Raw genomic sequence first — 42,462 nt, forward strand, 5'->3', positions numbered from 1 at the left:
GAGTCGGCCGCTCTGCCTCTCACGGGCTGTGTGGGTGCGCGGGGGGGGCGGGCGCGGGCGGGGGCCGCCCCCCCCCCCCGCTCGCCGGTGCGCAGCCAGCCGTCCTCGGTGATGGCCTCGGCGGTGGCGGCGGGGTCCTCGAAGTAGCCCCGCATGACGTTGAAGCCGCGGACGAGGACCTCTCCGGGTTCGCCGGGCACGGGTGCGTCCACCCGGACCTCGGTGCCGGGTATCGCCCGCCCGGACGTCGCGGCGATGAGCTCGGCGGGGTCCCCGCGCCGGCACATGGAGACGATGCCGCTGGCCTCCGAGAGGCCGTACGCCGTGAGGACGGTGCCGACGCCGAGTTCGCCGCGCAGCCGCTCGACGAGCTGGAGCGGGACGACGGCGGCGCCGGTCACGACCAGGCGCAGGGCGGACAGGTCGTGGGTGTCGCGGGCCGGGTGGTCGAGGAGGGACTGGTGGAGGGTGGGGGGTCCGGGCAGGACGGAGATGCGTTCGGCGGCGATGTTGGCGAGGGCCGTGTCCACGTTGAAGACGGGCTGGGGGACCATCGTGGCGCCGCGCATGAGGCAGGCGATGATGCCGGCCTTGTAGCCGAAGGTGTGGAAGAACGGGTTGACGATGAGGTAGCGGTCGCCTTCGCGCAGGCCGGCGAGGTCGGACCAGATCGCGTAGCCGCGCAGGGTCTGGGCGTGGGTGATGACGGCGCCCTTGGGGCGGCCGGTGGTGCCCGAGGTGAAGATGATGTCGGAGGGGGCGGAGGCGGGGATCGCGGCGGCGCGTTCGCGCACCCGCTCCGCGGTCACGGCGTCTCCCCCGGCCAGGAACTCCTTCCAGGTGCCGAAGCCGGGCGCGTCCGGCGCGGTGTCGCCGAGGACGACGACCCGCTCCAGGTCGGGCAGCGCGGCCCCGTTCCCCTGGGCGCGGCGCAGCGAGGCGACGTAGGAGGTGCCGAGGAAGGTGCCGGTGACGAAGAGGAGGCGGGCGCGGCAGCGGGCCAGGACGTCGGCGGCCTCGGCGCCCTTGAAGCGGGTGTTGAGGGGGACGAGGACGGCGCCGGAGGTGACGGCGCCGAGGGCGGAGACGATCCAGTCGAGGGTGTTCGGCGCCCAGATCGCGACGCGGTCGCCGGGTTCCACGCCCGCGGCGAGGCAGGCGGCGGCGGCCCGTTCGACCCGTTCGCCGAGCTCGGCGAAAGTGATCCGGGTGCGCCCCTCGACGACGGCCTCGTGCGCGGCGTACCGTGCGGCCGCGTCCCACACGAGTCCGGGGATCGCGCCCCACTCGCCCTCCGTACGGTCCGTACGCATCGAACGACCTCCCATCACGCCATCCCGCCGTAGCTGACTATCCGTCAGATTAGCTGTAGCCTGACGCGCTGTCAGCAGACGGAGCCACCGGATCACGGTGGACCGGGCCGTTCCAGGTGGGGGTGCCCATGGCGGGACTGAAGGACGCGACAGCCATCGTCGGCATAGGCCAGACGGCCTTCGCGAAACAACTCCCGGAGTCCGAGAGGACGTTGGCGTGCCGGGCGATCCTGGCCGCGCTCGACGACGCGGGCATCGCGCCGTCGGAGGTCGACGGGTTCGCCTCTTACACGATGGAGGAGACGGACGAGGTGGAGGTGGCCAAGGCCATCGGCGCCGGCGACGTCACCTTCTTCTCCAAGGTCGGCTACGGCGGCGGCGGTTCGTGCGCGACCGTCGCGCACCTGGCCGCCGCGGTCGCGACGGGACAGGCGAGCGTCGGTGTCGCCTGGCGCTCGCGCAAACGCGGCTCGGGGCCGCGCCCGTGGAAGAACACCACGGTGCAGCTGCCGACCCCGGCCCAGTGGACCCGCCCCTTCGGGCTGCTGCGCCCGGCCGACGAGATCGGCATGCTCGCGCGCCGCTACATGCACGAGTACGGGGCCACCCGCGACCACCTGTTCAACGTGGCCCTCGCCTGCCGCAACCGGGCCAACCAGAACCCGGACGCGATCATGTACGAGCGCCCGATGACCAGGGAGATGTACATGGACTCCCGCTGGATCAGCGAGCCGCTCTGCCTCTTCGACAACTGCCTGGAGACCGACGGCGCGCTCGCCTGCGTCATCGTCTCCGCCGAACGGGCCCGCGACTGCCGGCAGAAGCCCGTGTACGTCCACTCCGCCGCGCAGGGCCTGCCCGCCCAGCACCACGGCATGGTCAACTACTGGAACGACGACCCGCTCACGGGCCCCGCCTGGACCGCGGCCCGCCACCTCTGGAAGAACGCCGACCTCACCCCGGAGGACGTGGACGTCGCCCAGATCTACGACGCGTTCACCCCGCTGATCCCGCTGTCCCTTGAGGGGTACGGGTTCTGCGGGCGCGGCGAGGGCGCCGCGTTCACCGAGGGCGGCGCCCTGGAGATCGGCGGCCGGCTCCCCATCAACACGGGCGGCGGCGGCCTCTCGGAGGCCTACGTCCACGGCTTCAACCTCATCAACGAGGGCGTCAAACAGCTCCGCGGCACGAGCACCGCCCAGGTCCCGAACGCCGCCTCCTGCCTGGTCACCGCGGGCGAGGGCGTCCCGACCTCGGCCCTGCTGCTCCGCGCCCCGTGACGGGGAGCCCCCGCGACCGGCCACGACGCACGCCGCACCCGACAAAGGACGGACCCATGGCAGACGCTCTCCTCACCCCCGTCACCGACGACGACGGCGCCCCCTTCTGGGAGTACGCCGCCCAGGGCGAACTCCGCATCCAGGCCTGCGCGAACCCGGACTGCGGCGAACTCCGCTTCCCGCCCCGCCCCTGCTGCCCCCACTGCCAGTCCTTCGACTCCGAGTGGCGCAGGATGAGCGGCCGGGGCCGCATCTGGTCGTACGTCGTCCCGCACCCCCCGCTGCTCCCCGCCTACGCGGCCCAGGCTCCCTACAACGCGATCGTCGTCGAGCTCGCGGACGCTCCCCGCATCCGCCTGGTCGGCAACCTGGTCACCCGCGCCGACGCCCCCCTCGACTCGGTCGACCCGGCGAAGATCCGCATCGGCGCCAAGGTGCAGGCCGTGTTCGCCGAGGTGGAAGGCGTGGTCGTGCCCCGCTGGACCCTGGAGCGCCCGTGACCGCGCCCCCGCCCACGCCCTCCGTGCCGCTGCGCGTCGAGACCGACAAGGAGACCGGCGTCGCGGTCGTCACCCTCGACCGCCCGCACCGCCACAACGCCATCGACACCGCGCTCGCCGGCGCACTCCGGGCGGCCTGGCGCGGCCTCCGCTTCGACGACGGCGTCCGCGCCGTCGTCCTGACCGGCGCCGGCGACAAGGCCTTCTGCACCGGCATCGACCGCGACGTCGACGTGCCGCAGCCCTCCTCCCCGTACGCGATGGACGACCCGCTGCTCACGATCGGGCCGAAGGCGAACGACCTGTGGAAACCGGTGATCGCGGCGGTCGGCGGGATGGCCTGCGGCGGCGCGTTCTACCTGCTCGGCGAGGCGGACTTCGTGATCGCCGACGAGCACGCGACGTTCTTCGACCCGCACACCACGTACGGCATGGTCAGCGCGTACGAGGCGATGCACCTGGCGCAGCGGATGCCACCCGGGGAGGCGGCCCGGCTCGCCCTCATGGGCTCGGCGGAGCGGCTCTCGGCCCGCAGGGCGTACGAGAACGGACTGGTCAGCGAGGTGACCGAGGCGGGCGGCGCGGTGGCGGCCGCGATCCGCTGCGCGGAGGTGATCGCCCGGCAGCCGACGGAGGCGGTGCAGGGGACGGTGCGGGCGGTGTGGGCGGCGACCGAGGCGGCGCGCGCCCACGCCTTCGCGCAGGCCCCGCACCTGATCGCCCTCGGCAACCTGCCGCCCGGCCGGCAGGCCGAGCTGTTCGCGTCCCGGCCGGCGGGCGGCGGATTCCGGGTGCGCTGAGACGGGCCCAAGCAGGAGCGTGTCTTCAAACTGACACGACCTAGCTCAGGACGTCGGCCTCGGGGTCGAGCTCGCAGTGGGCGACCTCGGCGGCGAGCCCTTCGCCGCCGAGCTTCACCTTCACGGTCGCGGTCCCCCGCGCGGGGACCTCGACGTCCCCGAATTGCGAGGTGATCTGGATCCCGCTCGCGTCCTCGAACGCGACGCGCGCGCGGAAGTCGGCGGTCCTGCCGTTCGGATTGCTGACGCGGACGAGCGCGTACGGCGTCTTCGCGTCGGCGCACCGGATCAGCGTCGCCGTGCCGTCGCGCAGCCGGGACGTGCCGCCCGTGGAGGTGGCGGTCGGCGTGGAGTCGTAGTCGGGGCGGCGCGTGTAGCCGCCGGACGACGAACCGGACGAGCCCGACGAGCCTCCGCCGTAGTAGTCGTCGTCATCGTCGTCGTACCGGGACGACGACGAGCTGTCGTGGTTCTGGCTGGAGCTGCTGCAGCCGCCGCCGCTCCCGCCGCTGGACTTGTGGCTGCCGCCCCGTCCCCGGCCCGACGTGAACCCTGTCAGGACCATGACCACCAGGACGGCGAGCGCCGTGAGTTTGACTCCCCGTTTCATCACGCCGGGCACCCTACTACCGGGCCCGGCGGTCACACGGGTCAGCGGCTGGTGCCCGTGCCCTTCTCCGCGTCCAGCGCGTACACGCAGCGGTCCTTGCTGCACGCGTAGACGACGCCGTCGGTGACGACGGGCGTGCCGGTGATCTCGCCGCCGGTGGCGAGCTTCCAGCGCAGCCGGCCGTCGTCGGCCTTGAGCGTGTACAGCAGGTGGTCGGTGGAGCCGAAGTGGATGCGGCCGTCGGCGACGACCGGGGAGCCGACGATCTCGCCGCCCGCCTGGAAGCGCCACTTCGGGGTGCCGGTGACCGCGTCCAGCGTGTAGAGGCCCTGGCCGGAGCCGACGTGGACGTGACCGTGCGAGACGAGCACCGGGTCGACGGAGCCGGGGCGCGGCTCGGTGGCGATGCGCCAGCGGTCGCGGCCGTCGGTCGCGTCGAGGGCGTAGACGGTGCCGAGGTGGTCGACGAGGTAGACGCCGCCGCCGGTGACGGCGGGTCCGGCCACGTAGGCGGGCGGGCACAGGAAGACGGCGGGCGCCTCGAAGTGCCAGCGGACGTGACCGGAGCCGACCTCGACGGCGATGACGCGGGTGCCGGCCGACACGTACACGTAGCCGTCGTCGGCGGGGGTGACGCGGACGGGGACGCCGCCGCAGGAGGCCGCGTCGCCGATCGGGTACGACCAGCGCTCCTCGCCGGTGCGGGCCTCCAGGGCGCGCAGCCGTGCGTCCTGCCACACATAGACGGTGCCGTCGTGGACGACCGGCCCGGCCTCGGGGGCCTCGAAGTCGGTCTGGCAGCCGGAGGTCTCCCACAGCAGGTCGCCGTTGGCGGCCTCGCGGGCCTGGACGCCGCCGCCGCGGGTGGCGGTGACGACGGTGCCGCGGTCGGCTGCGAGGGCGTAGACCCAGGCGTCGGTCTGGCGGCGCCACAGTTCGGCGCCCTCGCGGGCGTCGAGCGCCCACAGGGTGGGGCCGTCGGAGGCGTGGATGCGGCCGTCGGCGACGGCCATGGCCCAGGCGACGTCGCGGGTCTTGAAGCGGCGCCGTCCGGTGGCCACGTCCAGGGCGTGGACCTCGAAGGAGGTGACGTAGACGAGGTCGCCGGAGACCTTGGGGGTGCCCCACACGTCGTTCGACATGCGGAAGCGCCAGGGGCGCCAGCCGGGCGGTGCCTCGGGGGCGGCCGGGGCGGGCACGGCGGAGTCGGTGCCGTTGACGGCCGGGCCGGCGGGGCGGGAGCCGCGCGACCAGGACGCGGCGAGGCCGTGCTCGGCGGGCGGCGCCTTCACGGCGGCGGCGCGGGCGTCCGCGACCCGGGGGCCGGGCCCGATCGGCACCTGCGCGCCGGCCAGGTGCACGGGCCCGTCGGCGGTGCGGCCCGCGGATCCGGCGGCGACCGGCGACGCGGACGGGTTGGGCCGCCAGCCGTCGGTGGACGGCGGGGCCGGCGGCTGCGGGGGCATCGCGGGCATGCCGGAGCCGTGGCCGGGGGTGCGGCCGGTGGGGCGCTTGATGACGGGGCGGCCGCCGCGGCGGGTCTCGATGAGCGCGACGGAGCGCTCCGGCAGCCAGGCGGAGGCGGTGCCGGAGTCGTCGCTGCCGGAGCCGAAGAGGTGCGGGGCGAGCTGGGCCTGGAGGTCGGCGGGCGAGGGACGCCGCGTGGCGTCCATCTGCATACAGGACTCGATGAGCGGGCGGAGCTCGTCGGGCAGCCCCTCCAGGTCGGGGCCCTCGCGCAGCAGCATGAACACGGTCTCGACCGGGTTGGCGCCGTGGAAGGGGGCGTGGCCGGTCGCCGCGAAGACGAGGGTGGAGCCGAGGGAGAAGACGTCGGAGGCGCCGGTGACGCTGCGCGAGTCCTTCGCCTGCTCGGGCGACATGTAGGCGGGGGTGCCGACGGCCACGTTGGTCATCGTGAGCCGGGTGTTGGAGACGCCGGAGGCGATACCGAAGTCGATCACGCGCGGGCCGTCCTCGACGACCAGCACGTTCGACGGCTTGAGGTCGCGGTGGACGAGGCCCGCGCCGTGGATGGACTGCAGCGCCTCGGCGACGCCGGCGGCGAGCCAGCGCACCGCCTGGGCCGGGAGCGGCCCGCACTCGTTCACTATTTCCTCGAGGGAGGGCGCCGGGACGTAGGCGGTGGCGAGCCACGGGACGGCGGCGCGCGGGTCGGCGTCGACGACGGCGGCCGTGTAGAAGCCGGACACCGCCCGGGCCGCCTCGACCTCGCGCGTGAAGCGCACCCGGAACAGCTGGTCCTCGGCGAGCTCCGTGCGCACCGTCTTGATCGCCACGCGCCGGCCCGAGGCCGAGCGGGCCAGATAGACCAGGCCCATGCCGCCCGCGCCGAGCCGTCCCAGGACCTCGAACGGACCGATCCGCCTCGGATCGTGCTGCGTCAGCTGATCCACCACTTGCCTGCCCACCTCCCCGTACGGGGCCTGCGCACTCACCGGCCCCCGCCAGCGTCTCACCACCGAAGCGCTACGGCGGCACGCACCCCGATTCTTCCTGTCCGGGGCGCCGGTTGCGAACCCGGGGGCACATCGGGGTGTCACGGGAGGATGCGGGACGTTTCAGGCGCGTTCCGGGTCCTGCTGTGGCGACTCCCACACCGGCTCGGGCCCGGGCCCGTCCCCTGTTCCGGGCACCGGTTCGCAGACGGCGAAGACCGCGCCCTGGTCGTCGCGGAGCACGGCGAGCGGCCCGTACGGGGAGTCGTGCGGGCCGGTGCGGACGCGGCCGCCGAGCCGGACGGCCTCGGCGCAGGTGGCGGACGTGTCGGCGCAGGCGAAGTGGGGCAGCAGCCGGGCCGGGGCCGCCCGCCGCACGGGTGCGGGGCTGAGGGCCCGGCCGAAGACCCGCTCGTGGAAGAGGGCGCTGCGGGCGGGGTCGGGGGTGTGCAGTTCGGCGTGGTGGAAGGTGCCGGGGCCGGCGGTGTGCTCGAAGCCGCGGTGGGTGCCGGCCTGCCAGAGCCCGAAGGCGGCGCCCTCGGGTCCGTGGGCGAGGGCGACGGTGGCCTGGGTGCCGCCGGGCAGGGGGCCCGCGGCGATGCGTCCGCCGGCCGCCGTCACCCGGTCGGCGGCGGCGTAGGCGTCCCGTACGGCGAGGTGCACCCGCCAGCCGGTGGGGGTGCCGGGTCCGGCGGGGCACAGGGCGGCGGCGCTGCGGTCCTGGCTGTAGGCGGCGGTGTAGTAGTCGTGGTCGGCGCCCGCGCCCTCGTCGAAGGTCCACCCGAAGAGGTCGCCGTAGAACCGCTTGCCCGCCTCGATGTCGGGCAGGGCCACGTCGGCCCAGCAGGGGGTGCCTTCGGGGAAGTCGGGGTGCATGGCGTCACGCTAACCACGGGCGTTCCGGGACCGGCCCCCATATTCGAACGTATGGCCAATTCCGCTCGCTTCCGGCGCGTCATTTGACCGGGGGCGATGCTCCCCAACCCCATTTGCAGTCGGCCAGATCGCGCTCCGATCACCCCTCGGTAAGCTGACGGCATGACAGGACAAGTACGGACCGTCGACGGCCGTGTGGCCGGACGGCGTGGTCAGGCGACACGTCAGAAGCTCCTCGAGTGCCTCGGCGAGATGCTCAGCTCCTCGCCCTACCGGGACGTCAAAGTCATTGATGTCGCGCGCAAGGCGGGCACCTCGCCCGCGACCTTCTACCAGTACTTCCCGGACGTCGAGGGCGCCGTCCTGGAGATCGCCGAGCAAATGGCCACCGAGGGCGCGGGGTTGACCGAGCTGGTCGCCGACCGCTCCTGGGTCGGCAAGGCCGGCTGGGCGACCGCCCAGGAACTCGTGGACGGTTTCCTGGAGTTCTGGCGCCGCAACGACGCGATCCTGCGCGTCGTCGACCTCGGCGCGGCCGAGGGCGACAAGCGCTTCTACAAGATCCGCATGAAGATCCTGAACTCGGTGAACAACTCCCTCGCGGACGCGGTCAAGGAGCTCCAGGACAAGGGCAAGGTCGACAAGGACGTCAGCCCGGCGGCGGTGGCCGGTTCGCTGGTCGCGATGCTCGCGGCGGTCGCCTCGCACCAGAAGGGCTTCCAGACCTGGGGCGTCAAGCAGGCCGAACTGAAGCCGAACCTCGCCCTGTTGGTCTATCTCGGCGTGACCGGCAAGAAGCCGACGAGGTAACCTTCCGCGCCTTTTCCTGTCGTACGGCGGCGGTTCACGTGCTCGGCGCGTGGGCCGCCGCCGTTGCCTTGGCGCAGGGGCGCCCGGTTCATCTGCGTTCGAGGCGGAAGAGCCTGATCTCCCGGTCGATCCGCGCCTGGTACGCGGCGTACGGCGGCCAGAAGCGCAGGGCGGCCTGCCAGGCCTCGGCGCGTTCCTCCCCGGCGAGCAGCCGCGCGGTGACGGGGACGTCCTTGCCGCGCCAGTTGATCTCCACGTCCGGGTGGGCGAGCAGGTTCGCGGTCCAGTTGGGGTGGCCGGGGCGCCCGAAGTTCGACCCGATGAGCAGCCAGCCGTCCCGTTCCTCCTCCGGCATGCAGGCGAGCGGGGTGCGCCGGAGCAGCCCGCTCCTCGCGCCGCGGGCGGTGAGGATGACGCCGGGCAGCATCCGCGCGCTGAGCAGCACCTTGCCGCGGGTCAGGCGGTGCACGGCGCGGTCCATGACGGGGATGACGTGCGGGGCGATCCGGGCGAAGGTGCGGGTCGAGGACACCTTCTGGACGATCCGGGTCGCGGTGGCGGAGGAAGCCATCAGACGGCCACCTCCGCGCCCGCCTCGAACAGGGCGGCGGCCTGGGCGGCGCGGGCCCGCAGCAGGTGGACGGGCCCGAAGAGCAGCTCGTCGCCGGTGGCGCGCTTCACGTAGAGGTGCGCCTCGTGCTCCCAGGTGAAGCCGATGCCGCCGTGCAGCTGGACGGCCTCGGCGGCGGAGGTGCGCAGCGCTTCGAGGGCCTGCGCGAGGGCGAGGCCGCCGGCCCGTTCGGTGCCGGTGCCGGCCGCCCAGGCGGCGTAGTAGGCGGCCGAGCGGGCCGCCTGGACCTGGACGTAGACGTCGGCGAGGCGGTGCTTGACGGCCTGGAAGGAGCCGACGGGTCGGCCGAACTGCTCGCGCTCCTTGACGTAGGCGACGGTCCGTTCCAGGGCGCGGTCGGCGGCGCCGACGGCCTCGGCGGCGAGGAGGGTGGCGGCCGTGTCGCCGGTGGCGGTGAGCGCGGCGGTCACGTCGGCGTCCTCCGCGCCCAGCAACTCGGCCTCCACGTCGCGCAGTTCGACGCGGGCCTGGGGGCGGGACTCGTCGAGGGCGGTCTGCCGGGTGCGGACGAGTCCGTCGGCGCCCGCGCGGACGAGGAAGAGGAGGGTGCGGGAGCGGGCGAAGCCGCCGGTGTGCGCGGCGACGAGCAGCAGGTCGGCGCTGTGCCCGTCGAGGACCTGCTCGGCCTGCCCGTACAGGCGCCAGCCGGTGTCGGCGCGGGTGACCTGGACGCCGCCGGCCCGGCCGCCGCCGGACCAGTCGCCCGCGTTGTCGGCGACGAGGCCGAGGGCGGTGGCGAGGCCCGTGCCGGGGACGGCGAGCGCGGCGGTGAGGGCGCCGTCGGCGATGCGGGGCAGGATGTCGGCGCGCTGGTCCTCGGTGCCGAGTGCGGTGACGAGGGGGGCGACGAGGCCGCTGGTCGCGAGCAGCGGGGTCGGTGCGAGGGCGCGGCCCAGCTCCTCCTCCGCGAGGGCGAGCTCGGTGACGCTCGCGCCGACCCCGCGGCGGGACTCGGGCAGGGCGAGGCCGGGCAGGCCCAGTTCCTTGCCGAGCGCGCTCCACAGGGCGAGGTCGTGCCCGGACGGGGTGCGGCCGGCGGTCTTGACGTCGTCCGGGGTGCAGCGTTCGGTGATGAGTTCGCGCAGCGTGCGGCGGATCTGCTGCTGTTCCTCGGTGAACCTGGCGTCCATGCGGGGCTCCCTTTCTGACGGGCCGTCATATTAGGGCGGCGGAGCGCTCATGCCCAGACCCGGGGAGGGGGCGGATCACAGAATCTGATGTACCGTCAGATTCATGCTGACTGGGACGATCGACAGGAACGGTGGCAGCGGCGCGGCCGGGCGCAAGGTGGCCGTCGCCGGAGTCGCCCTGTCCGACTGCGGACGCGTGGACGACGCCACCCCGTACGCCCTGCACGCGCAGGCCGCCCGCCGGGCGCTGGCCGACGCGGGGCTCACCCCCGACGTCGTCGACGGCTTCGCGAGCGCCGGACTCGGCACGCTCGCACCCGTCGAGGTCGCCGAGTACCTCGGACTCAGACCCCGCTGGGTCGACTCCACCTCCGTGGGCGGCTCCACCTGGGAGGTCATGGCCGCGCACGCCGCCGACGCGATAGCCGCCGGGCACGCCCGCGCGGTCCTCCTCGTCTACGGCTCCACGGCCCGGGCCGACATCAAGGCGAAGCGCCGCACCTCGAACCTCTCCTTCGGCGCCCGCGGCCCCCTCCAGTTCGAGGTCCCGTACGGACACTCGCTCATCGCCAAGTACGCGATGGCCGCCCGCCGCCACATGCACGAGTACGGCACGACGCTCGACCAGCTCGCCCAGGTGGCCGTCCAGGCCCGGCAGAACGCGTCCCGCAACCCCGACGCCATGTTCCGCGACCCGATCACGGTCGACGACGTCCTCTCCGGCCCGATGATCGCGGACCCCTTCACCAAGCTGCACTGCTGCATCCGCTCCGACGGCGGCGCGGCGATCCTCCTGGTCGCCGACGACCTCCTCCCCGACTGCGCGAAGCGGCCCGCCTGGATCCTCGGCACCGGCGAACACGTCTCGCACACCACGATGTCCGAGTGGGACGACTTCACGGTCTCCCCCGCCGCCGTCAGCGGCCGCCTCGCCTTCGAACGCGCCGGCGTCACCCCCGACGACATCGACATCGCCGAGATCTACGACGCCTTCACGTACATGACCCTGGTGACCCTGGAGGACCTCGGCTTCTGCGCCAAGGGCGAGGGCGGCGCCTTCGTCGAGAAGGGCCGCCTCCGCCACGACGGCGAACTCCCCACGAACACCGACGGAGGCGGCCTCTCCGCCCAGCACCCCGGCATGCGGGGCCTGTTCCTGATGGTGGAGGCGGTCCGCCAGCTACGAGGCGAGGCGGGCCCCCACCAGATCCACCGCCCGGACGGCTCCCTCCCGGAACTGGCGGTGGCGTCGGGCACGGGGGGCTGGTTCTGCTCCTCGGGGACGGTGATTCTGGGGCGGGGCTGAGGGGCTGGTACCGCTCGGCGCGGATGGTGATGCTGGGTGCTGGGCTGAGGCCGGGCTGATTCTCACCCGCGTCGATCACCCACCGTGATCGCCCGTACCTGCCTAGACTGATGCCGGGAGGTGTGTGGTGACCGTGACTGAAGACCGGCCGCAGATGCTGGCCGAGGAGTTCGAGCGCATCGCTGCCGCCGCCGAGCGCGAAGGCGTCCGGATGGAGTTCATCCACGGCAGGCTGGGAGTCAAAGCGGTGCCGGACGGCGACCACGACGAGATCATCCGCTGGCTGATGAAGATCTGCCTGCAGCAGCGCCCGGACCTGTGGCTCTACCCCGAGCGCGGCCTGCACGTCGAGCGGTACCGCAAGGGCAACGCCAAACCCGACGGCGCCCTCGCCCCCGAAGGCAGCTTCGCCGGGCAGGGTGTGTGGGCGGACCCCGACCAGGTCGTCATGCTCGTCGAGGTCACGTCGTACGACAGCGACACCGACAAGCGAGACCGTGAGGAGAAGCCGCGCGCCTACGCCCAGACGGGCATCCCGGTCTACCTGCTCATCGACCGGGACTCCGGCGAGACCCTCGTCCACACCGAGCCCGACGGCGACTCCTACGCCCAGCTCACCCGCCGCCCCTTCGGCCGCACGATCACGCTGCCCGACCCGGTCGGCATCACCTTCGACACCAGCGCCCTCAAGGACTGGGTCCGTTGAACCAGCCGCGCACGGTGTGCTGACGGCGCACGCCGGGTGAGCGCGAGCGGTGGCCTACGGCGCCGGCACCAGGACCTTGACGGAGTCGGCGTGCAGCTCGGGCGCCGTGGTCTCGCCGCCCGCCTGGGTCTCGTAGGTCAGGGAACCCTTGACCTCCACCTTCGCCTTGAAGGTGTCGCCCTCCACGACCTTCGCGAAGTCGGGCGCGCGCCCTTCGATCACGGTGTTGGTCGGGTACTCGTAGGTGTCGGTGTGCCGCACGCCGTCGACGTCGGCGAGGATCATCTCGGCTCCGGTCGCGGCGTCGGACTGGGTCACGACGCCGTAGACGATGTAGTGCTCCCAGGTGTGCGCGTCGGGGTCCTTGGCGATCAGCGCCCATGCGCGGGCGGTGAGGTGTCTGTACTTGACGGTGGGGGCCACCGGCGCGGGCTGAGCCAGGGCGACGCCCGGCTCCAACGCCAGCCAGGCAGCCGCAGGCACCACAATTGCCCCATGGATAACGAAGCCCCTTCCGTCGACGCCCTCCTGCGCTCCCTCCGGGTCTGGGACACCGAGTTGTCCGGGTTCGACACCGGTGCCGCGCCCGGGGAACCCGTCGCTCTCTTCGCCGAGTGGTTCGGTGCGGCCGTCGCGGCCGGGCAGGTCGAGCCGCACACGCCCTCGCTCGCGACCACCGACGCCGACGGGCACGCCGACGTGCGGGTCGTCATGCTGCACGGGGTCGATGAGCGCGGGTGGCACTTCGCCTCGCACGCGGGGAGTGCGAAGGGGCGGCAGCTGGCCGGGACGCCGTATGCCGCGCTCGGGTTCTACTGGCCGGTGCAGGGGCGGCAGGTGCGGGTGCGCGGGAGCGTGCGGACCGGGTCCGCCGAGGCCGCGCAGGCCGATCTGCACGCCCGGTCCACCGGCGCCCTCGCCTCCGCCCTCGTCGGGCACCAGAGTGAAGTGCTGGCCGATCAGGGGGAGTTGGAGGTCGCCTCCGACGCCGCCTGGGAGCGGGCTCGGCGGGAGCCCGGTGCCGTCGCCGAGTCGTGGACCGTCTACGAACTCCTGCCGGACGAGGTGGAGTTCTTCCAGGGGGACGCCCGGCGGCGGCACGTACGGCTGCGATACCGGCGGGAAGGCGGCCGCTGGGTCAAGGAGCTGCTGTGGCCGTGACCTCCCCCGTCCTGAACTCCCAGACCGCGAAGTCCCGTACGGGGCGGTAGCCGAGGCGTTGGTAGAGCGCGTTGCTGGTGGGGTTGGCCAGGTCGGTGAAGAGGAGGATCTCGGGGGTGCCCGCGTCCCGTGCCGCCCGGCTGATCTCCGCCGTCACCGCCCCCGCGTACCCGCGTCCGCGCAGCTCGCGCGGCGTGTAGACCGGGGCGACGCGCACGCTGCCGGCGGCGGGGCGGGTGACGCCGGCCATCGACAGCGGGGTGCCGTCCTCGGCCTCCCACAGGAGCACACCCTGGTAGGAGAGCCGGTTGTCGACCCATTCCGCGGCCTGTTCCCGGGTCGTCCGGGCGCCGAGATGCGCGTCGTCGGCGAACTCCAGGAACCAGCGCACGACCAGTTCCCGGTCCTCCTTCCCGGCCGGCCGGGCCCGGCCCGGGGGCGGCGGGTCGGGCGGGGTCAGGTCCGCGAGCCGGAACAGCCGCTGCGCCATGATGCGTTCGGCCCGCCCCTCGGGGTGCCGCGCGCGCCACGCCTCGGCGACTACGGCGGCCGTCTCCTCCGTCCCGTTCACCCCCGTCATCGGCTGGTCCGGGAGCGCGTCCCCGAGCAGGGTGACGAGGGCGTGCGCCGCCTCGGGACCGGGCAGCACGGCGTACGGCAGCTGCGGCGGCGTCCAGAAGAAGTAGCCGGCGCAGTCCCCTTCGGCGTCCGGCCAGACACCGAAGGACGCTCCGGGACTCGGCGCGTCCTGCGCCAGTTGCGCCGCGATCACGCTGAGGGCGACGGTGTGCAGGGCGGGGTCGGCGCGCAGGAAGTCCCCCCCGCGCTCCGCGAATTCCGCAGGGTCCCGGGTCAGCCACCAGCCGGACCAGGGGTGGGGGAAGGACGACTCGGACGATGCTGAGGCCATGCGTCATCATGGCGGGCATCCGCGAACCCCGGCCACGGGTTTACGCTCCGGCGCCGGTCCCGCACCCCCTCACGCCCCGGGCACCCTCACGTCCCGAGCGGAACACCCTCACACCCCCGGGCACCCTCACGACCCGAGCCGAGCGCCCTCACGCCCCGGGCCGGAACACCGGCACCGTGAACCCCGCCCCCGTGTCCCGGAACGCGGCCTCCAGCTCCATCCCCGCCCGCAGGTCCGCCTCCGCGCACTCGACGACCTCGGTCATCATCCGGGGCCCCTCCGCGAGGTCGACGACGGCGGCGACGTACGGCGTGCGCGAGGCGAACGGCGGCAGGTCGTTGCGGTGCACGACGGACCACGTGTAGAGCGTGGCGCGGCCGCTCGCCTCCCGCCAGCTCCCGTCCTCGCTCCAGCAGTACGGGCAGAACTCGCGCGGGTAGTGGTGGGCCCGGTCGCAGGCGGCGCAGTGCCGTACGAGGAGGCGCCCCTCGGCGGCCGCGTCCCAGAAGGGCCGCGTGAAGGCGTCGGGTTCGGGCAGGTCGAAGCGGGGTGCGGCAGGAGCCGTCATGAGAAGAGTCCGATCGCGTGGTCGAGGGACCAGGTCTGCCAGGACATGGCGAACAGCGCGACGAGCGAGATCAGGCCCATCATCGCGTTCTGCCCCTGCTCGGCCCAGTCGTGGATCATGAGGACGAGGTACAGGAGGTTGAGCAGCAGACCGCCCACCAGCGCGACCGGCGTCAGGAATCCGACGACCAGGCCGAGCCCGAGGGCGAGTTCGGCGTACACGACGATGTACGCCATCACCTTGGGCCGGGGCTTGACGACGACGTCGAAGCCGCTGCGCACGGCGTTCCACTTGTGCTTGCCGGCGACGTCGGCGGCCCAGGCGATCCCGGTCCCCCGCTCGAACCAGCCCTTCTTGTCCTTGTGCCGCCAGCTCTCCAGCCACCACAGGCCGAGGCCGATGCGCAGCACCGCGAGCCATTCGGCCCCGCTGAGCCCTATCGCGTCCATGTCGCTCCCCGCGTCGACCGCTCCGCCACTCCACATTTCCTGACGGACCGTCAGTTCAGCGCATGGCGAGGCTGGCCCGCAAGAGTCCGTACGCGCCGAAGCCCGCGTTCCGCCCCCTTCCCCGCACCTTCCCCGCGCCTCACCACCCGTTCCCGCGCCCCCTCCCCCACTCCTCCACGCCCTTCACCCACGGACCGTGATCGATTCGCAACCGATTCCCCTCTTGACCGAGACCCATCAAGTGAAGGCGCGATTACGCTCCGATCGCATGACCGCCCCCACTCCCCCTCCGGCCCGCAGCCACGAGCGGCCGCCCGTGTACGTCATCGGCGGCGGCCCCGGCGGACTCGCCGCGGCCGCGAGCCTGACGGCGCTCGGCGTCCGGGCCGTGGTGCTGGAGAAGTCCGACCGGGTCGGCGCCTCCTGGCGCACCCACTACGACCGCCTCCGCCTGCACACCACGCGCCGCCTGTCCGGCCTGCCCGGACTGCCGATCCCGCGCCGCTTCGGCCGCTGGGTCGCCCGCGACGACGTGCTGCGCTACCTGGAGAAGTACGCCGAGCACCACGACCTGGAGGTCGTCACCGGCGTCGAGGTCACCCGCGTCGACCGCGGCGAGGACGGCTCCGGCTGGGTGCTGCGCGCCACCGGCGGCCGCGAACTGCGCTCCGCAGCCGTGATCGTGGCCACCGGCCACAACCACACCCCGCGCCTGCCCGACTGGCCCGGCACCGCCACGTACGGCGGCAAGCTCCTGCACGCCGCCGAGTACCGCGCCCCGGGCCCGTACGCCGGCCAGGACGTGCTCGTCGTCGGTGTCGGGAACACCGGCGCCGAGATCGCCGTCGACCTCGTGGAGGGCGGCGCCGCCCGCGTCCGGCTCGCCGTGCGCACCGCCCCGCACCTCGTGCGCCGCTCGACGCTCGGCTGGCCCGCCCAGCGCACCGGCATCCTGTGCCGCCGCCTCCCGGTCGGCCTCGTCGACCGGCTCGCCGCCCCACTGGCGAAACTCAGCGTCCCGGACCTGAGCGACAAGGGCCTGCCGCGCCCGGACACCGGCCTGTACTCCCGGGTGCGCGAGGGCGCGATCCCGGTACAGGACGTGGGCCTGATCGACGCCGTGCGCGCGGGGAAGGTCGAGCCGGTCGCCGCCGTCGCGTCCTTCGACGGCGACGCGGTGGTCCTCGCGGACGGGTCCCACCTCACCCCCGACGCGGTGATCGCGGCGACGGGCTACCGGCAGGGGCTCGAACCGCTGCTCGGCCACCTCGGCGTCCTCGACCCGGCGACGGGCCGCCCCCGCACGCAGGGCCCCCGCACCCTCCCGGACGCCCCGGGCCTGTACTTCCAGGGCTACACGAACCCCATCAGCGGGATGCTGCGCGAGATCGCGCGGGACGCCGAGCGCATCGCCCGCCGGGTGGCCGCCGATCCCGCGTACGGCGGCCGCCGGCGCTGACCGGGCGGGCCGTCACGCGCGGGCGGGCTCCCGGGCGAGGAAGAACTCGCGGACGTCCCGCGCGAACGGCTCCGGCACCTCCATCGCCGCGAAGTGCCCGCCGTGCTCGAACTCCGACCAGTGCACGACGTCGTACAGCCGCTCGGCCAGCGGCCGCACCGACTGCGTGATGTCGTGCGCGAACACGGCGACGCCGACCGGCACGGGGCACGGCAGCTTGGTGCCGCGCGCCGCGTCGTGGTGCAGCCGCGCCGAGGAGGCCGCCGTCGCGGTCAGCCAGTACAGCGACACGTCGGTGAGGATCCGCTCGTCGTCGACCGGCGTCGCGGGGTCGGTCCAGGCGGCGAACCGCTCCGCGATCCAGACCAGTTGGCCGACGGGCGAGTCGGTCAGCGCGTAGCCGATCGTCTGCGGGGTGAGGGCCTGGAGCGCCTGGTAGGGCGGGCGGTTCGCCATCAGCTGCCGGACCTTGTCGAGGCGGGCCTCGTCACGCGCGGACAGGACGAGACCTGCCTCCGGGTCGGGCCGGGTCGGCAGGTAGTTGACGTGCACGCCGACGACCCGGTCGGGGGCGACCCCGCCGACCGCCAGGGATATCCCGGCGCCGAAGTCGCCGCCCTGGGCGCCGTAGCGGTCGTACCCGAGCCGGTCCATCAGCTCGGCCCAGGCCCGCGCGATCCGCTCGGCGTCCCAGCCGCGCTCGTGGGTCGGCCCGGAGAAGCCGTAGCCCGGGATCGACGGGACGACGAGGTGGAAGTCCCGGGACAGCGGCCCGACGACGTCGAGGAACTCCAGGAACGAGCCGGGCCAGCCGTGCGTGAGGATCAGCGCGAGCGCGTCCGGGTTCGCGGACCGTACGTGGACGAAGTGGATGTCCTGGCCGTCGATCTCGGTGACGAAGTGCGGCAGTTCGTTGAGCCGCGCCTCGTGTGCGCGCCAGTCGTAGCGGGTGCGCCAGTGCTCGGCGAGCTCCTTCAGCCGGGCGAGCGGGAAGCCGTAGTCCCATCCGGCGTCCGCGAGCTCGTCGGGCCAGCGGGTGCGGGAGAGGCGGTCGGCCAGGTCGTCGAGGGCGGCCTGCGGGACATCGACGCGGAACGGCTTGATCACGGTCTTCACTCGCCATCACTCCCGTAAAGGTTCATTAGTGGCTCTAACGTTCGTGCCACTAATGAAGTTAGACTGTTAGTGTCACTAACGCAAGAGCCGAGGAGCGAGAGCCGGGACCCGAGAGGGCGGCGGAAGCGGAGGCCCCATGAGCCCGACCCCCGAGCACACCCCTGGCCGGCTGCGCGCCATCCCCAGCCGCCTCCTCGCCGGAGCCTCGGCCGTCGCGGACCGGCTGGTCGGCGAGCGCCTGGCCGCCGAGGGCGCGCACAAGTGGCACTTCGCCGTACTCGTCGCGCTCTCCGAGGGCGGCCCCGCGAGCCAGTCCGAGCTCAGCCGCCGCACCGGCATCTACCGCAGCGACATGGTCGCCGTCCTCAACGAGCTGTCGGACACCGACTGCGTGAGCCGCGAGCCCGACCCCGCCGACCGCCGGCGCAACGTCATCACGCTCGCCGAGGCGGGGCGGCTCCGCCTGGAGCGGCTCGACGCGCTCATCACCGACGCCCAGAGCGAGCTGCTCGCGCCGCTCGACTCGGACCAGCGGGACGACCTCGTCCGCCTGCTCACGGCCGTCCTGGAGCACCATCGCCCGGCGCATCCCTGAGCAGGCGCCGCACATCCGCCTCAGCCTTTGCCTGCAGCACTGTTCCTGACACAGTGTCAGTTGAGTAATCTGACTAAGCGTCAGCTATTGGTTTTTGCAGCGGCCATGTGCCACCGGCCAACCTCACAGGAGCGGGCGGACGATGCTTGGATCGACATACGGCACCCTGACCACCGACTCCCGCCGGGCCCGCGTGATCGCCTGCGGGGAACAGCCCGGCCCCGCCGTCCACGGCAGGGCCGGCACCGACGACGCCGACGTCAGCGGACGCCCGCTGAGCGCCGACGTACCCGACCTGGACCGCTTCTTCCGGCCCGAGTCCATCGCGGTCGTCGGCGCCTCGGACGCCGAGGGACGGCCCAACACCGGGATCACCCGGCAGCTCATGGCCTGGGCCGAGCGGGTCGGCGCCCGCCTCCACCCCGTGCACCCGACCCGCGAGACGGTCTTCGGCCTCGCCTGCTCGCCGAGCGTCGCCGAGCTGCCCGAGCAGGTCGACCTCGCGGTCCTCCTCGTCGGGGACCCGCTGCCCGTCATCGAGCAACTCGCGGACACGAAGGTGAAGTTCGCCGTCGCCTTCGCCTCCGGGTTCGCGGAGACGGGCGAGGAGGGCGCCGCCGCGCAGGAGCGGCTCGCCGAGGCCGTGGCCCGCTCCGGGCTCCGGCTGCTCGGCCCGAACACCAACCTCAACGCCTTCGAGAAGTTCCGCGACGACCTCGACGGACCGGCCATCGCGCTGATCACCCAGTCGGGACACCAGGGCCGCCCCGTCTTCACCCTCCAGGAGCTCGGCATCCGGCTCTCGCACTGGGCGCCGACGGGCAACGAGGCCGACCTGGAGACCTCCGACTTCATCTCGTACTTCTCCCAGCGCCCCGAGGTCGGCGCCATCGCCTGCTACGTGGAGGGGCTCAAGGACGGGCGGTCCTTCCTGCTCGCCGCCGACCGGGCCGCGCGGGCCAAGGTGCCGGTGGTCGCCGTGAAGGTGGGCCGCACCGAGACCGGCGCCCGCACCGCCGCCTCCCACACCGGCAAGCTGACCGGCGCCGACACCGTCGTGGACGCGGCCATGCGGCAGTTCGGCGTGATCCGCGTCGACGGCCTCGACGAACTCCAGGACACCGCCGCCCTGCTGGCGCGGGCCAGGCCCCCGCAGGCCGACGGGGTCGTCGTGTACTCGATCTCCGGCGGCACCGGCGCCCACTTCTCCGACCTCGCGACGGCGGGCGGGCTGAACCTGCCCGTGCTGTCCGAGGCCAAGCAGGCCGAACTGCACCAGTGGATACCGGAGTACCTGAACGTCTCCAACCCCGTCGACAACGGCGGGCACCCCGTCGGCGACTGGCGCGGCCGGAAGATCATCGACGCGATCCTCGCCGACCCGTCCGTCGGCGTGCTGATCTGCCCGATCACCGGCCCGTTCCCGCCGATGAGCGACAAGCTGGCCCAGGACCTCGTGGACGCGGCCGAGCAGACCGACAAGCTCGTGTGCGTCATCTGGGGATCGCCGGTCGGCACCGAGGACGCGTACCGCGAGACACTGCTCGGCTCGTCGCGGGTCGCGACCTTCCGCACGTTCGCCAACTGCGTCACCGCCGTCCGCGCCCACCTGGAGCACCACCGCTTCACCGCCGCCTACCGCTCGCCGTTCGAGGACGCGCCGCGCACCCCGTCCCCGTCCTTCCGCAAGGCCCAGGCGCTGATGCGGCCCGGCAAGCAGCTCAGCGAGCACGCGGCCAAGCAGCTCCTGCGCGCCTACGGGATCCGGGTGCCGCGCGAGCAGCTGGTGACCAGCGCGGCGGCGGCCGTGCGGGCGGCCTCGCTCGTCGGCTACCCGGTCGTCATGAAGGCGTCGGCGCCGCAGCTCGCCCACAAGTCCGAACTCGGCCTGGTGAAGGTCGGGTTGACGTCGGCGAGCCAGGTGCGGGACGCGTACCGCGAGCTGACCGACATCGCCCGCTACGAGGGGATCGAGCTGGACGGGGTCCTCGTGTGCCAGATGGTGGAGCGCGGCGTCGAGATGGTCGTCGGCGTCACGCACGACGAACTCTTCGGGCCGACCGTGACGGTGGGGCTCGGCGGGGTCCTCGTCGAGGTGCTCCAGGACACGGCGGTACGGGTGCCGCCGTTCGGGGAGGACCAGGCGCGGGCCCTGCTCGGGGAGTTGCGGGGGCGGGCGCTGCTCGACGGGGTGCGGGGGGCTCCGCCGGCCGATGTCGACGCGCTGGTCGAGGTGATCCTGCGGGTCCAGCGGATGGCACTGGAACTCCACGACGACCTGGCCGAGCTGGACATCAACCCACTGATGGTGCTGCCGCGCGGCCAGGGGGCGGTGGCACTGGACGCGCTTGCCGTGTGCCGGTGAGGGGTGGGGCGGCCGGGGGGGTGCGTCCCTTGGGGTGAATCGCCCCCGCCGCCCCTTCCCGTCCCGTCCCTGGGGGCTGCGCCCCCAGACCCCCCTTTCGGCCTTCGGCCTCGTCCTCAAACGCCGGACGGGCTGGAGAGAAGAGACCGACGAACGGAGAGTCGCACCATGACCGAGGCCGTGGCCGAGACCGTCCTGCACCGCTTCGAGGACGGGGTCTGCTGGATCACGCTCAACCGGCCCGAGGCGATGAACGCCGTCACCTGGGACCAGCGCGAGCGCGTCATCGCGCTGCTCGCCGACGCCTCCGCCGACCCGGACGTGCGCGCCGTCGTCCTCACCGCCACCGGCAAGGGCTTCTGCGCGGGCGCCGACCTGCGCGGCGGCCCGGCCGAGACCCGGGAGCGGGTCACCGGGGACATCGCGCGGACCATCCAGCGGGGCGCGCAGCGGCTCATCGCGGCGGTCCTGGACTGCGAGAAGCCGGTGATCGCGGCGGTGAACGGCACGGCCGCCGGCATCGGCGCGCATCTCGCGCTCGCCTGCGACCTGGTACTGGCCGCCGAATCGGCGCGGTTCATCGAGGTGTTCGTGCGGCGCGGACTGGTGCCGGACGGGGGCGGCGCCTATCTGCTGCCCCGGCTGATCGGCCCGCAGCGCGCCAAGGAGCTGATGTTCTTCGGCGACGCGCTGCCGGCCGCGGAGGCGGAGCGGCTCGGCCTGGTCAACCGGATCGTGCCCGACGAGGAGCTGGCGAAGACGGCCCGCGCCTGGGCGGAGCGGCTCGCGACCGGCCCGACCCGCGCGCTGGCCCTCACCAAGCAGTTGGTGAACGCGTCCCTGGACACCGACCGGGCGGCGGCCTTCGCGGCGGAGGCGGTCGCACAGGAGCTCAACATGGGGACGCGGGACGCGCAGGAGGGCGTCGCCAGCTTCGTGGAGCGCCGCTCGGCGACGTACGAGGGCCGGTGAAGGAGGACCCTAGCTCCGCGTGAGGATGTGCAGGTCGCCCGCATCCGGATCGCCGAACAGGACGTAGAGCTCGGGGTCCTCGCGGGTGCCGCCGATCGTCCAGTGCAGCGTGGTGTCGGTGCAGGCGGGCACGTCGATCTCGACACCGGCGTCCCCCGAGGTGTCCCCGGCCCGCCGGGACCAGGTGCCCGTTCCGGTGCAGCGGGAGAAGCGGGGGTCGTCGGGCCCGGCCGAGCCGAACAGGTCCTCGGCCGGGAGCCGGGTCAGCCGGGCCCGGCCGTCGGCGTCCAGGCGCAGCGCGGCGCCGTCGTCCGCGTCGCGCCATTCGGCGACCAGCTCGCCGCGCGTGAGCACCGGCGGCTCGTACACCGGCAGGAGTCCGACGCCCTGGGCGACGGCTCCGGCGAGGAGGGTGAGCAGGGCGAGCAGACCGCCGCCGAACAGACCCGCGGACCACATCCGCAGCCGGCGCCGCACCCATCGCCACGGGCGGGTCGCAACGTAGCCGGGGAAGGCGCAGAAGGCCGCGCAGACCAGCAGGTTCGTCGGGTACGAGGAGATGCCGAGGGCGGTGGGCAGTACGGCCCAGACGGCAGCGACCAGGAGCGCGGCGAGGGCGCGGCCGCGCCATGCCGCGCCCGGGACCCGGGCGGCGAGCACCTTGCCGAGGGCCAGCGCGGGGAGTGCCTGCACGGCGCACTGCAGCCAGCCGAGGAACGGCAGCACGATCGGCGCGAAGATCATCACGCAGGCCAGGCCGATGCTGTTGAAGCCCTGGCCGTAGTCGTTGTCGTCGAAGGCCGCGACCATCGCCAGCGCGCCCGCGACCGGGAGCTGCAGCGTGCACGCGGCCGCCATCAGCTCCACGTCGCCGGTTGCCCCCGGTTCCTTCTTCTCCCACCCCATGGCCGGGAACCTACGCGAGCCGTTCCGCGGGCCCGTCACACCCCTTCCCATCTGACGCACCGTCAGCTTCAATGAAAAGCATGATGGGACACGCAGGGATGGCGGCCACCGTCGTCCGGTACCTCAGGTCGGTCGGCGCCCCCACCGCGGCCCCGGTCGAGCCGCTGCCCCGCCCCGACCTGCGGGCGGTCCGCGACGACGAGCGGGCGCCCGTGGATCCCGCGGAGTTCCGGCGCGTGCTCGGGTCCTTCGCGTCCGGGGTCACGATCGTCACCGCGCCCGGCGAACAGCCCGCCGGCTTCGCCTGCCAGTCCTTCGCCTCGCTGTCCCTGGACCCGCCGCTCGTGGCGTTCATGGTCGCCCGTACGTCGACGACGTGGCCGCGGATCGCCCGCGCGGGCGTCTTCTGCGTCAACGTGCTGGGGGCGGACCAGGGCGAGCTGTGCCGGGGCTTCGCGGTCAGCGGGGCCGACAAGTTCGCCGGGGTCGCGTACGACGCGGCGCCGGTCTCCGGTTCCCCGCGCCTGGACGGCGCCGCCGCCTGGATCGACTGCGTCATCCACGCCGTGCACACCGGGGGCGACCACCTGATCGTGGTCGGCCGCGTCACGTCCCTGGGCACGGGAGCCGAGGACTCCGCCCCGCTCCTCTTCCACCAGGGCCGCTTCGCGACGCTCGCCGACTGAGGGCGCGGCCCGGGGCCGGTCAGTAGCCGACGGTGAAGCGCTGCCCGCGGTGGCGCGGCGTCTCGATCTCGTCGAGGACGGCGACGGCGTAGTCCTCGACCGACACGGCGCTCTCGCCGGCCGCGTCGGTGACGAGGTCGTCCAGGGCGGTGCGGTAGCCGCCGGTGCGCTCACCGGGGGCGATGTGGGCGGCGGGGCTGATGTTGGTCCAGTCGACGTCCGTGACGGTCCGGTAGTGGTCCAGGGCGTCACCGTGCGCGTGCATGATCTGCAGCAGGAAGTCGGGCAGGCCCGGGGCGTCCCAGACCTGCTTGCCGTCGGGGGTGCGCAGCGAGCCGGCGCCGCCGACCGCGATCAGGCGCGGGGCCTGCTCGCCGAGGGCCCGCAGCCCCTCCGTGAGGGCGACGGCGGAGGGCTTGATCGTGGCGACGTGGCCCGGGCCGTCGCCGCCGCCCACCGCGCTGACCACGACGTCCTGCCCCTTCGCGACGGCCGTGACCGACCGGGCGTCCAGGGCGTCGCCGGTGACGACGGTCAGGTCCGGGTGGCGCTCGGCGACCTTGGCGGGGTCACGGACGACCGCGGTGACCGTGTGGCCGCGCTCCAGCGCCTCGCGGACGAGGGCGGAACCGATGGTGCCGTTGGCGCCGAAGACAGCGATGTTCGTCATGGCAATACTCCGAACCTGCGTGGTAGAAGTCAGTCATCGATTTCAGGAGGGGCGCTTACGGTCCTTGCGGCCACCGGCCCCCTTCTCCCACATCAAACATAAGGAAGCCCTGGGTCTCCGCCCAGGTACGGCAAGGTCAGGCCATGGTGAAAAACGGACACGAGACGATCCAGGAGGTCGCCTACACTCCCCCGCCCGCCGCCGCGGCCGGGATCGAGGTGATGGCGATCGAGGAACTGCGGGAGCGGATGCTGCGCGGCGGTGCGGAGGCCGTGCGGGACGCCGAGGGGGCCGGGCACCCGCAGCGCCCCGAGTTCCACCTGCTCCTCACCGTGCGCCGGGGGCGGCTGACGCACATGGTCGACTTCACGGACCACTCCCTGACCGACGGCACCTGGCTGTGGGTGCGGCCCGGACAGGTGCAGCGGTTCGGCGACCTGGGCACGGCGTCCGGCACGCTGGTGCTGTTCCGGCCCGACGTCCTCGACCCCGCCACCGCGGCGGACGTCCACCTCGACGACCCGTTCGGCCGCACCCTGTGGGAGGCCTCCGGCGAGGACGCCGGCGCCCTGCACCAGGCCCTCGGCCACCTCGCGGACGAGTACCGCGCCACCGGCCTGCCCGAGCACACCCGCGCGGCGATCCTCCGGCGGCTGCTCGCCGTACTCCTGCTGCGCCTGACCCATGTGGCCGCACCGTCAGGCACCACGAGCCCCGAGCACGCGGACACCTTCCAGCGGTTCCGCGCCGCGGTGGAGCGGGACTACACGCGGGCCCGGGACGTCGGGCACTACGCCCGCGCCCTCGGCTACGCGCCCCGCACCCTGACCCGGGCCGCGCTCGACGCCTCCGGCGTCGGGGCCAAGGAGTTCATCGACCGCCGCGTCGTCCTGGAGGCCAAACGCCTCCTCGCCCACGGCGACGACCCCGTCTCCCAGATCGCCACCCGCCTCGGCTTCCTGGACACCAGCAACTTCGTCAAGTACTTCACCCAACGCACCACCACAACCCCCGCAACCTTCCGCACCACCTTCCGCCCGTCCCCGTAGGGGCGCGCCACGGGCTGCCCCCTGGGGCGCACGGAGTGCGCCTTCAGGGGCGCGGGGCTGTACCCGATCAGCGACTCCGTCGCGGGGCGCGAGCCGGCGGCCCCTGGGGCGCACGGAGTGCGCCTTCAGGGGCGCGGGGAACTGCGCGATCAGCCACGACGGCGCGGCACCCGGCAACGATCGGCAACCGCGCCGGAGCCGAGGCACTCCCACCCCGCGATCAAGCGGCCCGCGCCTCCGCCCCCGCCCCCCGACGGATCACCAGAGCCATCAGCGCCGCGACCGCGCACAGCGCACCCGACGCGTACCAGACCACGTCGTACGAGCCGAAGACGTCCCGGGCGACGCCGCCCAGGAACGCCACGACGGCCGCTCCCACCTGGTGGGACGCGAGGACCCAGCCGAAGACGATCGCCGAGTCCTCCCCGTAGTGCTCACGGCAGAGCGCGATCGTCGGCGGCACGGTGGCGACCCAGTCGAGTCCGTAGAAGACGATGAAGAACAGCATCGGCGGATGCACGCTGGGCGCCAGCAGGATCGGCAGGAAGAGCAGCGAGACGCCGCGCAGCGCGTAGTACACGGCGAGCAGCCGCCGCGCCGAGAACCGGTCGGTGAACCAGCCGGAGGCGATCGTGCCGACGACGTCGAAGACTCCGATGACGGCGAGCAGCGAGGCCGCGGCGGTGACCGGCATGTGGTGGTCGTGCGCGGCGGGCACGAAGTGCGTCTTGACGAGCCCGTTCGTGGAGGCGCCGCAGATCGCGAAGGTCCCGGCGAGGAGCCAGAAGGGCCCGGTGCGCGCGGCCCGCGCGAGCACTCCGACCGCCCGCCGCGCGGCCCCCCGCACGGGCTCCGGCTTCGGCACGAACGCCTCGGCGCCGTACGGCTTCACGCCCACGTCGGCGGGATGGTCCCGCAGGAGCAGCCACACGAAGGGGACGACGGCGAGCGCGGCGAGCGCGACGGTGACGGCGGCCGGGCGCCAGTCGTGCCGGGTGACGATCCAGGAGAGGAGGGGCAGGAAGACGAGCTGCCCGGAGGCTCCGGCGGCGGTGAGGATGCCCGTGACGAGGCCCCGCCGGGCGACGAACCAGCGGTTGGTGACGGTCGCCGCGAAGGCGAGCGCCATCGAGCCGCTGCCGAGGCCGACCAGGACGCCCCAGCACAGGACGAGTTGCCAGGCGGCGGTCATCCACACGGTGAGCAGGGATCCGGCCGCGATGACGGTGAGCGCCACCGCGACGACCCTGCGGATGCCGAAGCGGTCCATGAGCGCGGCGGCGAACGGCGCCGTGATCCCGTAGAGGGCGAGGTTCACGGACACGGCGAAGCCGATCGTGCCGCGGGACCAGCCGAACTCCGCGTGGAGCGGCTCGATGAGCAGTCCGGGCAGGGAGGCGAAGGCGGCGGCGCCGATGATCGTCACGAAGGTGACCGCGGCCACGGCCCAGGCCCAGAAGGGCGCGCTGCCGCCACCGGAGGCGGCCCTGCCGGGGGCCGCGGAGTTCTGCGTTGTCGTCGTCACGGGGAAGAGCCTGCGGCAGCGCGCCCCGCCGATCGAGTGGCCCGAATGCCATCCTTCGCTAGGATCGGGCCATGACCGCTGACCGGCACCGTGTCGTCGTCCTGGCCCTCGACGGGGTCATCCCGTTCGAGCTGGGCATCCCGCAGCGCATCTTCGGCCGCGCCCGCACCGCCGCGGGCGATCCCTTGTACGAGGTCCTGACCTGCGGCGTCCGCGGGCCGGGCCCGGTGATGACGGACGCCGACTTCGCGATCCTCGTGGAGCACGGGCCGCAGGCGCTGGCCTCGGCGGACACGGTGATCGTCCCGGCCTCGTACGAGCTGGGTCCGGTCTACGAGGAGGGGCGGCTCACGCCCGAGCTGTCCGCGGCCCTCGCCCATGTGCGGCCCGGCACGCGCATGGTGTCGATCTGCACCGGCAGTTGGGTGCTCGCGGCGGCGGGGCTGCTCGACGGCCGGCCGGCGACGACGCACTGGGCGGACGCGGAGGCGTTCCAGCGGATGTTCCCTGCGGTGCGGGTGGACGCCGACGTGCTGTTCGTCGACGACGGCGACGTGCTGACCTCGGCGGGGGTCGCCGCGGGCATCGACCTGTGCCTGCATCTGGTGCGCCGCGACCACGGCGCGGCCGTCGCCAACGACGTGGCCCGCCGCACCGTCGTGCCGCCGCACCGCGACGGCGGCCAGGCCCAGTACGTCCACCGGCCGGTGCCCGAGCCGGGCCTCGCCTCCACGACCGCCGCGCGCGCCTGGGCACTGGCCCGGCTGCACGAGCCGATCCAGTTGCGGGACATGGCGGAGCAGGAGTCGATGTCGGTGCGCACGTTCACCCGGCGCTTCCGCGAGGAGGTCGGGGTGAGTCCCGGCCAGTGGCTGACCGGGCAGCGTGTCGAGCGGGCCCGGCATCTGCTGGAGACCTCGGACCTGGGCATCGACCAGGTCGCCCGGGAGTCGGGCTTCGGCACGGCCCAGTCGATGCGCCAGCATCTGCAGGCCGCGCTCGGCGTGACCCCGACCGCGTACCGCCGCACCTTCCACCGCTCGGCGGAGAGGGGCGGCGGCGGTCACCTCCTGGGGCGGTAGTCCCCGATGTTCGGCATCGTGTTGTGCTGCGCGAGCGCGTTGTACTGGTACTTGTCGCCGACCGCCCGAACGCGGCTGTCCTGCTCGATGCGCAGGCCCTCCGCGGTCTCCGTGACGCTGCTGCGCCGAAGGATCTTCCAGACCAGCAGGCCCGCCACGAGGCCGAGCACCGCGAACAGGATCAGGACCGTCACCATCGCGCACCCCCGTCTCCAGGGGCGGGACCCCGGCCCGCCCACCGTCCTTTCACGATAGGCGAGCGGCCCCGGGCGCGGAAGGCGGTTCCGGCCGCCCGGGGTTCGGGATCAGAAGGTCAGCACGCCGCGTGCGACGCGGCCCGCCTCGGCGTCCTCGACCGCCTTGGCGAAGTCCTCGACGGGGTAGGTGCGGGTCACCAACTCGTCGAGCAGCAGCCGCCCTTCGGCGTACAGGTCCGCGTAGAGGCGGATGTCGCGCTGGGGGCGCGAGGAGCCGTAGCGGCAGCCGAGGACCGACTTGTCGAGGAACAGCTGGGCCGGCACGAAGGTGGCCTCGGCGTCGGCGGCCGGCATGCCGAGGAGGACGGCCTGGCCGTGCCGGTCGAGGAGGTCGATCGCGGCCCGGATCAGCGCGACGTGGCCCACGCACTCGAAGACGTGGTCGGCCCCGTCGGGCAGCACGTCCCGCACCTTCGCCAGGTCGGTGAGGAACTCGGTCGCCCCGAACTGCCGGGCCACCTCCTCCTTCGCCGGGTTGGTGTCCACGGCCACGATCTTCAGCGCGCCCGCGATCCGGGCCCCTTGGAGGACGTTGAGGCCGACGCCGCCGGTGCCGATGACGACGACGGAGTCGCCGCGGTCGACCCGGGCCCGGTTGAGGACGGCGCCGACGCCGGTGAGGACGCCGCAGCCGATGAGCGCGGCCGAGGTCAGCGGTATCTCCTTCGGGATCTTCACCGCCTGCACGGCCTTGACGACGGTCCGCTCGGCGAAGGCCGAGTTCGACGCGAACTGGAACAGCTTCCTGTCCCCGCGCGAGAACGGCTTGCCGGGCATGCCGATCGCCTTGCGGCACATCGTGGGCCGACCCCGGTCGCACTCGGCGCAGGCCCCGCAGTTGGCGAGCGTGGACAGCGACACGTGGTCGCCGGGCTCCACGTGCGTGACCCCGGCCCCGACCGCCTCCACGACGCCCGCGCCCTCGTGACCGAGCACGACCGGCCTCGGGAACGGGATGGTCCCGTCGATCACCGACAGGTCGCTGTGGCACAGCCCCGCCGCCGCGACCTTGACGAGCACCTCCCCCGGCCCCGGGTCGCGGACCTCCAAGTCGTCGACCACCACGGCCTGTTCGCCGTCGAACACCACACCTCGCATGACGCCTCCCTAGGGCCTTTCCTTCGGTAGCCCGAGCACGCGCTCGGCGATGATGTTGCGCTGGATCTCGTCGGAGCCGCCGTAGATGGTGTCGGCCCGGGTGAACAGGAACAGGCGCTGCTGCGCGTCGAGCTCGTAGGGCCGCTCAGGCGACCAGTCGGCGGGCCCGACGGCCGCCGCGGGCCCGCGCACGCGCAGCGCGAGCTCGCCGAGCCGCTGGTGCCAGCCGCCCCACAGCAGTTTGGCGACACTGGGAGCGCCGGCGGCCCCGGCGTCGTCGGCGCCGCCGAGGGTGCGCAGCGCGTGCCAGCGCATGGTGCGCAGTTCGGCCCACAGCCGTACGAGCCGCTCGGCGAGCACCGGGTCGTCGACCGCGCCGGACTTCACCGCGGTCCGGGTCACCTCGCGCAGCTCCTCGGCGAAGCCGATCTGCTGGGCGAGCGTGGACACCCCGCGCTCGAAGCCGAGCAGCCCCATCGCGACCCGCCAGCCGCCGCCCTCCTCGCCGACGAGGTCCTCGGCGAGCGCCCCGTCGAAGAAGACCTCGTTGAACTCGCTGGTGCCGGTCAGCTGCCGGATCGGCCGTACGTCGATGCGTCCCGGCTGGTCCATGGGGACGAGCAGGAACGACAGGCCGTGGTGGCGGCGCGAGCCCGGCTCGGTGCGGGCGAGCACGAAGCACCGGTCGGCCTCGTGCGCGAGCGAGGTCCACACCTTCTGCCCGGTGACGCGCCAGCGTCCGTCCCCGTCCCGCACCGCGGAGGTGCGCAGCGAGGCGAGGTCGGAACCGGCGCCCGGCTCGCTGTAGCCCTGGCACCACAGCTCCTCGCCGCGCGCGATCGGCGGCAGGTACCGGCGGCGCTGTTCCTCGGTGCCGTACGCGAGGAGGGTGGGGGCCAGGAGGTTCTCGCCGATGTGGCCGTAGCGGCCCGGCGCCCGGACCCGCGCGTACTCCTCCGCCCACACGACCTGCTCGGTCAGCGAGGCGACCCGGTTGCCGTACCCGGGCTCGCTCCAGCCGAGACCGATCCAGCCGCCCTCGCCCAACTCACGTTCCCAGGCCCGCCGTTCGGCGCCTCCCTCGTGCTCACTGCCCGGACCGCCGCGCCCCACGGCGGCCGTGAACCGGCCGACGAGATGCTCCTCCAGCCAGCCGCGTGCCTCCCGCCGGAAGGCCTCGTCCCCGTCCCCGAACCCGAACTCCACGCCGTCACCGCCTCCTCACGAGGGTGGGTCTACTGGTTGGGCCGTTCCTTGGCCGCCGCCGCCCGCGCCATCTCCTCGAGCCTGGCGAGCATCGGCATGGGGTCGGTGCCGACGGTCCCGGGCAGGAAGTCGGCGATCTTCTCGGGCGTCCACGGCCCGTCCGCGTATCCGGCGCGCAGCTCGCGCGGCTGGGCCCACACGGCGATCTTCGGCCCGGCGACGGTGTAGACCTGCCCGGTGATCTTCTCCTCGCGGGCCCGCTCGCTGAGCAGGTAGACGACGAGCGCGGCCACGTCCTCGGGCTCGCCGATCTCCTTGAGCTCCATCGGCACGTTGGCCGACATACGGGTACGGGCGACGGGGGCGACGGCGTTCGCGGTGACCCCGTACTTGTTGAGGCCGAGGGCGGCGCTGCGCACGAGCGAGATGATGCCGCCCTTGGCCGCGCTGTAGTTGGCCTGGGCGACGGAGCCCTGGTGGTTGCCGCTGGTGAAGCCGATGAGGGTGCCGGTCCCCTGCTTGCGCATGACCGCCGACGCGGCCCGGAAGACGGTGAAGGTGCCCTTCAGGTGGGTGGCGACGACCGGGTCCCACTCCTGCTCGGACATGTTGAACAGCATCCGCTCGCGCAGGATCCCGGCCACGCACACGACCCCGTCGAGCCGCCCGTACTCCTCGATCGCCACGTCGACGATCCGCTGCCCGCCCGCCATGGTGGACACGTCGTCGGCGACGGCCACGGCGCTGCCGCCGGCCGCCTCTATCTCCTTGACCACTCCGAGCGCCACCTCGGAGGTGGGTTCACCGCCCTCGATGGACACCCCGTAGTCGTTGACGATCACCTTGGCGCCCTGCTCGGCGCAGGCGAGGGCGACGGCTCTCCCGATGCCCCGGCCCGCTCCGGTGACGGCCACGACCTTGCCAGCCAAGAAGTTCCCCACGCCCGGCCCCTTCCCGCAGTTTCTGACGACCCGTTAGATTTCCTTCGGTTCGGATTCTACGACCCGTCAGATACCGGAACACAAGACCCGGGAGGCCCCGATGCCGCTGCCCGCCGAGTTCCACGACATCGCCAAACGCGTGAACAACTGGGGGCGTTGGGGGGAGGCCGACGAGATCGGCACCCTGAACCTCGTCACCGACGAGGTGGTCCGCGCGGCCGCCGCCGAGGTCCGTACGGGGCGCCGGGTGCCGCTCGCACTGCCCCTCAAGGAGGACGGCGTGCAGTCGGGGCTCATCCCCGGGCGCATCAACCCGTTCCACACGATGGTGCAGATCAACCACGAGATCTTCGGCCCCGAGACCGTCGCCACCAGCGACGACGCGGTGACCATGGGCCTCCAGGCGGCCACCCACTGGGACGCCCTCACCCACGTCTCGCACTCGGGCCGCATCTACAACGGCCGCCCCGCCGGCAGCATCACGGCACACCACGGCTCCGAGTTCAGCGGCATCGACAAGATCCCGCACATCGTCTCGCGCGGCGTGCTGCTCGACGTCGCGGCGGCGAAGGGGGTCGACCGGCTGCCCGGCGACCACGCGGTCACCCCTCAGGACCTCGACGAGGCGGCCGAGTTCGGGCGGGTCACGGTGCGGTCCGGTGACATCGTCCTGGTCCGCACCGGTCAGATCCAGGTGTACCTGGCCGGTGACAAGCACGGGTACGGGTATCCGTCACCGGGGCTGTCCGTCCACACCCCCGAGTGGTTCCACGCGCGTGACGTGGCGGCCGTCGCCAACGACACCCTGACCTTCGAGATCTTCCCCCCGGAGATCGAGAACCTCTGGCTCCCCGTCCATGCCCTCGACCTCGTCGAGATGGGCATGCTCCAGGGTCAGAACTGGAATCTGGAATCCCTGTCCACAGCCTGTGGAGAAGCGGGGCGCTACGCGTTCTTCCTGACCGCCATGCCGGAACCCTTCCAGGGAGCCACCGGCACCCCGGTGGCCCCGGTGGCGGTGTTCTAGTCCGGCGAACCCTCCGGTGGGGGCTGGTCGCGCAGTTCCCCGCGCCCCTGAAATGCAGGCGCTACGCGCCGCATTTCCCCGAAAAGCCCGGGGAGCCTCTGCCGGGGGAAAGCGCGGGGCGCCTTTGATCGGGGGAAGGCGCGGCGAAGCCGCATGCCTTCCAGGGGCGCGGGGAACTGCGCGAGAAGCCCCCACCGGGGCGCACCCGGCAACGAGACCGCACACGGCAGACGCGTAGCAGTCCCACCCTCAGGCGGACGCCCCCACCACGGTCCCGCCCCCCAAAGACGCCCCGGCGACCGGCGCCCGTTCAAGCTCCACCCAGATCGCCTTGCCGGCCCCCTCGGGCCGCCACCCCCAGCGATCCGCCAGCACATCCACCAGCTCCAGGCCCCGCCCGTTCGTCTCGGACCCCTCCGCATGCCGCGGCGCCGGCGGCCGCGAACTGACGTCGGCCACCTCCACCCGCACCACACCCGTGCCGTCCGCGCCCGCCGGAAGGGCGAGCCGGAGCACGGCGGGGCGCCCCGTGTGCACCACCGCGTTCGTCACGAGCTCGGACACGAGCAGGATCAGCGTCTCGGCCACCGGCTCATCGGCTTCTATCCCCGACCCGGCGAGCCGTGAACGCGCCCACCTGCGAGCCCGACCCACTTCCGCGGGGTCGGCCCCGACCTCCAGCTGAACCTGAAGCACCTGCACCGCTCACACCATCCGAATCCGGCGGGACCGTTGGAGTTCTGCCTCGCGCCACTGACCACACTGGCCACTGAGCGGGATCACGGACCGTGATCCCCGTACGACACAGCATGGTTGACGTACAGTCACCCCAACAAGCGCTTCGGGCATATTCCAGCGCGAAGGAGTACGCGTGCGGCATACTGTGCGACGCGTCTCGCAGGGGGTCGAACGGGCGGGCACGCGACTCCGCCCTGCACCGCGAACGGCGGGCAACCCAGGGCCCGGAGCCACCTCACCGGCGACACCGGCACAGACGCCCGGGTTCAGCACCACTCGCATCTGCCACAAGGTACCGGAGCCGGGGGCCGACTCCATGCCGTGACGAGCCCCGCGAAGGACACAACCCGATATCGGACGCACCGTCACTCTCCGTACGGCACAGGCCCTGACGCCAGAGCCTGACGCACCGCCCCGCTCCCCGCCCCGGCCGCCCTCGTCACAGCGCGGCCGCCAGCACCTCCTCCGCGTCCCGCGGGCTCCCGGCGAGCCCGGCGCGCACCCACGCCCGCTTCAGATGCAGATGGACGTCGGCCTCCCAGGTGAAGCCCATGCCACCGTGCACCTGGAGGCAGTCCCGGGCGCCCCGCACCGCTGCCTCGTCGGCGAGCAGCCGGGCCGCCGCGACCTCGACGGGGTCCCGGGTGACGGCCGCCGCGTACACGGCGGCCCGCGCCACCTCGACCCGCACGAGCAGGTCCGCGCACAGGTGCTTGACGGCCTGGAACGCACCGATCGGCTGCCCGAACTGCTCGCGCTGCCGGGCGTGCCCGACCGCCATCTCCAGGGTGCGGCCCGCCGAGCCGAGCTGCTCGGCCGCGTACAGGAGCGTCGCCTCCTGCGGTACGGGCGCCTCGGCGGGGACGCGGTGCAGCGGGGTGAGCGGGTCCACGGAGTCCGTCGCCAGGGCCCCGGCCACGTCCCCGCGTACGACGTCCGCCGCGCCGGCCCAGGGCAGCAGCGCCCCGTACGGGCAGGTCACGACGGTCTCGCCGGTCGCGGCGCCCGGCACCTGGCCGGCCGCGAGGAACGTGGCGACGAGAGGGCCCGGCACGAGCGCCCGGCCCAGCTCCTCGAACACCACGACGGCCTCGGGCAGGCCGAGTCCGACGCCGCCCGCGTCCTCGGGCAGGCACAGCCCGAAGAGCCCGGCCCGCGCGAGCTCCGCCCACAGGTCACGGTCGAGCTCGCCCGGCCGGTCCACGGCGGCGCGCAGCGCGTCCCGCCCGAACCGCCCGTCGAGCAGCTCGCGGATGCCCGTACGCAACGCCCGTTGTTCTTCGGTCAGTTGGAAGTGCACGCCTACCGTCCTCCCTTGGGCAGTCCGAGGATGCGCTCGGCCACGATGTTGCGCTGGATCTGCGAGGTGCCGGCGGCGATCGTGTACGACAGTGAGGACAGCCGGTCGAAGGTCCACTCCTGGCTTGCGTCGAGAGCGGCGGGCCCGAGCACGTCGGCGGCGATGTCGAAGAGCTTCTGGCGCGCGTGCGAGTACCGCAGCTTGAAGACGGAGCCGCCGACGCCGGGCACCCCGCCGGTGGCCTGCGCCTCGCTGACGTTCCACTGCGTGAGCCGCCACAGGGCGCTGAACTCGGCGTTCAGCAGGGCCAGTTCGCGGCGCAGGACGGCGTCGTCCCAGCGCCCCGACTTGCGGGCGTGCGCGGCGAGTTCGCCGAGGACGCGGCGGCAGGCGACGACCTCGCCGACGAAGGCGGTGCCGCGCTCGAAGGACAGGGTCACCATGGTGACGCGCCAGCCGTCGTTCTCCTCGCCGACCCGGTTGCCGACCGGGATCCGTACGTCGTCGAGGAACATCTCGGCGAACTCGGTGGAGCCGGCGAGCGTGCGCAGTGGCCGCACCGTGATGCCGGGCGCGTCCATCGGCATGGCGAGCCAGGTGATGCCCCGGTGCTTGGGGGCGTCCGGGTCGGTGCGCACGAGCAGCTCGCACCAGTCGGCGACCTCGGCGTGCGAGGTCCATATCTTGGAGCCGCTGACGACGTAGTGGTCGCCCTCACGGCGGGCGCGGGTGCGCAGCGCGGCCAGGTCGGAGCCGGCGTCGGGCTCGCTGAAGCCCTGGCACCAGACCTCGTCGCCGCGCAGCACGGGCTGCAGCCAGCGTTCCTTCTGCGCGTCGGTGCCCTCGGCGGCGATGGTCGGCCCGGCGTGCAGCAGCCCGACGAAGTTGGCGCCGACGTACGGGGCGCCCGCCTTCTCGGTCTCCTCCAGGAAGATCAGCCGGGTGGTCGGGGAGGCGCCCCAGTGCACGTCCCCGTACCCGGCGTCGTGCAGGCGCCGCTGCCAGCCGGTGTCATAGACGCGCCGGCCCGGCCAGTCGGTGGCCGCCGGCTTGGGCGGCAGCGCGGGCAGCGTCCCGCTCAGCCACTCCCGCAGCCGGGCCCGGAAGTCCTCTTCCTCTTCGGTGTAGGTGAGATCCACGGACCGCCCCCGTCACTTGTCGAGGTCGAGGTCGAGCATGCGGATGGCGTTGCCGCGCATCAGCTTGTAGATCGTCTCGTCGTCGAGGCCCTTCACGTGGTCGAGGGCGACCTCCTTGGTGTTCGGGAAGGTCGAGTCGACGTGCGGGTAGTCGGTCTCGAAGGTCGCGTTGTCCCGGCCGACGACGTCGAGCGAGGCGACGCCGTGCTTGTCGCGGAAGAAGCAGCAGAACATCTGCCGGTAGTAGTACGTGGACGGCGGCTCGGGGATCAGGTCGCGCACCCCGCCCCAGGCGCGGTGCTCCTCCCACACGTCGTCGGCGCGCTCCAGGGCGTACGGGATCCAGCCCATCTGGCCCTCGCTGTAGGCGAGCTTGAGCCGCGGGAACTTGACGAGGACGCCGCTGAACAGGAAGTCCATCATCGAGGCCATCGCGTTGTTGAAGCTGAGCGAGGCCTGGACGGCGGGCGGGGCGTCGGGGGACGCGGCGGGCATCTGGGACGAGGACCCGATGTGCATGTTCACGACGGTGCCGGTCTCCTGGCACACGGCGAAGAACGGGTCCCAGTACCCGGAGTGGATGGACGGCAGGCCGAGGTACGTCGGGATCTCGGAGAAGGTGACGGCGCGCACGCCGCGGGCCGCGTTGCGGCGGATCTCGGCGACGGCGAGGTCGATGTCCCACAGCGGGATGATGCACAGCGGGATGAGGCGGCCGCCGCTGTCGCCGCACCACTCCTCGACCATCCAGTCGTTGTAGGCGCGCACGCAGGCGAGCGCGACCTCCTTGTCCTTGGCCTCGGCGAAGGTCTGCCCGCAGAAGCGCGGGAAGGTCGGGAAGCAGAGGCTGGCCTCGACGTGGTTGAGGTCCATGTCCGCGAGCCGCGCCTTCGGGTCCCAGCAGCCGCGCCGCATCTCGGCCCGGGTGATGCCCTCCAGGGTCATGTCGTCCCGGTCGAAGCCGACGGCGGCGATGTTGCGCTTGTACGGGAACTTCAGGTCCTCGTAGATCCACCAGTCGGTGGGCGGGCCGTCGGGGTCCATCGTGATCTGGTACTTGCCGGCGACGTACGCGAGCTCCCCGATGCCGGCGGTGAGCGGCTTCGGGCCGCGGTCCCGGTACTTCGCCGGCAGCCAGGTCTCGAAGAGATGGGCCGGTTCGATCACATGGTCGTCGACACTGACGATGCGCGGCAGTTCCGTCATGGAAAACCCCTCAGCTCCGGTGGCCCGCTGGCCCGATATCTGATGACCCGTCAGATGGAAGGCTAGCCCCGCACCCCTGGACCGACAAGAAGCACGGGCTTACGCTCTGCCCCGTATCTGACTCACCGTCAGCTCAAGGCCGGCGGGCCGGTCGCTCCGGTTCTCGCTCTCGCTCTCGTTCCCGTTCGCGTTCGTAGGGGGTCACCGCACATGACGGACACCGCACACGACCTGGGCGCCAGCCGCACCCTGTGGGAGCTGGTCGAGCGCCGCGCCGCCCTCACCCCCGACCGGCCCGTCCTGCTCCAGGGCGACCGCACACTGACGTTCGGGCAGCTCAGGGACCGTGCCGAGCGCGTCGCGGCCGGCCTGTACGAGCGCGGCGTACGCCCCGGCAGCGTCGTCGCCTGGCAGCTGCCCACCCGCATCGAGACGGCCCTGCTCTCCTTCGCCCTGGCCCGCCTCGGCGCCGTCCAGAGCCCGGTCATCCCCTTCTACCGGGACCGCGAGGTCGGCTTCGCGCTGCGCGAGTCGGGCGCCGAGTTCTTCGCGACGCCCGGCACGTGGCGGGGCTTCGACCACACGGCGATGGCGCACCGGCTCGGCGCGCGCGGCGTCTTCGAGGCCTACGAGGACCTGCCCGAGGCCGACCCCGCGGTCCTGCCACCGCCGCCCGCCGACGGCACGACCGTCCGCTGGATCTACTGGACCTCCGGCACGACCTCCGACCCCAAGGGCGTCCTGCACACCGACCGCTCCCTCGTCGCCGGCGGCTCCTGCCTCGCCCACGCCCTGCACCTCACCGAGTCCGACGTCGGCTCGATGGCGTTCCCCTACGCGCACATAGCGGGCCCGGACTACACGGTGATGCTGCTCCTGTACGGCTTCCCGGCCGTCATGTTCGAGCAGTTCGCGCTGCCGGAGGCGCTGGACGAGTACCGCCGCCACGGCGTGACCGTCGCCGGTGGCTCGACGGCGTTCTACTCCATGTTCCTGACGGAGCAGCGCAAGGCGCCGGCCGAGAAACTGATCCCGACCCTCCGCCTCCTGGCGGGCGGTGGCGCCCCCAAGCCCCCCGAGATCTACCACTCCGTGATCCGCGAGATGAACGTCCAGCTCACGCACGGGTACGGCATGACCGAGGTCCCGATGATCACGATGGGCGCCCCGGACGACACGGCCGACAACCTGGCCACCACCGAAGGCCGCCCGCCGGCGGGCATGTCGATCCGGATCGTCGACACGGACGGCAAGGAGGTGCCCGCCGGGGTCGACGGCGAGGTCCGGCTGCGCGGCGAGGCCGTCTGCCAGGGGTACCTGGACCCGGCACAGACAGCGGAGGCGTTCGACGCGGACGGCTACCTGATCACGGGCGACCTGGGCCACGTCCTGCCCACCGGCCACCTCGTCCTCACCGGCCGCGCGAAGGACATCATCATCCGCAAGGGCGAGAACATCTCCGCGAAGGAGATCGAGGACCTCCTCCACGCCCACCCCGCCGTCCAGGACGCGGCCGTCATCGGCCTCCCCGACCCCGAACGCGGCGAACGCGTCTGCGCCGTCCTCGAACTCCGCCCCGGCACCCCCGAACCCACCCTCCCCGACCTGACGGCCTACCTACGCACCGAGGGCCTCTCCACCTTCAAACTCCCCGAACAACTGGAAATCCTCCCGACCCTCCCCCGCAACGAAACCCTCCGCAAAACCCTCAAGTACAAGCTGAGGGAACAGTTCACGTCCTGACCCCGGCCCTCTGCGTGTCTCAGGGGGGCGGGGCCCGGGGCGCACGTAGTGCGCCTTCAGAGGCGCGAACCCGTACCCATCAGCGACTCCGTCGCGGGGCGCGAACGGCAAGCCCCTGGAGCGCACGAAGTGCGCATTCAGGGGCGCGGGGAACTGCGCGAGCAACCACGACGAGACGGGCGGCCGGCGACGAAGCGGCCGGAGCTACGGCGGCGGCGCCGTACCGCAGGACCACCGCATCGCACCCCCGGCGCCGGGTATTGCCCGAGGCCGGGCGCCGGGCCGACGCCCCCGGAGGGGGCGGGTGGTGGGAGAAGGGCTGAGGCCAGGGACCCGTAGCAGCGCGGGCCGGATCCGAAGCAGGGTGACCAACACGCCCCTAGGGCGCACGAAGTGCGCCTACCAGGGGCGCGGGGAACTGCGCGAGCAACCACGACGCGACGGGCACCCGGCGACGAAGCGGCCGGAGCTACGGCGCGGGGGCCCGGTTACTCGGGGACCGTGAAGTAGCGGGCGAACCCACCCACCGCCTCGTCCTCCGAGATCCGCCCGTCCCCATCGGCATCGAGCACCGCAACCGCCGCCGAGGCGACCCCCGCCTCGACCCCCAGCACCTTCAGCACCCGCTCCGCGTCCCCAGGGGCCAGATCCCCCGCCCCGCCGGCGACGGCCATCGCCCCGCGCAGAAAGGGCCTGGCGATCTCGGCGAACCGCTCCGGGTTGTCCCGCAGCCGCTTCACGGCCCCGGTGACGAACTCCTCCCGGGTCACCCGCTGGTCCCCGTCCACATCGGCGATCCCGGCCATCCCCTGCCAGAACGCCTCCGCCCCGGCGAACAGCGCCTGCCCCCGCTCGGAGCGCGCCGGCACCCCGAACTCGGCGAGCAGCGCCTTCGCCGCGACGTAGAAGTCCTCGCGGTCGATGTAACCGTTCCCGTCCTGGTCGAAGCCGGCGAACCGGGTAGCGATCCTCCGCTCGTCCATGCTCATGGGCCGCCTCTCGCATCGTGGGGTGGGGTTCTCCGCATCGGAGCGTACGACGAAGAGCCGCACCGGGACGCCGAAGTGCGGGGGTTGTGTCAAGACAGGGAAGAATCCGGGACGTAAGACCGACAGGGCCGGCCGGAACAGGGCCGATTTCCGGCCAGGACCTCAGGCCGAGAGCGGCTGGGCCCCTTCGTCCGTGGCGGCGGCCACGTCCGGGTACACGTCGAAGAGCCGGCGCACGCCGAGCGCCCCGAGAACACGGTTCACATGCGAACCGTCCACCGCCCCCTGCGCGGGCAGGATCAGCCGCAGCCGCCCCTGGCAGGAACGGATCAGCCGCCGGGCGGCGATCAGCACGCCGACCCCGCTGGAATCACAGAACAGCACGTCGGAGAGGTCGAGAACCAGACTGCGCCGGCCGTCGGCCACGGCATCGTGCACCCGCTGACGCAGCGCGGGGGACGTCACCAGGTCCATCTCGCCGGACACCGACACGACGGCCCAGTCGCCTCGCACTCCCTCATTCACCCTGAGCGACACACGCCACGCCTTCCTGCTCCTACGTTCTTCCTGCGCGGCTGCCCTGCCCCACGCGGGCCGAAACTCCCCCGGGCAACCCCACCGACACCCTTGCAGGCCTATCACATATGAGCTGCTTGGACCCCAGCCGCCCACAACCCGCCCGATTCGGTCACACATCGCCGGAGGCCCGGCCCTTTATCACCGCCTGCCGTAGGACAGCGCACAATGCGGTAAAGGCGCGTGCTTCGGCGGTGTGCCGGACTACCTTTGGGTAGCAGGCAGGCAGAACAGGTGCCCGTACAGGACCGGTACACGGCACGGATCAGCACGGAACGGCACGACGGGCAGTCGGTGAGGGGGCCTCATGCCCAAGGACACTCCGTCCCGCTGGGACCGGAGGATGCAGCAGCGGCTCGCGCACGGCGAGGCCGCGGCGCTCGGCGAGCTCTACGACCGCTTCGCATCCCTGGTGCACGGCCTCGCCCACCGCGTCCTGGACGACGAGGACGCCGCCGACCAGATCACCCGCGAGGTCTTCACCCGCGTCTGGGAGAACCCGGAGGCGTACGACCCGCGGCAGGGCCCGCTGCGCTCGTTCGTCGCGACGCTCGCCCACCGTCAGGCCGTGCAGCGGCTGCGCCAGACCGAGTCGGCCGCGCTCGTGCGCAGCGGCTGCGGCACCACCGAGGACCTGGAGCGCAAGGTGCGCCGGGCCTCCGCGGCCGCCCGAGCGGACTACATCGTGACATCGATGCCCGCCCCGCTCAGGGCCGCACTCGAACTGGCGTACTTCCAGCGGCGTGACTACCGCCAGACCGCCGCCGACCTCGGCGTCACCGAGGACGAGGCGCGCCGCCGGCTCCGGCTCGGCCTGCAGCTGCTGTCCACGGCGCACGACAGCGGCATCCCGCCGGGCGGCTACGGGAGGCCCGCGTGAGCGGCGCCGGCGGACCGGACCGCTTCGACTCCTACGACCCGCGCGACGACGAGCCCGAGGGCCGCTACGGCGCGGGCGGGGCCCGGGGCGGCGCCGCCCGCATACCGACGCCGCGCTCCTCCGTCGAGGACACCGGCCGCCCGCTGCCCGACCTGCCCGCACCGGAGCCGCTCGTGCTCGAGCACCGGGTCCTGAAATCGCTGCTCGGCGCCTGGGCCCTCGCCGCCTGCTCGCCCGAGGAGGCGGCCGCCGTCGAGGACCATCTCGGCGGCTGCGGGGCCTGCGCCGAGGAGGCGCTGCGGCTGCGGGACGCGGTCGGGCTGCTGCACGCCGACGAGTCCCTCGACCTGGACCCGCTGCTGCGGGCCCGCGTCCTGGAGGGCTGCCTCTCCCGGCGCCCGGCCCGCATCCCGGTCCCGTCCTGGGCGACCCCGTACGACGCGGAGACCGCCCGTCTCGACGCGCTCCTGAAGGACTTCGGCGACGGGGAGTGGCACGCGCCGGTGCGGCTGCGCTGGTACGAGGGGGACGAGCAGCTCAGCCGGAAGACGACGGTCGCCGGCGTCATAGCTCATCTGATCAGCGTCGACGGGCTGGTCGCCCGTGCCCTCGGCCTCGACGACCCGCTCGGCCCGCCCGCCCCGCCGGAGTCGCTCGGCCCGGCCGCGCGCACGGAGGCGCTCTGGCAGGCCTCGCACTTCCCGCCGACGCGGGCGGTACGGGCGCCTTGGCGGGAGCAGGCGCACGAGCTGATCCGCACGGTGTCGTTCGCCGGGTCGGACATGGAGGGCGGCGGCGGTTCGGGGCAACTCCCCATCTCGTACGGCGACTTCACGCTGCCGCTGCGGGACGCGATGGCGGACCGGGCCTTCGAGTGCTGGGTGCACGCGGGGGACATCGCGGACGCGGTCGACTACCCGTACGAGGCGCCGGCGCCGAAGCATCTGCACCGGATGATCGACCTGGCGGCGCGGATGCTGCCGGACGCGCTTGCCGGGCGGGGCCGGGAGCGGGAGCGGGATCAGGTGGCCGCGGGGCGGTTGTTGCGGCTCGAGGTCGAGGGGGCCGGGGGTGGTCAGTGGCTGATCCCGCTCGACCCGTCCGGCGCCGAGGGGGCCGACGAGGTGGCGCATGTCGCCCTCGACGGGGTGGAGTTCTGCCGCCTCGCCGCGGGGCGGGTGCCGCCGGCCGAAGCGGCGGCCGGGTCCGTGGGTGACCGCGACGCGATCATGTCCGTCCTGACCGCGACGGCGGGCCTGAGCCGTATGTGAGTGCGGGTCCTGCCCAAGGGGGCTGCCCCTTGCCCACCCAGCGCGACTGCGGGTCCGGTGGGGGCGGGCCGCGCAGTTCCCCGCGCCCCTGAGAGGCGCACTTCGTGCGCGATCTCATCGGGCGGTGCCCCATCGGGGAAATGCGACGCGAAGCGTC

At 73.2% G+C, this 42,462-nt stretch carries 42 protein-coding genes; 18 read left to right on the forward strand and 24 right to left on the reverse strand.

Annotated features, from left to right (window positions below):
• Positions 1-1,313: AMP-binding protein (locus ACFW9D_RS09675; protein WP_384619751.1), on the reverse strand; the 1,313-nt coding region annotated here is incomplete at its 3' end.
• A 128-nt stretch (positions 1,314-1,441) separates the two neighbouring features.
• Between ACFW9D_RS09675 and ACFW9D_RS09680 the strand changes: the two genes are divergently transcribed.
• Genes ACFW9D_RS09680 through ACFW9D_RS09690 form a run of 3 tightly spaced genes read left to right on the forward strand, consistent with a single transcriptional unit; the run spans position 1,442 to position 3,893 of the window.
• Entirely contained in the window at positions 1,442-2,593 is a 1,152-nt protein-coding gene (locus ACFW9D_RS09680; protein ID WP_384619754.1) for a lipid-transfer protein, read from the forward strand.
• Positions 2,594-2,649: 56 nt separating this feature from the next.
• The gene (locus ACFW9D_RS09685; protein ID WP_188337526.1) at positions 2,650-3,093 is read left to right on the forward strand and encodes a Zn-ribbon domain-containing OB-fold protein; all 444 of its coding nucleotides are present in this window, start codon (positions 2,650-2,652) and stop codon (positions 3,091-3,093) included.
• Between the two features lie 23 nt (positions 3,094-3,116).
• Positions 3,117-3,893: an enoyl-CoA hydratase/isomerase family protein gene (locus tag ACFW9D_RS09690; RefSeq protein WP_384619832.1), complete on the forward strand. Its 777-nt coding sequence runs from the start codon at positions 3,117-3,119 to the stop codon at positions 3,891-3,893.
• 40 nt (positions 3,894-3,933) lie between these two features.
• Here ACFW9D_RS09690 and ACFW9D_RS09695 read toward each other — a convergent pair whose 3' ends face one another.
• The 3 genes from ACFW9D_RS09695 to ACFW9D_RS09705 all read right to left on the reverse strand — a co-directional run bounded on the left by ACFW9D_RS09695 (position 3,934) and on the right by ACFW9D_RS09705 (position 7,838).
• The gene (locus ACFW9D_RS09695) at positions 3,934-4,503 is read right to left on the reverse strand and encodes a hypothetical protein (protein ID WP_384619833.1); all 570 of its coding nucleotides are present in this window, start codon (positions 4,501-4,503) and stop codon (positions 3,934-3,936) included.
• Positions 4,504-4,544: 41 nt separating this feature from the next.
• The gene (locus ACFW9D_RS09700; protein WP_384619755.1) at positions 4,545-6,923 is read right to left on the reverse strand and encodes a PQQ-binding-like beta-propeller repeat protein; all 2,379 of its coding nucleotides are present in this window, start codon (positions 6,921-6,923) and stop codon (positions 4,545-4,547) included.
• A 162-nt stretch (positions 6,924-7,085) separates the two neighbouring features.
• Entirely contained in the window at positions 7,086-7,838 is a 753-nt protein-coding gene (locus ACFW9D_RS09705) for a VOC family protein (protein WP_384619758.1), read from the reverse strand.
• Positions 7,839-8,000: 162 nt separating this feature from the next.
• On the opposite strand from ACFW9D_RS09705, the gene ACFW9D_RS09710 reads away from it, so the two are divergent.
• Positions 8,001-8,648, forward strand: a complete 648-nt coding sequence (locus ACFW9D_RS09710; RefSeq protein WP_188337529.1) for a TetR family transcriptional regulator — start codon at positions 8,001-8,003, stop codon at positions 8,646-8,648.
• A gap of 88 nt (positions 8,649-8,736) precedes the next feature.
• Here ACFW9D_RS09710 and ACFW9D_RS09715 read toward each other — a convergent pair whose 3' ends face one another.
• Positions 8,737-9,219, reverse strand: coding sequence for a nitroreductase family deazaflavin-dependent oxidoreductase (locus ACFW9D_RS09715; protein ID WP_384619761.1), 483 nt, complete (start codon positions 9,217-9,219; stop codon positions 8,737-8,739).
• A complete protein-coding gene (locus ACFW9D_RS09720; protein WP_384619764.1) occupies positions 9,219-10,409 on the reverse strand; it encodes an acyl-CoA dehydrogenase family protein in 1,191 nt (396 codons plus the stop codon). The genes ACFW9D_RS09715 and ACFW9D_RS09720 overlap by 1 nt, the downstream gene beginning before the upstream one ends.
• A gap of 103 nt (positions 10,410-10,512) precedes the next feature.
• Here ACFW9D_RS09720 and ACFW9D_RS09725 point away from each other — a divergent pair, with 103 nt between their 5' ends.
• Both ACFW9D_RS09725 and ACFW9D_RS09730 read left to right on the forward strand, forming a co-directional pair.
• On the forward strand, positions 10,513-11,715 hold the full coding sequence (locus ACFW9D_RS09725; protein ID WP_384619766.1) for an acetyl-CoA acetyltransferase: 1,203 nt from the start codon (positions 10,513-10,515) through the stop codon (positions 11,713-11,715).
• A gap of 127 nt (positions 11,716-11,842) precedes the next feature.
• Positions 11,843-12,421: a Uma2 family endonuclease gene (locus tag ACFW9D_RS09730; RefSeq protein ID WP_384619769.1), complete on the forward strand. Its 579-nt coding sequence runs from the start codon at positions 11,843-11,845 to the stop codon at positions 12,419-12,421.
• A gap of 54 nt (positions 12,422-12,475) precedes the next feature.
• Here ACFW9D_RS09730 and ACFW9D_RS09735 read toward each other — a convergent pair whose 3' ends face one another.
• Entirely contained in the window at positions 12,476-12,904 is a 429-nt protein-coding gene (locus ACFW9D_RS09735; RefSeq protein ID WP_384619771.1) for a hypothetical protein, read from the reverse strand.
• Between the two features lie 12 nt (positions 12,905-12,916).
• Here ACFW9D_RS09735 and ACFW9D_RS09740 point away from each other — a divergent pair, with 12 nt between their 5' ends.
• Positions 12,917-13,582 (forward strand): pyridoxal 5'-phosphate synthase, encoded by a 666-nt coding sequence (locus ACFW9D_RS09740; protein WP_384619774.1) that lies wholly within the window; start codon positions 12,917-12,919, stop codon positions 13,580-13,582.
• Here ACFW9D_RS09740 and ACFW9D_RS09745 read toward each other — a convergent pair.
• From ACFW9D_RS09745 to ACFW9D_RS09755, 3 genes are all read right to left on the reverse strand, one after another.
• Positions 13,560-14,492, reverse strand: a complete 933-nt coding sequence (locus ACFW9D_RS09745) for a GNAT family N-acetyltransferase (protein WP_384619777.1) — start codon at positions 14,490-14,492, stop codon at positions 13,560-13,562. The two genes, ACFW9D_RS09740 and ACFW9D_RS09745, sit on opposite strands and share 23 nt — an antisense overlap.
• Before the next feature lie 148 nt (positions 14,493-14,640).
• On the reverse strand, positions 14,641-15,060 hold the full coding sequence (locus ACFW9D_RS09750) for a Zn-ribbon domain-containing OB-fold protein (protein ID WP_384619779.1): 420 nt from the start codon (positions 15,058-15,060) through the stop codon (positions 14,641-14,643).
• Positions 15,057-15,509, reverse strand: coding sequence for a DoxX family protein (locus tag ACFW9D_RS09755; RefSeq protein WP_188337536.1), 453 nt, complete (start codon positions 15,507-15,509; stop codon positions 15,057-15,059). The genes ACFW9D_RS09750 and ACFW9D_RS09755 overlap by 4 nt, the downstream gene beginning before the upstream one ends.
• A 268-nt stretch (positions 15,510-15,777) precedes the next feature.
• On the opposite strand from ACFW9D_RS09755, the gene ACFW9D_RS09760 reads away from it, so the two are divergent.
• Positions 15,778-16,968, forward strand: coding sequence for a flavin-containing monooxygenase (locus ACFW9D_RS09760; protein WP_384619782.1), 1,191 nt, complete (start codon positions 15,778-15,780; stop codon positions 16,966-16,968).
• Between the two features lie 12 nt (positions 16,969-16,980).
• On the opposite strand, the gene ACFW9D_RS09765 is transcribed toward ACFW9D_RS09760, so the two are convergent.
• Positions 16,981-18,075, reverse strand: a complete 1,095-nt coding sequence (locus tag ACFW9D_RS09765; protein WP_384619836.1) for an epoxide hydrolase family protein — start codon at positions 18,073-18,075, stop codon at positions 16,981-16,983.
• A gap of 145 nt (positions 18,076-18,220) precedes the next feature.
• Between ACFW9D_RS09765 and ACFW9D_RS09770 the strand changes: the two genes are divergently transcribed.
• The 3 genes from ACFW9D_RS09770 (at position 18,221) to ACFW9D_RS09780 (ending at position 22,016) form a co-directional block, all read left to right on the forward strand.
• A complete protein-coding gene (locus ACFW9D_RS09770; protein ID WP_384619784.1) occupies positions 18,221-18,679 on the forward strand; it encodes a MarR family winged helix-turn-helix transcriptional regulator in 459 nt (152 codons plus the stop codon).
• Positions 18,680-18,821: 142 nt separating this feature from the next.
• Positions 18,822-21,044 (forward strand): acetate--CoA ligase family protein, encoded by a 2,223-nt coding sequence (locus ACFW9D_RS09775; RefSeq protein ID WP_384619786.1) that lies wholly within the window; start codon positions 18,822-18,824, stop codon positions 21,042-21,044.
• A gap of 168 nt (positions 21,045-21,212) precedes the next feature.
• Positions 21,213-22,016 carry an enoyl-CoA hydratase/isomerase family protein gene (locus ACFW9D_RS09780; RefSeq protein WP_188341398.1) on the forward strand — a complete coding sequence of 268 codons (804 nt, stop codon included), beginning with the start codon at positions 21,213-21,215 and terminating at the stop codon, positions 22,014-22,016.
• Positions 22,017-22,025: 9 nt separating this feature from the next.
• Here ACFW9D_RS09780 and ACFW9D_RS09785 read toward each other — a convergent pair whose 3' ends face one another.
• Positions 22,026-22,922, reverse strand: coding sequence for a hypothetical protein (locus tag ACFW9D_RS09785; RefSeq protein WP_384619790.1), 897 nt, complete (start codon positions 22,920-22,922; stop codon positions 22,026-22,028).
• Between the two features lie 83 nt (positions 22,923-23,005).
• Here ACFW9D_RS09785 and ACFW9D_RS09790 point away from each other — a divergent pair, with 83 nt between their 5' ends.
• The gene (locus ACFW9D_RS09790) at positions 23,006-23,608 is read left to right on the forward strand and encodes a flavin reductase family protein (RefSeq protein ID WP_188341399.1); all 603 of its coding nucleotides are present in this window, start codon (positions 23,006-23,008) and stop codon (positions 23,606-23,608) included.
• Between the two features lie 19 nt (positions 23,609-23,627).
• On the opposite strand, the gene ACFW9D_RS09795 is transcribed toward ACFW9D_RS09790, so the two are convergent.
• Entirely contained in the window at positions 23,628-24,278 is a 651-nt protein-coding gene (locus ACFW9D_RS09795; protein WP_188337541.1) for an NAD(P)-dependent oxidoreductase, read from the reverse strand.
• A gap of 143 nt (positions 24,279-24,421) precedes the next feature.
• Here ACFW9D_RS09795 and ACFW9D_RS09800 point away from each other — a divergent pair, with 143 nt between their 5' ends.
• Positions 24,422-25,327 (forward strand): helix-turn-helix transcriptional regulator, encoded by a 906-nt coding sequence (locus tag ACFW9D_RS09800; protein WP_384619793.1) that lies wholly within the window; start codon positions 24,422-24,424, stop codon positions 25,325-25,327.
• A 220-nt stretch (positions 25,328-25,547) separates the two neighbouring features.
• Here ACFW9D_RS09800 and ACFW9D_RS09805 read toward each other — a convergent pair whose 3' ends face one another.
• Positions 25,548-26,852, reverse strand: coding sequence for an MFS transporter (locus tag ACFW9D_RS09805; protein ID WP_384619796.1), 1,305 nt, complete (start codon positions 26,850-26,852; stop codon positions 25,548-25,550).
• A gap of 71 nt (positions 26,853-26,923) precedes the next feature.
• Here ACFW9D_RS09805 and ACFW9D_RS09810 point away from each other — a divergent pair, with 71 nt between their 5' ends.
• Positions 26,924-27,934 (forward strand): GlxA family transcriptional regulator, encoded by a 1,011-nt coding sequence (locus ACFW9D_RS09810; protein ID WP_384619799.1) that lies wholly within the window; start codon positions 26,924-26,926, stop codon positions 27,932-27,934.
• On the opposite strand, the gene ACFW9D_RS09815 is transcribed toward ACFW9D_RS09810, so the two are convergent.
• The 4 genes from ACFW9D_RS09815 to ACFW9D_RS09830 form a co-directional block, all read right to left on the reverse strand.
• A complete protein-coding gene (locus ACFW9D_RS09815; protein ID WP_188337544.1) occupies positions 27,916-28,131 on the reverse strand; it encodes a hypothetical protein in 216 nt (71 codons plus the stop codon). The two genes, ACFW9D_RS09810 and ACFW9D_RS09815, sit on opposite strands and share 19 nt — an antisense overlap.
• Positions 28,132-28,239: 108 nt before the next feature.
• A complete protein-coding gene (locus tag ACFW9D_RS09820; RefSeq protein WP_384619802.1) occupies positions 28,240-29,289 on the reverse strand; it encodes a Zn-dependent alcohol dehydrogenase in 1,050 nt (349 codons plus the stop codon).
• A 9-nt stretch (positions 29,290-29,298) separates the two neighbouring features.
• A complete protein-coding gene (locus ACFW9D_RS09825; protein WP_384619804.1) occupies positions 29,299-30,495 on the reverse strand; it encodes an acyl-CoA dehydrogenase family protein in 1,197 nt (398 codons plus the stop codon).
• A gap of 29 nt (positions 30,496-30,524) precedes the next feature.
• Positions 30,525-31,436: an SDR family oxidoreductase gene (locus tag ACFW9D_RS09830; protein ID WP_384619806.1), complete on the reverse strand. Its 912-nt coding sequence runs from the start codon at positions 31,434-31,436 to the stop codon at positions 30,525-30,527.
• A 100-nt stretch (positions 31,437-31,536) separates the two neighbouring features.
• Between ACFW9D_RS09830 and ACFW9D_RS09835 the strand changes: the two genes are divergently transcribed.
• A complete protein-coding gene (locus ACFW9D_RS09835) occupies positions 31,537-32,463 on the forward strand; it encodes a cyclase family protein (protein WP_384619808.1) in 927 nt (308 codons plus the stop codon).
• A 249-nt stretch (positions 32,464-32,712) separates the two neighbouring features.
• Here ACFW9D_RS09835 and ACFW9D_RS09840 read toward each other — a convergent pair whose 3' ends face one another.
• From ACFW9D_RS09840 to ACFW9D_RS09855, 4 genes are all read right to left on the reverse strand, one after another.
• A complete protein-coding gene (locus ACFW9D_RS09840) occupies positions 32,713-33,165 on the reverse strand; it encodes an ATP-binding protein (protein WP_384619810.1) in 453 nt (150 codons plus the stop codon).
• 475 nt (positions 33,166-33,640) lie between these two features.
• Entirely contained in the window at positions 33,641-34,501 is an 861-nt protein-coding gene (locus ACFW9D_RS09845) for an acyl-CoA dehydrogenase family protein (protein WP_384619813.1), read from the reverse strand.
• Between the two features lie 2 nt (positions 34,502-34,503).
• Positions 34,504-35,640 carry an acyl-CoA dehydrogenase family protein gene (locus tag ACFW9D_RS09850; RefSeq protein WP_384619816.1) on the reverse strand — a complete coding sequence of 379 codons (1,137 nt, stop codon included), beginning with the start codon at positions 35,638-35,640 and terminating at the stop codon, positions 34,504-34,506.
• Positions 35,641-35,652: 12 nt separating this feature from the next.
• Positions 35,653-36,846 (reverse strand): amidohydrolase family protein, encoded by a 1,194-nt coding sequence (locus tag ACFW9D_RS09855; protein WP_188337552.1) that lies wholly within the window; start codon positions 36,844-36,846, stop codon positions 35,653-35,655.
• A 210-nt stretch (positions 36,847-37,056) separates the two neighbouring features.
• Here ACFW9D_RS09855 and ACFW9D_RS09860 point away from each other — a divergent pair, with 210 nt between their 5' ends.
• On the forward strand, positions 37,057-38,589 hold the full coding sequence (locus ACFW9D_RS09860) for a class I adenylate-forming enzyme family protein (RefSeq protein WP_384619818.1): 1,533 nt from the start codon (positions 37,057-37,059) through the stop codon (positions 38,587-38,589).
• A gap of 488 nt (positions 38,590-39,077) precedes the next feature.
• On the opposite strand, the gene ACFW9D_RS09865 is transcribed toward ACFW9D_RS09860, so the two are convergent.
• Together ACFW9D_RS09865 and ACFW9D_RS09870 are read right to left on the reverse strand one after the other, a co-directional pair.
• Entirely contained in the window at positions 39,078-39,572 is a 495-nt protein-coding gene (locus ACFW9D_RS09865; protein ID WP_384619839.1) for an EF-hand domain-containing protein, read from the reverse strand.
• A 168-nt stretch (positions 39,573-39,740) separates the two neighbouring features.
• Positions 39,741-40,115, reverse strand: a complete 375-nt coding sequence (locus ACFW9D_RS09870) for an STAS domain-containing protein (protein WP_188337554.1) — start codon at positions 40,113-40,115, stop codon at positions 39,741-39,743.
• A gap of 346 nt (positions 40,116-40,461) precedes the next feature.
• Here ACFW9D_RS09870 and ACFW9D_RS09875 point away from each other — a divergent pair, with 346 nt between their 5' ends.
• Both ACFW9D_RS09875 and ACFW9D_RS09880 read left to right on the forward strand, forming a co-directional pair.
• A complete protein-coding gene (locus ACFW9D_RS09875) occupies positions 40,462-41,034 on the forward strand; it encodes a sigma-70 family RNA polymerase sigma factor (protein WP_188337555.1) in 573 nt (190 codons plus the stop codon).
• The gene (locus ACFW9D_RS09880; RefSeq protein WP_384619821.1) at positions 41,031-42,305 is read left to right on the forward strand and encodes a zf-HC2 domain-containing protein; all 1,275 of its coding nucleotides are present in this window, start codon (positions 41,031-41,033) and stop codon (positions 42,303-42,305) included. Before ACFW9D_RS09875 ends, ACFW9D_RS09880 begins: the two co-directional genes overlap by 4 nt.
• Positions 42,306-42,462 lie beyond the last annotated feature (157 nt).

The sequence above is a fragment of the Streptomyces sp. NPDC059524 genome (assembly GCF_042749255.1).
Taxonomy (GTDB): domain Bacteria; phylum Actinomycetota; class Actinomycetes; order Streptomycetales; family Streptomycetaceae; genus Streptomyces; species Streptomyces xanthii.

Excerpts from the sequence above, each read along its gene's own strand:
- ACFW9D_RS09680 (WP_384619754.1), top strand. The coding sequence starts at position 1,442 with ATGGCGGGACTGAAGGACGCGACAGCCATCGTCGGCATAGGCCAGACG.
- ACFW9D_RS09685 (WP_188337526.1), top strand. The coding sequence starts at position 2,650 with ATGGCAGACGCTCTCCTCACCCCCGTCACCGACGACGACGGCGCCCCC.
- ACFW9D_RS09695 (WP_384619833.1), bottom strand. The coding sequence starts at position 4,503 with ATGAAACGGGGAGTCAAACTCACGGCGCTCGCCGTCCTGGTGGTCATG.
- ACFW9D_RS09705 (WP_384619758.1), bottom strand. The coding sequence starts at position 7,838 with ATGCACCCCGACTTCCCCGAAGGCACCCCCTGCTGGGCCGACGTGGCC.
- ACFW9D_RS09710 (WP_188337529.1), top strand. The coding sequence starts at position 8,001 with ATGACAGGACAAGTACGGACCGTCGACGGCCGTGTGGCCGGACGGCGT.
- ACFW9D_RS09715 (WP_384619761.1), bottom strand. The coding sequence starts at position 9,219 with ATGGCTTCCTCCGCCACCGCGACCCGGATCGTCCAGAAGGTGTCCTCG.
- ACFW9D_RS09720 (WP_384619764.1), bottom strand. The coding sequence starts at position 10,409 with ATGGACGCCAGGTTCACCGAGGAACAGCAGCAGATCCGCCGCACGCTG.
- ACFW9D_RS09725 (WP_384619766.1), top strand. The coding sequence starts at position 10,513 with ATGCTGACTGGGACGATCGACAGGAACGGTGGCAGCGGCGCGGCCGGG.
- ACFW9D_RS09740 (WP_384619774.1), top strand. The coding sequence starts at position 12,917 with ATGGATAACGAAGCCCCTTCCGTCGACGCCCTCCTGCGCTCCCTCCGG.
- ACFW9D_RS09745 (WP_384619777.1), bottom strand. The coding sequence starts at position 14,492 with ATGGCCTCAGCATCGTCCGAGTCGTCCTTCCCCCACCCCTGGTCCGGC.
- ACFW9D_RS09750 (WP_384619779.1), bottom strand. The coding sequence starts at position 15,060 with ATGACGGCTCCTGCCGCACCCCGCTTCGACCTGCCCGAACCCGACGCC.
- ACFW9D_RS09755 (WP_188337536.1), bottom strand. The coding sequence starts at position 15,509 with ATGGACGCGATAGGGCTCAGCGGGGCCGAATGGCTCGCGGTGCTGCGC.
- ACFW9D_RS09760 (WP_384619782.1), top strand. The coding sequence starts at position 15,778 with ATGACCGCCCCCACTCCCCCTCCGGCCCGCAGCCACGAGCGGCCGCCC.
- ACFW9D_RS09770 (WP_384619784.1), top strand. The coding sequence starts at position 18,221 with ATGAGCCCGACCCCCGAGCACACCCCTGGCCGGCTGCGCGCCATCCCC.
- ACFW9D_RS09775 (WP_384619786.1), top strand. The coding sequence starts at position 18,822 with ATGCTTGGATCGACATACGGCACCCTGACCACCGACTCCCGCCGGGCC.
- ACFW9D_RS09780 (WP_188341398.1), top strand. The coding sequence starts at position 21,213 with ATGACCGAGGCCGTGGCCGAGACCGTCCTGCACCGCTTCGAGGACGGG.
- ACFW9D_RS09785 (WP_384619790.1), bottom strand. The coding sequence starts at position 22,922 with ATGGGGTGGGAGAAGAAGGAACCGGGGGCAACCGGCGACGTGGAGCTG.
- ACFW9D_RS09790 (WP_188341399.1), top strand. The coding sequence starts at position 23,006 with ATGGGACACGCAGGGATGGCGGCCACCGTCGTCCGGTACCTCAGGTCG.
- ACFW9D_RS09795 (WP_188337541.1), bottom strand. The coding sequence starts at position 24,278 with ATGACGAACATCGCTGTCTTCGGCGCCAACGGCACCATCGGTTCCGCC.
- ACFW9D_RS09800 (WP_384619793.1), top strand. The coding sequence starts at position 24,422 with ATGGTGAAAAACGGACACGAGACGATCCAGGAGGTCGCCTACACTCCC.
- ACFW9D_RS09810 (WP_384619799.1), top strand. The coding sequence starts at position 26,924 with ATGACCGCTGACCGGCACCGTGTCGTCGTCCTGGCCCTCGACGGGGTC.
- ACFW9D_RS09815 (WP_188337544.1), bottom strand. The coding sequence starts at position 28,131 with ATGGTGACGGTCCTGATCCTGTTCGCGGTGCTCGGCCTCGTGGCGGGC.
- ACFW9D_RS09820 (WP_384619802.1), bottom strand. The coding sequence starts at position 29,289 with ATGCGAGGTGTGGTGTTCGACGGCGAACAGGCCGTGGTGGTCGACGAC.
- ACFW9D_RS09835 (WP_384619808.1), top strand. The coding sequence starts at position 31,537 with ATGCCGCTGCCCGCCGAGTTCCACGACATCGCCAAACGCGTGAACAAC.
- ACFW9D_RS09855 (WP_188337552.1), bottom strand. The coding sequence starts at position 36,846 with ATGACGGAACTGCCGCGCATCGTCAGTGTCGACGACCATGTGATCGAA.
- ACFW9D_RS09860 (WP_384619818.1), top strand. The coding sequence starts at position 37,057 with ATGACGGACACCGCACACGACCTGGGCGCCAGCCGCACCCTGTGGGAG.
- ACFW9D_RS09865 (WP_384619839.1), bottom strand. The coding sequence starts at position 39,572 with ATGGACGAGCGGAGGATCGCTACCCGGTTCGCCGGCTTCGACCAGGAC.
- ACFW9D_RS09875 (WP_188337555.1), top strand. The coding sequence starts at position 40,462 with ATGCCCAAGGACACTCCGTCCCGCTGGGACCGGAGGATGCAGCAGCGG.